The sequence below is a fragment of the Enterobacter cloacae complex sp. P38RS genome, assembly GCF_014930775.1.
GTDB lineage: Bacteria > Pseudomonadota > Gammaproteobacteria > Enterobacterales > Enterobacteriaceae > Enterobacter > Enterobacter bugandensis.
Window position 1 is genome coordinate 171,311 of record NZ_JADBRS010000007.1, and the last position, 57,066, is coordinate 228,376.

At 57.7% G+C, this 57,066-nt stretch carries 52 protein-coding genes and 1 pseudogene (2 of these 53 only partly in view); 39 read left to right on the forward strand and 14 right to left on the reverse strand.

Annotated elements, in window-relative coordinates; genetic code table 11:
* The 4 genes from IM303_RS11910 to IM303_RS11925 form a co-directional block, all read right to left on the reverse strand.
* Positions 1-1,406, reverse strand: partial view of a carbohydrate porin gene (locus tag IM303_RS11910; RefSeq protein WP_193359966.1) — the 5' portion only. The gene continues 112 nt to the left of window position 1, outside the view; 1,406 of the gene's 1,518 nt are visible here — the first part of the coding sequence; its start codon is at positions 1,404-1,406; the stop codon falls past the left edge of the window.
* A 172-nt stretch (positions 1,407-1,578) separates the two neighbouring features.
* The gene (locus IM303_RS11915) at positions 1,579-2,469 is read right to left on the reverse strand and encodes an aminoimidazole riboside kinase (protein WP_193359967.1); all 891 of its coding nucleotides are present in this window, start codon (positions 2,467-2,469) and stop codon (positions 1,579-1,581) included.
* Positions 2,470-2,557: 88 nt separating this feature from the next.
* A complete protein-coding gene (locus IM303_RS11920; RefSeq protein WP_193359968.1) occupies positions 2,558-3,769 on the reverse strand; it encodes a diguanylate phosphodiesterase in 1,212 nt (403 codons plus the stop codon).
* Positions 3,770-3,864: 95 nt separating this feature from the next.
* The gene (locus IM303_RS11925) at positions 3,865-5,346 is read right to left on the reverse strand and encodes an alpha/beta hydrolase (RefSeq protein WP_048999618.1); all 1,482 of its coding nucleotides are present in this window, start codon (positions 5,344-5,346) and stop codon (positions 3,865-3,867) included.
* Positions 5,347-5,612: 266 nt separating this feature from the next.
* On the opposite strand from IM303_RS11925, the gene IM303_RS11930 reads away from it, so the two are divergent.
* The 7 genes from IM303_RS11930 to IM303_RS11960 are packed head-to-tail and all read left to right on the forward strand — an operon-like array spanning position 5,613 to position 12,446.
* Entirely contained in the window at positions 5,613-6,467 is an 855-nt protein-coding gene (locus tag IM303_RS11930) for a MurR/RpiR family transcriptional regulator (protein WP_045260565.1), read from the forward strand.
* A gap of 12 nt (positions 6,468-6,479) precedes the next feature.
* On the forward strand, positions 6,480-7,055 hold the full coding sequence (ddpX, locus tag IM303_RS11935; protein ID WP_048999620.1) for a D-alanyl-D-alanine dipeptidase: 576 nt from the start codon (positions 6,480-6,482) through the stop codon (positions 7,053-7,055).
* A gap of 14 nt (positions 7,056-7,069) precedes the next feature.
* Positions 7,070-8,602, forward strand: coding sequence for an ABC transporter substrate-binding protein (locus IM303_RS11940; RefSeq protein ID WP_048999622.1), 1,533 nt, complete (start codon positions 7,070-7,072; stop codon positions 8,600-8,602).
* A 23-nt stretch (positions 8,603-8,625) separates the two neighbouring features.
* Positions 8,626-9,648 (forward strand): ABC transporter permease, encoded by a 1,023-nt coding sequence (locus tag IM303_RS11945; protein WP_048999624.1) that lies wholly within the window; start codon positions 8,626-8,628, stop codon positions 9,646-9,648.
* The gene (gene ddpC / locus IM303_RS11950) at positions 9,645-10,538 is read left to right on the forward strand and encodes a D,D-dipeptide ABC transporter permease (RefSeq protein ID WP_193359969.1); all 894 of its coding nucleotides are present in this window, start codon (positions 9,645-9,647) and stop codon (positions 10,536-10,538) included. The genes IM303_RS11945 and ddpC overlap by 4 nt, the downstream gene beginning before the upstream one ends.
* Positions 10,538-11,524: an ABC transporter ATP-binding protein gene (locus tag IM303_RS11955; protein ID WP_048999627.1), complete on the forward strand. Its 987-nt coding sequence runs from the start codon at positions 10,538-10,540 to the stop codon at positions 11,522-11,524. Before ddpC ends, IM303_RS11955 begins: the two co-directional genes overlap by 1 nt.
* The gene (locus IM303_RS11960; RefSeq protein ID WP_048999629.1) at positions 11,517-12,446 is read left to right on the forward strand and encodes an ABC transporter ATP-binding protein; all 930 of its coding nucleotides are present in this window, start codon (positions 11,517-11,519) and stop codon (positions 12,444-12,446) included. The genes IM303_RS11955 and IM303_RS11960 overlap by 8 nt, the downstream gene beginning before the upstream one ends.
* Here IM303_RS11960 and IM303_RS11965 read toward each other — a convergent pair.
* Positions 12,443-13,192: an SDR family NAD(P)-dependent oxidoreductase gene (locus IM303_RS11965; protein WP_048999630.1), complete on the reverse strand. Its 750-nt coding sequence runs from the start codon at positions 13,190-13,192 to the stop codon at positions 12,443-12,445. The two genes, IM303_RS11960 and IM303_RS11965, sit on opposite strands and share 4 nt — an antisense overlap.
* Positions 13,193-13,304: 112 nt before the next feature.
* Between IM303_RS11965 and IM303_RS11970 the strand changes: the two genes are divergently transcribed.
* Positions 13,305-14,210, forward strand: a complete 906-nt coding sequence (locus tag IM303_RS11970) for a LysR family transcriptional regulator (RefSeq protein WP_028013229.1) — start codon at positions 13,305-13,307, stop codon at positions 14,208-14,210.
* A 23-nt stretch (positions 14,211-14,233) separates the two neighbouring features.
* On the opposite strand, the gene IM303_RS11975 is transcribed toward IM303_RS11970, so the two are convergent.
* On the reverse strand, positions 14,234-14,662 hold the full coding sequence (locus tag IM303_RS11975) for an OsmC family protein (protein ID WP_023311893.1): 429 nt from the start codon (positions 14,660-14,662) through the stop codon (positions 14,234-14,236).
* Between the two features lie 118 nt (positions 14,663-14,780).
* Between IM303_RS11975 and IM303_RS11980 the strand changes: the two genes are divergently transcribed.
* The gene (locus tag IM303_RS11980; protein WP_048999634.1) at positions 14,781-15,737 is read left to right on the forward strand and encodes a hypothetical protein; all 957 of its coding nucleotides are present in this window, start codon (positions 14,781-14,783) and stop codon (positions 15,735-15,737) included.
* 7 nt (positions 15,738-15,744) lie between these two features.
* On the opposite strand, the gene IM303_RS11985 is transcribed toward IM303_RS11980, so the two are convergent.
* Entirely contained in the window at positions 15,745-16,620 is an 876-nt protein-coding gene (locus IM303_RS11985) for a LysR family transcriptional regulator (protein ID WP_045260574.1), read from the reverse strand.
* A gap of 110 nt (positions 16,621-16,730) precedes the next feature.
* Here IM303_RS11985 and IM303_RS11990 point away from each other — a divergent pair, with 110 nt between their 5' ends.
* The 8 genes from IM303_RS11990 to adhP all read left to right on the forward strand — a co-directional run bounded on the left by IM303_RS11990 (position 16,731) and on the right by adhP (position 25,024).
* The gene (locus IM303_RS11990; protein WP_193359970.1) at positions 16,731-17,582 is read left to right on the forward strand and encodes a Vmh family MBL fold metallo-hydrolase; all 852 of its coding nucleotides are present in this window, start codon (positions 16,731-16,733) and stop codon (positions 17,580-17,582) included.
* A gap of 232 nt (positions 17,583-17,814) precedes the next feature.
* Positions 17,815-18,030, forward strand: coding sequence for a biofilm-dependent modulation protein (gene bdm / locus IM303_RS11995; RefSeq protein ID WP_028013234.1), 216 nt, complete (start codon positions 17,815-17,817; stop codon positions 18,028-18,030).
* Positions 18,031-18,125: 95 nt separating this feature from the next.
* A complete protein-coding gene (gene sra, locus IM303_RS12000; protein WP_008501714.1) occupies positions 18,126-18,263 on the forward strand; it encodes a stationary-phase-induced ribosome-associated protein in 138 nt (45 codons plus the stop codon).
* A 176-nt stretch (positions 18,264-18,439) separates the two neighbouring features.
* Positions 18,440-20,137, forward strand: coding sequence for an NAD-dependent malic enzyme (locus tag IM303_RS12005; protein WP_193359971.1), 1,698 nt, complete (start codon positions 18,440-18,442; stop codon positions 20,135-20,137).
* Positions 20,138-20,384: 247 nt separating this feature from the next.
* Positions 20,385-21,077: a hypothetical protein gene (locus IM303_RS12010; protein ID WP_192986963.1), complete on the forward strand. Its 693-nt coding sequence runs from the start codon at positions 20,385-20,387 to the stop codon at positions 21,075-21,077.
* A 234-nt stretch (positions 21,078-21,311) separates the two neighbouring features.
* Complete coding sequence (locus IM303_RS12015) at positions 21,312-21,791, forward strand: type VI secretion system tube protein TssD (RefSeq protein ID WP_028013237.1); 480 nt, start codon at positions 21,312-21,314, stop codon at positions 21,789-21,791.
* A gap of 313 nt (positions 21,792-22,104) precedes the next feature.
* Positions 22,105-23,817, forward strand: a complete 1,713-nt coding sequence (locus IM303_RS12020) for an ABC-F family ATP-binding cassette domain-containing protein (RefSeq protein ID WP_193359972.1) — start codon at positions 22,105-22,107, stop codon at positions 23,815-23,817.
* Positions 23,818-24,013: 196 nt separating this feature from the next.
* On the forward strand, positions 24,014-25,024 hold the full coding sequence (gene adhP / locus IM303_RS12025; RefSeq protein WP_041909867.1) for an alcohol dehydrogenase AdhP: 1,011 nt from the start codon (positions 24,014-24,016) through the stop codon (positions 25,022-25,024).
* A 43-nt stretch (positions 25,025-25,067) separates the two neighbouring features.
* Here adhP and IM303_RS12030 read toward each other — a convergent pair whose 3' ends face one another.
* A complete protein-coding gene (locus IM303_RS12030; protein ID WP_028013240.1) occupies positions 25,068-25,574 on the reverse strand; it encodes an Rrf2 family transcriptional regulator in 507 nt (168 codons plus the stop codon).
* Positions 25,575-25,704: 130 nt separating this feature from the next.
* Between IM303_RS12030 and IM303_RS12035 the strand changes: the two genes are divergently transcribed.
* The 7 genes and pseudogenes from IM303_RS12035 (at position 25,705) to IM303_RS12065 (ending at position 34,160) form a co-directional block, all read left to right on the forward strand.
* Positions 25,705-26,907 carry an NAD(P)/FAD-dependent oxidoreductase gene (locus IM303_RS12035; RefSeq protein ID WP_193359973.1) on the forward strand — a complete coding sequence of 401 codons (1,203 nt, stop codon included), beginning with the start codon at positions 25,705-25,707 and terminating at the stop codon, positions 26,905-26,907.
* A 139-nt stretch (positions 26,908-27,046) separates the two neighbouring features.
* On the forward strand, positions 27,047-28,666 hold the full coding sequence (locus IM303_RS12040; RefSeq protein WP_193359974.1) for a TIGR04028 family ABC transporter substrate-binding protein: 1,620 nt from the start codon (positions 27,047-27,049) through the stop codon (positions 28,664-28,666).
* 10 nt (positions 28,667-28,676) lie between these two features.
* Positions 28,677-29,621, forward strand: coding sequence for an ABC transporter permease (locus IM303_RS12045; RefSeq protein ID WP_193359975.1), 945 nt, complete (start codon positions 28,677-28,679; stop codon positions 29,619-29,621).
* Positions 29,618-30,468 (forward strand): annotated as a pseudogene (locus tag IM303_RS12050) (ABC transporter permease). The gene IM303_RS12045 and the pseudogene IM303_RS12050 overlap by 4 nt, the downstream one beginning before the upstream one ends.
* Positions 30,465-32,072, forward strand: a complete 1,608-nt coding sequence (locus IM303_RS12055; RefSeq protein WP_193359976.1) for an ABC transporter ATP-binding protein — start codon at positions 30,465-30,467, stop codon at positions 32,070-32,072. Before IM303_RS12050 ends, IM303_RS12055 begins: the two are co-directional and overlap by 4 nt.
* Positions 32,069-33,058 (forward strand): putative FMN-dependent luciferase-like monooxygenase, encoded by a 990-nt coding sequence (locus IM303_RS12060; RefSeq protein WP_193359977.1) that lies wholly within the window; start codon positions 32,069-32,071, stop codon positions 33,056-33,058. Before IM303_RS12055 ends, IM303_RS12060 begins: the two co-directional genes overlap by 4 nt.
* 10 nt (positions 33,059-33,068) lie before the next feature.
* Complete coding sequence (locus tag IM303_RS12065; RefSeq protein WP_193359978.1) at positions 33,069-34,160, forward strand: alkylhydroperoxidase domain protein; 1,092 nt, start codon at positions 33,069-33,071, stop codon at positions 34,158-34,160.
* 6 nt (positions 34,161-34,166) lie between these two features.
* Here IM303_RS12065 and araJ read toward each other — a convergent pair whose 3' ends face one another.
* Positions 34,167-35,342 carry an MFS transporter AraJ gene (gene araJ, locus IM303_RS12070; RefSeq protein ID WP_193359979.1) on the reverse strand — a complete coding sequence of 392 codons (1,176 nt, stop codon included), beginning with the start codon at positions 35,340-35,342 and terminating at the stop codon, positions 34,167-34,169.
* Between the two features lie 164 nt (positions 35,343-35,506).
* Between araJ and ppk2 the strand changes: the two genes are divergently transcribed.
* The 3 genes from ppk2 to IM303_RS12085 all read left to right on the forward strand — a co-directional run bounded on the left by ppk2 (position 35,507) and on the right by IM303_RS12085 (position 36,939).
* Positions 35,507-36,325, forward strand: coding sequence for a polyphosphate kinase 2 (ppk2, locus tag IM303_RS12075; protein WP_045260589.1), 819 nt, complete (start codon positions 35,507-35,509; stop codon positions 36,323-36,325).
* Positions 36,326-36,427: 102 nt separating this feature from the next.
* Positions 36,428-36,616, forward strand: coding sequence for a type II toxin-antitoxin system CcdA family antitoxin (locus IM303_RS12080; protein ID WP_045260590.1), 189 nt, complete (start codon positions 36,428-36,430; stop codon positions 36,614-36,616).
* The gene (locus tag IM303_RS12085; RefSeq protein WP_045260591.1) at positions 36,616-36,939 is read left to right on the forward strand and encodes a CcdB family protein; all 324 of its coding nucleotides are present in this window, start codon (positions 36,616-36,618) and stop codon (positions 36,937-36,939) included. Before IM303_RS12080 ends, IM303_RS12085 begins: the two co-directional genes overlap by 1 nt.
* 48 nt (positions 36,940-36,987) lie before the next feature.
* Here the strand turns inward: IM303_RS12085 and fdnI are convergent, their stop codons facing one another.
* The 3 genes from fdnI to fdnG are packed head-to-tail and all read right to left on the reverse strand — an operon-like array spanning position 36,988 to position 41,580.
* A complete protein-coding gene (gene fdnI / locus IM303_RS12090; protein WP_028013252.1) occupies positions 36,988-37,644 on the reverse strand; it encodes a formate dehydrogenase-N subunit gamma in 657 nt (218 codons plus the stop codon).
* The gene (gene fdxH / locus IM303_RS12095; RefSeq protein ID WP_193359980.1) at positions 37,637-38,521 is read right to left on the reverse strand and encodes a formate dehydrogenase subunit beta; all 885 of its coding nucleotides are present in this window, start codon (positions 38,519-38,521) and stop codon (positions 37,637-37,639) included. The genes fdnI and fdxH overlap by 8 nt, the downstream gene beginning before the upstream one ends.
* An 11-nt stretch (positions 38,522-38,532) precedes the next feature.
* Positions 38,533-41,580, reverse strand: coding sequence for a formate dehydrogenase-N subunit alpha (gene fdnG / locus IM303_RS12100; RefSeq protein WP_192971119.1), 3,048 nt, complete (start codon positions 41,578-41,580; stop codon positions 38,533-38,535).
* Positions 41,581-41,801: 221 nt separating this feature from the next.
* Between fdnG and yddG the strand changes: the two genes are divergently transcribed.
* Together yddG and IM303_RS12110 are read left to right on the forward strand one after the other, a co-directional pair.
* Entirely contained in the window at positions 41,802-42,680 is an 879-nt protein-coding gene (gene yddG, locus IM303_RS12105; protein WP_028013255.1) for an aromatic amino acid DMT transporter YddG, read from the forward strand.
* Positions 42,681-43,156: 476 nt separating this feature from the next.
* Positions 43,157-44,266 carry a porin OmpC gene (locus IM303_RS12110; protein WP_028013256.1) on the forward strand — a complete coding sequence of 370 codons (1,110 nt, stop codon included), beginning with the start codon at positions 43,157-43,159 and terminating at the stop codon, positions 44,264-44,266.
* 54 nt (positions 44,267-44,320) lie between these two features.
* On the opposite strand, the gene IM303_RS12115 is transcribed toward IM303_RS12110, so the two are convergent.
* Positions 44,321-45,265, reverse strand: coding sequence for a LysR substrate-binding domain-containing protein (locus IM303_RS12115; protein WP_028013257.1), 945 nt, complete (start codon positions 45,263-45,265; stop codon positions 44,321-44,323).
* Between the two features lie 170 nt (positions 45,266-45,435).
* Here IM303_RS12115 and IM303_RS12120 point away from each other — a divergent pair, with 170 nt between their 5' ends.
* The 7 genes from IM303_RS12120 to IM303_RS12150 are packed head-to-tail and all read left to right on the forward strand — an operon-like array spanning position 45,436 to position 51,886.
* A complete protein-coding gene (locus IM303_RS12120; protein ID WP_045260595.1) occupies positions 45,436-46,386 on the forward strand; it encodes a branched-chain amino acid ABC transporter permease in 951 nt (316 codons plus the stop codon).
* Positions 46,387-46,394: 8 nt separating this feature from the next.
* A complete protein-coding gene (locus IM303_RS12125; protein ID WP_193359981.1) occupies positions 46,395-47,501 on the forward strand; it encodes a branched-chain amino acid ABC transporter permease in 1,107 nt (368 codons plus the stop codon).
* Positions 47,498-48,265: an ABC transporter ATP-binding protein gene (locus IM303_RS12130; RefSeq protein ID WP_028013260.1), complete on the forward strand. Its 768-nt coding sequence runs from the start codon at positions 47,498-47,500 to the stop codon at positions 48,263-48,265. The genes IM303_RS12125 and IM303_RS12130 overlap by 4 nt, the downstream gene beginning before the upstream one ends.
* Positions 48,258-48,977: an ABC transporter ATP-binding protein gene (locus IM303_RS12135; RefSeq protein WP_192986984.1), complete on the forward strand. Its 720-nt coding sequence runs from the start codon at positions 48,258-48,260 to the stop codon at positions 48,975-48,977. Before IM303_RS12130 ends, IM303_RS12135 begins: the two co-directional genes overlap by 8 nt.
* A 28-nt stretch (positions 48,978-49,005) precedes the next feature.
* Positions 49,006-50,163 carry a branched-chain amino acid ABC transporter substrate-binding protein gene (locus tag IM303_RS12140; protein WP_041909827.1) on the forward strand — a complete coding sequence of 386 codons (1,158 nt, stop codon included), beginning with the start codon at positions 49,006-49,008 and terminating at the stop codon, positions 50,161-50,163.
* Between the two features lie 17 nt (positions 50,164-50,180).
* Complete coding sequence (locus IM303_RS12145) at positions 50,181-50,663, forward strand: L-2-amino-thiazoline-4-carboxylic acid hydrolase (protein ID WP_048999756.1); 483 nt, start codon at positions 50,181-50,183, stop codon at positions 50,661-50,663.
* A complete protein-coding gene (locus IM303_RS12150) occupies positions 50,660-51,886 on the forward strand; it encodes a Zn-dependent hydrolase (RefSeq protein ID WP_193359982.1) in 1,227 nt (408 codons plus the stop codon). Before IM303_RS12145 ends, IM303_RS12150 begins: the two co-directional genes overlap by 4 nt.
* A gap of 66 nt (positions 51,887-51,952) precedes the next feature.
* On the opposite strand, the gene IM303_RS12155 is transcribed toward IM303_RS12150, so the two are convergent.
* On the reverse strand, positions 51,953-53,440 hold the full coding sequence (locus tag IM303_RS12155) for an MFS transporter (protein WP_193359983.1): 1,488 nt from the start codon (positions 53,438-53,440) through the stop codon (positions 51,953-51,955).
* 117 nt (positions 53,441-53,557) lie between these two features.
* On the opposite strand from IM303_RS12155, the gene IM303_RS12160 reads away from it, so the two are divergent.
* From IM303_RS12160 to IM303_RS12170, 3 genes are all read left to right on the forward strand, one after another.
* The gene (locus tag IM303_RS12160; protein ID WP_059357609.1) at positions 53,558-54,133 is read left to right on the forward strand and encodes a TetR family transcriptional regulator; all 576 of its coding nucleotides are present in this window, start codon (positions 53,558-53,560) and stop codon (positions 54,131-54,133) included.
* A 209-nt stretch (positions 54,134-54,342) separates the two neighbouring features.
* Complete coding sequence (locus IM303_RS12165; RefSeq protein ID WP_049136451.1) at positions 54,343-55,728, forward strand: NarK family nitrate/nitrite MFS transporter; 1,386 nt, start codon at positions 54,343-54,345, stop codon at positions 55,726-55,728.
* Between the two features lie 67 nt (positions 55,729-55,795).
* A protein-coding gene (locus IM303_RS12170) for a nitrate reductase subunit alpha (protein WP_193359984.1) crosses the window boundary here: on the forward strand, positions 55,796-57,066 show its 5' portion. 2,470 nt of this gene lie beyond the right edge of the window; only the first 1,271 of its 3,741 coding nucleotides appear in the window; it begins with the start codon at positions 55,796-55,798; the stop codon falls past the right edge of the window.

The window sequence follows — 57,066 nt, forward strand, 5'->3', positions numbered from 1 at the left end:
ATCCAGGTGGCAAACAGGCGCAGCTCCGGGCGGCTGAAGAAATCGCCGATTTTGCTCGCTTTTAACGTTGGCGCAAAGGTCAGCTTGTAGAAACTGCCGTTCACGGCGTTACGGTCCTTATAGCCTTCCGGATGTAAATCCATGTACTGATAGCTTCCCTCAAACGCCAGCGCGAAGTTCTGGGTCACCTCTTTAATCAGGCGGGTGTTGAGCGTCACCCACTCATAGCTGTCGCCCTTGACGTAGCGATCTTTGCTGCTCTGCGCCAGCACGGCAGGCGCGATACTCCAGCCACCGCCAACAGGCGTGACACCGTAACTTGCGAAGCGCCAGGTATCGGCATCAGACAGCAGCGCCCCGTCGGAACCGATGCTCTTAACTTCTGCGCCCAGGCCGTGACCGTACAGCAGCGCCGTTTTGGCACTCCCTTCCCGCAGGCCGTAGAAGCTCTCGTTGTGCAGCCCCACCAGGGCATGAACGCCGTTATTGGCCGCGTCGGTTTTGATGAGATCGCCGTTAGCGTCTTTACGGTCGTCGTTATCCTTCGCCCGCAGGCCGCTCACCATTACCTGCAGCGGCCCGGCGAAGTGGTTCATGCTGAGGATGTAGTTCTGAACGTTATTGTCGGTCTGCTCCACGCTGCCGAAGTTGCGGCCGTAGATCGAGAAGTTGCTGCGCAGCGAGTCGTTCCACTTCACGTCGTAGACGCCGCCGCCGGTACCGGCCAGGAACACCACGTCGGAATCCAGCCAGTGAATATCAAAATTGTCGCGGTCGAAGCGTTTACCCGCCCAAAAGGTGCTGCCCTTCAGCGCGCCGGTAAAATCAGGCAGGTTACCCAGCTCCGCAAAGGCCTGGCGAATATTGAGATCGCTGGTATCGGCTGACCAGTCGTTATAGGTTCGCTGACCGTCGGCCAGCATCGCCTTGAAGCGCGTAGTCGCCCCGTTATCCAGGGTTTGCTTGTGCTCCAGGTTCAGCTCGACGTAGGTGTCGGCTTCGTTACCCAGACGCCCTACCGCACCGCCGGTTTCCCCGGCTGGCGTCAGGTACGGGCCGCTTTTGCTGCTGGAGGCCGCATCGTTCATCAGCAGGCCGGAACGGGCGTAGCCATGGAACTCAAACCCGCTGCTCTGATCCGCTTTTTTCTCCAGCGCGGCGGTACGCTGCGCCACCGCCTGGGTTGTGGTTTGCGTCTGCTGCTGGGCGGCGACCAGCTGCTGCGTTTTTTGTTCGGCTTCGGTGGCGCGTTTTTCAGCGACCTGCGCACGCGCTTCAGCAGCCTGAAGGCGCTGCTCCATCGCGGCAAGGCGCGCTTCGATACTTGTCATATCCGTCTGGGCAAAAACAGAGGTACTGCCGGCCAGCATGCCTATCATCACGGCAAGTCTGCGTTTTTTATACATTTTGTCGCATCCCTAAAAGTATTAATCGAACGTGCTAAATTGCTAAACCGGTTTAGGCTGCTGATACTAAACCCGGGAATTTTGGATCGGCAATCTTTTTTGCTAAACCGGTTTAGTAAGTGTGATCGAGGCGACAATTCAGGCCGCCGGACGGCGGCCAGTGAAGGAAGGATTACAGGTCGTGCTGCCAGGGCAACGCGGTCATCGCCCCCTTTGCCGTGGTGGCTAACGCGCCACAGCGCTGGGCTAAGGCGATTGCCGGAACCAGCTCCTGACCGGCGGCCAGCCCGTAGAGCAGCCCGGCGACGAAGGCATCGCCCGCGCCAGTGGTATCGACACATTGCACAGGGGTAGCTGGATAGTGTTTCACCGCGCCCTGATGCCAGGCGATAACGCCCTCTTTTCCCTGGGTGACCAGCACCAGGCGCGCCGGGCAGCGCTGCATCAGCGTGTTCAGACCTTCTCTTACATCCGCATTGCCGGTTAAAAATGCCAGTTCCTCAACGGAGAGCTTGACCACGTCGGCGCTTTGGAGGGCCTGTTGCAGGCAGCGACGCAGCGCGTTCTCATCCGGCCAGAGATCCGGGCGAATATTGGGGTCGAAGCTCACGTAGCCGCCCGCCTTCCGGATGGCGTCCATCGCCTGAAAGGTCGCCGAGCGGCTCGGCTCTGCGCTTAGCGCGATGGAACAGACGTGCAGCCACTCGCCCGCGCTGAACGTCGGCAGGTCAGCGGGTTCAAGAAACAGATCGGCGCTCGGGCGCACCATGAAGGTGAACGAGCGTTCGCCGTGGTCGTCCAGATCCACCACCACCGTAGAGGTGCGGTGCGCCGGGTCAAGGCGCATATGCTTCACGTCGACCCGCTCGTCAGCGAGCGTTTTCGCCATAAAGCGCCCGAAAGGATCGTCGCCAACCCTGCCGATAAACGCGCTTTTGCCCCCGAGCCGGGCAATGCCCACCGCGACGTTTGCCGGTGCGCCACCGGGGCACTGCAGTAATTTCCCTTCGCCATCGGGCAATAAATCCACCACCGCATCGCCAAGTACCCAGATTTTTTCCATGTGACCCTCTTAGCTAAACTATGTTAAACCGTTTTAGCTATTTAAACACAGGCAGGGAAAAGGGGAAATAACGCGGGAGGAAATTTGCCTAACGCTTCAGATGCGGCCAGCGAATATCGCCAACGCCGTTAAGCTGCGGACGGGCAAACAGGAAGCCCTGGAAGCGGCGGATCCCGGCAGATTCTAGCCAGCACCACTCCTCTATTTTCTCGATCCCTTCGGCCACCAGGGTAATTTCAAGATCGGAGCAGCAGCTGATGATGGAGCGCACTATCGCCTGCTTCGGGCCGCTGAGATGGATATCGCTGATGATTTCGCGATCGATTTTGATTTTATCCGGCTGGAAGCGGGTCAGCAGCGAAAGACCGGCATAGCCGGAACCGAAATCATCAATCGCCAGGCCAACCCCCTCACCGCGAAGCCGCTTGATGGCGCTGTTAAACTGGTTGAACCCGGAGATCATCTCGTTTTCAGTAACTTCAATGACCACCTGCTCCGGCTGAAGGCCATGCTTTTTAATCTCATCGACCAGAAATTCCACCGCGCCAGGGACATTCACCAGCGACATGGGCAGCAGGTTTACCGCGATTTTATGGCTTCCAATGCCCAGCTTTTCCGCCAGCGCGAAGGCATACGCTTTCGTCTGGAGATCGACTTCATAGATTTTCGCCGGGTCCAGGGAGCTGAAGAAATGTTCCGGGCTGCCGCCGTCATTGCTACGGATAAGCGCCTCAAGGGAGCTGATTTTCCCTTCCGAGGGCTCGACAATTGGCTGCAGCGCAAACTGGCAGGTTTGCCCGGCAATCAGGCCCAGATGTTCGCCAAAGGGTAGCGCTTCGGTCGAGAGCGTCCATTTGTCCGAGGTGTAACGCGTCCCCGACGGGGCCGGACGTTTACCGGTTATAAAGGTCTGAATAAATTTGAACACCCGATCGTCGGAGGTCAGATAGCTGTCCAGCTTGCTGTAGCGCAGCACCGACTGCAGCACTTCTTTCGGCGACTGCGTCTGCAGATCGAACAGCAGCATCCCGACGTTTTCGAAGCGTCTGCGCGGACCGTAATCCCGCATCAGTTCCACCACCCCACTGTGCCGCTTGTCCTCACGGATGGTGTGGAACAGTTTGACCACACTCTCTTCCGACCCTTCAAGGATCTGCAGAACGTCATTCCCTTTTGCCAGGAGGACGCCGGTAATATCCTGTTTTGTGTTGCGGCCTCTGGCGCGCTCCACCAGCTCCCGCAGTTCTTTGGACGGGCGGGATAAATTCAACTGGCTTCGGTAGATCAGCGTCGTCAGCACAAAAAGGGGTTCCAATGATGATGAGAGGTGCCTTGAAGCTACTATGTAACATACTTAATCAATGCGACCTAACATATTCACGCCACAAGGGAACATTACTTTTCCCCATCGCCAATCCTGCTGTCGATCCTCTCCTGCATATAGTCGTAAAACGGGTTCGAGGTGACCCGCATCAGCGCCTCTTTTCCGACGCTCAACACGGACGTTTCTCCCCACAGCGCAATTGTCCCCAGGCTTATCCCGTAGCGGTTTTTCACCCCAGGCTCACGGCCATAGAGATCGTCATCCGGCGGGAACGGCACGGCGATATGCGACAAGGAATAGACATCCTGCGGCCAGGTCTGCACAAGCGGCACAACCGTCTCCCGCGTGCTGCCTGCTAGCGTTGTTTTCGCCACCGTCGAGAAACTGTGTGCGTCCGCATTGGTAATAATCGTGACACCGTAACGTCTCTGCGCAACCGGGAGCAGCGCCGAGGTTGCCGTCCACGACGACGGCTTGAACAGCGGGCGGAAGCTCGCCGCCTGGTTGATGTCAAACACCACCAGCTCGCTGCCGTTTGCCGGAAGCTGGTCAAACAGGCCGGTCACCACCGCGCGGGTGCTGACCGTAGAATCCATGACCGACTGGAACGCCAGCACAGGTGGCAAATTCGCCAGCCTGTTTTCACGCGCCGCGCGGCCAATCTGCTCCTGCAGGGCCTTCGTCAGCAGCCACGACTGGCGGGCGGCGTTCACCGGGAACGAGTTGTATTTATACGGATTATATTCCGGGGAGATATTCAGCCACGCCGCTTTGGCAAACGGCGGCAGCAGCGCCGGTAGCCCTGCAAAACCTGCAAAGCGCGCAAAGGCCGTCACGCCGATCATCGGTGAGAGCAGGATTACCTGCTGCGGCCGACGAAGCACAGAGGAATCCAGCGCATCGAGAGTATATTTCATCGCCAGCGCCCCGCCGTTGGAGTAGCCCACCAGATGCAGCGGCACGTTATCTCCCGTCAGGCGCGTGGCTTCCCGCACGGCAAGACGCGTCGCCGCGAGCCACATCTCCCAGTCAACGTCGGTCAGCGCGCCGGGCGCGGTGCCGTGTCCGGGCAGGCGCGGAACCACGGCCACGAAGCCGTGCTGCTGATAATTTTCGGCAAGGTGCCTGACGCTGTAAGGCGAGTCCGTCAGTCCGTGCAGCAATACCACCGCGCCACGGGGTTTTCCTGCTGGCATCAGCACAAACGAACGGTTGGCATCGGGCGTGAACTGACCCGGCCAAACCAGGCTCTGGCGATAATAGCGGTTTAGCGGCGTTTGTTCCTGGCCCGCTGTTTTCGCCGTCACCGCCCTATCAAGCTCGGCGAAAATGGCGTTTTCCCGGGCAACATACCCGGCAAAGTTGGTGTTATCGAGTTCACGCACGGACATCTCGTCCGCCCGCCAGGTGTGCCAGAGGTGCAGGTCCGGCCCCTGCTGCGAGAGATAGACCCGCACCGCCAGCAGGACGACCAGGACGATCCCCACGACCATCCCTGTTTTCTTTGCAAGCGCCGCCAGGCGCACGCTGATTCGCCAGGGCAAATTCGCCATGCCGGGATCCCTTTTATGTTCACTGTCCTTTTATCTTATCAAAAATGTGAACGGACTGACGTATTCATCAAATTCATACCTGCCGCGTCAGCCGCTGCACCAAAAGTGAACTACGCTGCACAAATGTTGATCATTGGTTAACTAAATATTGCGTGAAATTAACAGCACGGCGGGTTTTTACCTCACCGTGAACATGGCACGCGTCGTGCATTGTTAACCCGGTAACACAAATCCAGCTTTTGACAGCCAGTTAACAGCGAGGCGGTATGACGACGAAACCCGAGATGTTGAGCCGTATCGAAGCGACGTTCAGCCAGCTCACTCCCAGCGAAAAGCGGGTCGGGAGCTGGCTGCTGGCGCACGCCGCGCAAATCCCGTTTGAAACCGCGGAGAGCGTCGGTCTGGCGAGCGGGACCAGCGGGATCACCGTCGGACGCTTCCTGCGCAAGCTGGGGTATCGCAACCTGGAAGATGTCAAAAAGAGCCTGCGCGATCCGTATCAGCCCTGGGGCATGAACGAGCGGCTGGACTCCTGGCAGCAGCAGCGTCCCCTGCCCAACCGCCTTCAGCATGCCCTGTCGCTGGAGGTGGACGCCATTACGCAGGTGTATCAGCTGGCGCAAACGGACGCCTTCCGTCAGGTGGTGCACAACCTGGCCCACGCCGACGCGGTGTTTGTGCTGGGGATCCAGTCCACGCGCGGGATCGCCAACGCCTTCTTCAGCCATCTCGAGTACCTTCGCCCGCGCGTGAGCTATTCCGAAGGCGCGTCCGGCAGCTGGGTGGAATCCCTCAACTCCGGGTTTTCGCACCCTTACGTTGTGCTGACCGATACGCGCACCTACTCCACGATGGCCCGCCAGTACTGCCGCGTGGCGAGCGAAAAAGGGATCCCGTTGGCCTTAATCACCGACATCTGGTGCCCGTGGGCACGGGATTACCCGATGGATTTACTGCAGGTGAAAACCGATACCGGTCATTTCTGGGATTCACTTGCCCCCGTGAGCTGTCTGTTCAACCTGCTGCTGTCGGGCGTAGTGGAAGCGCTGGGTGATGCGCTCCCGACGCGTCTGGCGGTAAACCGACAATTACAACAAGAGTTTGGTCAATTCGAACGCTAAAGGAGCGGAGCTATGCCCGAAGAGAGTGAACTGATTGACGTGGCGAAGACGTTTCCCACGCTGCATATCGACCTGAAGTACGCCACCGCCGACAACATCACCGGCAGGCCGATCTATCAGGAGGCGCTGTGCCTGCTGCATACCGACGCCGCCACCGCGCTGGCAAAAGCCATCAGCATTGCCGCCCTGGCCGGGCTGAAGCTGGTGGTGTATGACGCCTACCGGCCGCAGCAGGCGCAGGCCCAGCTGTGGGACGCCTGCCCGAACCCGGAGTATGTGGTCGATGTGGCAATTGGCTCCAATCACAGCCGCGGTACGGCCATCGACGTCACCCTGATGGACGAGCATAACAGCGTGCTGGATATGGGCGCCGGCTTTGACGAAATGCATGACCGTTCGCATCCCTATCACCCTTCCGTACCCCCGCACGCGCAGCGCAACCGTCTGCTGCTGAATGCCATCATGTTCGGCGGCGGTTTTGTGGGGATTAGCAGCGAATGGTGGCACTTCGAACTGCCGAACGCCGCCAGCTACCCGCTGCTTGAAGACCGTTTTGCCTGTTTTCCCCTGACGCACACCTCTCTTTAACCTGGAGCACTGCCATGAAAACATCGCTTCTCACGACTCTGATTGCCGCCACGCTGGCGTTGAGCGCCCCGCTGGCGCTGGCCGCCGTCCCGAAAGACATGCTGGCGATCGGTAAAGCCGCCGACCCGCAAACGCTCGACCCTGCCATCACCATCGATAACAACGACTGGACCGTCACCTATCCGTCCTACCAGCGTCTGGTCAAGTACAAGCCCGGCTCTACCGAGGTGGAGGGCGATCTGTCGACGGGCTGGAAGGCGTCCGACGACCAGAAAGAGTGGACCTTTACCCTGGCGGATAACGCCAAATTCTCCGACGGCACGCCGGTCACCGCCGAAGCGGTCAAACTCTCCTTTGAGCGCCTGCTGAAGCTCGGCCAGGGGCCGTCTGAAGCCTTCCCGAAGGATCTGAAAATTGATGCCGTCGATGACCACACGGTGAAATTCACCCTCAGCCAGCCGTTCGCGCCTTTCCTCTACACGCTGGCAAACGACGGGGCGTCCGTCATTAACCCGGCGGTGCTGAAGGCCAATGCCGCGGACGACGCGCGCGGTTTTCTGGCGCAAAATACCGCCGGTTCCGGGCCGTATATGCTGAAGAGCTGGCAGAAAGGCCAGCAGCTGATCCTGGTGCCGAACCCTCACTGGTCGGGCGACAAGCCGCACTTTAAGCGCGTCTCGGTGAAAATTATCGGTGAAAGCGCCTCGCGCCGACTGCAGCTTTCCCGCGGCGATCTGGACATTGCCGACTCCCTGCCGGTCGATCAGCTTGCGGCCCTGAAGCAGGAAGGCAAAGTCGCCGTCGCGGAATACCCCTCCCTGCGCGTGACCTATCTCTATCTCAACAACAGCAAAGCGCCGCTCAATCAGGTGGATTTACGCCGGGCCATCTCCTGGGCGACGGACTATCAGGGAATGGTAAAAGGCATTCTGAGCGGCAACGGCAAGCAGATGCGCGGCCCGATCCCGGAAGGCATGTGGGGCTTTGACGCCGCGGCAATGCAGTACAGCTTCGACGAGGCCAAAGCCAAAGCGGCGCTGGAGAAGGTCAAAGACAAGCCCGCCAGCCTGACCTTCCTTTACTCGGACAACGATCCGAACTGGGAGCCTATCGCCCTCTCCACTCAGGCGAGCCTTGGCAAGATCGGCATTAACGTCAAGCTGGAAAAACTGGCCAATGCCACCATGCGCGACCGCGTCGGCAAAGGCGATTACGACATTGCCATCGGCAACTGGAGCCCGGACTTTGCCGACCCGTACATGTTCATGAACTACTGGTTCGAATCGGACAAAAAAGGGCTGCCGGGCAACCGCTCGTTCTATGAGAACAAAGAGGTGGATTCGCTGCTGCAGGCTGCGCTGAAAACCACCGACCAGGCGGAACGCACCAAAGATTACCAGCAGGCACAAAAGGTGGTGATTGACGAAGCGGCCTACGTCTATCTGTTCCAGAAGAACTACCAGCTGGCGATGAACAAAGAGGTCAAAGGCTTCACCTTTAATCCGATGCTCGAGCAGGTGTTCAACATCGCCACCATGAGTAAATAACGGTTCTCGTCGGGGGAAAGCGTATGACGTTCTGGAGCATCGTGCGCCAGCGCTGCTGGGGGTTACTCCTGGTGGTGGCCGGTGTCTGTATTATTACCTTTATTATTTCACACATGATCCCCGGCGACCCGGCGCGTCTGCTGGCGGGCGATCGCGCCAGCGACGAAATCGTGCAGAACATTCGCCAGCAGCTGGGGCTGGATCGGCCGCTGTATGTGCAGTTTGGCCGCTACGTGGACGCCCTGGCCCACGGTGATTTAGGCACATCCATCCGTACCGGACGCCCGGTTGCGGAAGACCTGAAGGCCTTTTTCCCCGCCACGCTGGAGCTGGCCTTTTGTTCTTTGCTGCTGGCGCTGGTGACCGGCGTGCCGCTGGGGATTTTGTCGGCGGTGTACCGCAACCGCTGGCTGGATCACCTGGTGCGTTTAATGGCGATGACCGGGATTTCCACGCCTGCATTCTGGCTTGGGCTGGGCGTGATTGTCCTGTTCTACGGGCATCTGCAGATTCTGCCGGGCGGCGGCAGGCTGGACGACTGGCTCGATCCGCCGACGCACGTCACCGGGTTTTATCTGCTGGACGCCCTGCTGGAAGGCAACGGTGAAGTCTTTTTCAACGCGCTGCAGCACCTGATTTTACCCTCGCTGACGCTGGCGTTTGTTCACCTGGGCATCGTGGCGCGCCAGGTGCGCTCGGCGATGCTGGAGCAGCTTAGCGAGGACTACATCCGCACCGCACGCGCCAGCGGGCTGCCCGGCTGGTACATCGTCCTGCGCTACGCCCTGCCGAATGCGATGATCCCGTCCATTACCGTGCTCGGGCTGGCGCTGGGCGACCTGCTTTACGGCGCCGTCCTGACCGAAACCGTCTTTGCCTGGCCTGGTATGGGCGCCTGGGTGGTGACGTCCATTCAGGCGCTGGACTTCCCGGCGGTGATGGGCTTTGCCGTCGTCGTTTCGCTGGCCTACGTGCTGGTTAATCTGGTGGTCGATCTGCTTTACCTGTGGATTGACCCGCGAATCGGGCGCGGAGGTGCCGAATGATGTTAACGCAGGAAACGCCCGTCCCGGTGAAAACCGCCAGACAACGTATCAATTGGGCAAAGCTGTTCTGGATGCTGCGCCAAAGCCCGCTCACGATTGTCGGCGGCGTCATTATGATCGCGATGCTTTTGCTGATGGTGACCTCGCCGTGGATAGTGCCGCATGACCCGAACGCGCTGGATCTCACCGCCCGCCTGCAGGCACCTTCTGCGCAACACTGGTTTGGTACCGATGAGGTGGGACGCGACCTGTTCAGCCGTGTGCTGACGGGCAGCCAGCAGTCGATTACCGCCGGGCTGGCGGTGGTGGTGATTGCGGGCGGCATTGGCTCGCTGCTGGGCTGTTTGTCCGGCGTACTGGGCGGGCGCGGCGACGCCGTCATCATGCGGGTGATGGACATTATGCTCTCCATTCCTTCTCTGGTGCTGACCATGGCGCTGGCCGCCGCGCTCGGTCCGAGCCTGTTTAACGCCATGCTGGCGATTGCGATTGTCCGCATACCGTTCTACGTGCGGCTGGCGCGCGGGCAAACCCTGGTGGTGCGTCAGTTCACCTACGTTCAGGCCGCCCGCACCTTTGGCGCGTCCCGCTGGCATTTGCTCCGCTGGCACATCCTGCGCAACGCCCTGCCGCCGCTGATCGTGCAGGCGTCGCTGGATATCGGCAGCGCCATTCTGATGGCCGCCACGCTGGGGTTTATTGGCCTGGGGGCGCAGCAGCCCACCGCCGAATGGGGCGCGATGGTGGCCGTGGGCCGTAACTACGTCCTGGACCAGTGGTGGTACTGCGCCTTTCCCGGTGCGGCAATTTTGATTACCGCCGTGGGCTTTAATCTGTTTGGCGACGGTATCCGCGATCTGCTGGATCCGAAGTCAGGAGGCAAACAGTAATGACCGAACCGGTACTCAATATTGAAGACCTGCACCTGAGCTTCCCGGTTTTTCGCGGGGAGGTCCACGCCCTGAACCACGTTTCGCTTGAGATCGGCAGGGGCGAAATTGTCGGCGTGGTGGGCGAATCAGGGTCGGGCAAATCCGTTACCGCCATGCTCGCCATGCGCCTGCTGCCAGAGGGCAGCTACCGTATTCATCACGGTCAGGTGAGATTACTCGGTGAAAACGTCCTGACAGCGTCCGAGAAACAGCTTCGCCAGTGGCGCGGCGCTAAAGTGGCGATGATTTTTCAGGAGCCCATGACCGCCCTCAACCCGACGCGGCGGATTGGCAAACAGATGGTGGAGGTGATCCGCCAGCATCAGCCGCGTTCCCGGCGCGAGGCGCAGCAGAAGGCGATCGCCCTGCTGGAAGAGATGCAAATTCCGGACGCGAAGCAGGTCATGGCGCGTTATCCGTTTGAACTCTCCGGCGGCATGCGCCAGCGGGTGATGATCGCCCTTGCCTTCTCCTGCGAGCCGGAGCTGATCATCGCCGACGAGCCGACCACCGCGCTGGACGTGACCGTCCAGCTCCAGGTGCTGCGCTTACTGAAGCATAAGGCGAAGGCCAGCGGCACCTCGGTGCTGTTTATCAGCCATGATATGGCCGTAGTGTCCCAGCTCTGCGACAGAATGTACGTAATGTATGCGGGCAGCGTGATAGAGAGCGGCGCCACGCAAACGCTGATCCACCACCCTGTGCATCCCTATTCTATCGGCCTGCTGCGGTGCGCGCCGGAAAACGGCCAGCCGCGCGACCTGCTTCCCGCCATCCCCGGCACGGTGCCTAACCTGAGCCAGCTTCCGCAGGGGTGCGCGTTCCGCGAGCGCTGCTTTGCCGCGGGGGCGAAATGCAGCGAAACGCCGCGCCTGCAGCCCCAAGGCGCAGAGGGCCAACAGGCTGCCTGCTGGTATCCACAACGGGAGAAACACCATGTCTGATGTACTGCTGGAACTGGATAGCGTGCACGTGAACTTTGCGGCGCGCAAAAACTGGCTGGGCCGCGTGACGGAACGGGTCCATGCGCTCAACGGGCTGGATCTCCAGATCCGTCGGGGCGAAACGCTGGGCGTTGTCGGGGAATCCGGCTGCGGGAAAAGCACGCTGGCGCAGCTGCTGATGGGGATGCTTAAACCCAGCATCGGCGGATGCCAGCGTGCCCACCACGCCGGTGGCATGCAGATGGTGTTTCAGGATCCGCTCTCCTCGCTCGACCCTCGATTGCCGGTCTGGCGCATCATTACCGAGCCGGTGTGGGTGCAAAAACGCAGCAGCGAGCGCGAGCGCCGCCAGCTGGCGGCAGATCTGGCGCTGCAGGTGGGCATTCGCCCGGAATACCTCGAACGCCTTCCACACGCCTTCTCCGGCGGGCAGCGCCAGCGCATTGCCATCGCCCGGGCGCTTTCGTCCGATCCTGATATCATCGTGCTCGATGAACCCACCAGCGCGCTGGATATCTCCGTGCAGGCGCAAATCCTCAACCTGCTGGTGACGCTACAGCAGCAGCGTAATCTGACTTACGTACTGATCTCGCATAACGTCTCGGTGGTCAGACACATGAGCGACCGCGTGGCGGTGATGTATCTCGGACAGATTGTGGAGCTGGGCAGCGCCGCGCAGGTACTTGGCGAACCGCGCCACCCCTATACCCGCCTGCTGCTCGATTCGGTTCCCCGCACCGGAGAGCCGCTGGATGAAACGCTGGCGTTACGCAAAACGGAGCTTCCCGGCAACCGTCACCTGCCCGAAGGTTGTTTTTTCCGCGACCGCTGCCCGATGGCCGCGCAGGGGTGCGAACGTCCTCAGCCGCTACAGCCCTCTCGCGAGGGCCGTCACGTTCGCTGCTGGCGCAGCCTGGGTTAAATTTGCGCCATCCCGCCGTCCACAAACAGCTCGGTGGCGTTGATAAAGCTGGCCGCGTCGGAGGCCAGAAACGCCACCGCTTTACCCACCTCGCCCGGCGCACCTAAACGTCCGAGCGGCACCTGCGCGGCCAGCGCGTCGTACAGCCCCTGGCGGTGTTCTTCCGGCACCAGGTCCCCTAAACCAGGCGTTTTGATCGGACCTGGGCTTACGACATTGACGCGGATCCCACGGCCCTGCAAATCCAGCGCCCAGGAGCGGGCAAAGTTACGCACCGCGGCCTTACTGGCGCTGTAGACGCTGAAGTTGGCCGTCCCCTTAATCGACACCGTCGAGCCGGTCAGAATGATCGACGAGCCGGTTGATAACAGCGGCAGCGCCTTCTGCACCGTGAACAGCACCCCGCGAACGTTGGTGCCAAAAATCCGGTCAAACTGTTCTTCGGTGATCGCGCCCAGCGGCAGCATATCGCCGCCACCCGCATTGGCGAACAGAATATCGAGACGGCCTTCTTCTTTTGCTATCCGGGAATAAACCGCATCCAGATCGGCAAGCTTAGAGACGTCCGCGCGAATGCCCACTGCGTCAGAAGCAATCTCTGCTACCGCGGCGTCAAGTTCGGCCTGACGACGCCCGGTGATGTACACCTTCGCGCCCTGTGCCGCCAGCTCCTGCGCCGTGGCAAGACCAATACCGGTGCTGCCGCCGGTGACCAGTGCAATTTTTCCTGAGAGAGTCGTGTTCATGTCATTTACCTTTTTGTGTTTGCGTTGGACAGACTTTATCCCTTGCGACATTTGTGAAAAATGGGCAAAAATGAAAATGACTATTCACCTATGGAAATAATCAGAGGTCATCATGGATCAGCTAATGGCGATGCGCGCCTTCACGCGGGTGGTGGAATCCGGCAGCTTTACCCGCGCGGCGGACTCGCTGAATATGCCGATCGCCACGCTGAGCAAACTGGTTAAATCCCTTGAGGCGCACCTGGCGATACGTCTCCTTCACCGGACGACTCGTCGGGTGGTCACGACGCCTGAAGGGCTGGAATACTATGAAAAAGCGCGCCGGGTGCTGATTGATATCGAAGATATCGACACCTCGTTTCGCGTTTCCCGCGCGACGCCCAAGGGACATTTGCGGGTTGACGTGGGCGGTTCCACCGCACGGGACGTGCTCATCCCCCTGCTGCCGGATTTTATGCAGCGCTACCCGGATATCCGTATCGATCTTGGCGTGGCCGATCGTCCGGTCGATCTTATCAGCGGTAACGTAGACTGCGTGATCCGCGGCGGCCCGCTGAACGATTCAACGCTTATCGCCCGTCATCTCGGTGACGCTCAGATGGTCACCTGCGCGACGCCGGGTTACCTTAAAAACCACGGCGTTCCGGCCTATCCGCAGGAGTTGCGCAACGGCCACAAGCTTGTTAGTTATCTCTCTCCCGTCACCGGGCGGCCGTTTCCGTTTCGCTTCCGGCAGAACGGCGAGGCGCTGGAAATCACTCTTCCGCACTATCTCGGCGTCAATGAAAGTAACGCTCATCTGGCGGCCGCCGCGGCGGGTCTGGGGATCGTTCAAACTTTTGAGTATTCAGCAAAGACCTACTTGCAGGCGGGAGCGCTGGTGGCGATTCTGGGTGACTGGCAGCCTGCCGCGTACCCGTTTCACGTGGTCTACCCGCAGAACAGGCATTTGACGCACAGACTGAAGGTGTTTATCGCCTGGCTGGCGGAGGTGTTCCCCGCCGCGCTGAAGGGATAGCCGGGCACAAACCCGGCTGTGATTTAGTTAAGCTTATAGTCCAGGGTGATCTCGGCTTTCAGAAGCTGTGAAACCGGACAGCCCGCTTTGGCTTTCTGAATAATGCCGTCAAACTGCTGAGGGGCGATGCCGGGAACGGTCACCTTGCTTTTCAGAGCAACCTTTGTGATAGCGAAGCCGCCGTCGGTTTTATCCAGAGAGACGTCCGCCGTGGTATCAATAGAGTCAGCGGTATAGCCCGCTTCGCCGAGCATCAGGGACAGCGCCATCGAAAAACAGGCCGCATGTGCCGCACCGATGAGTTCTTCCGGGTTGGTCCCCTTTTCACCCTCAAAGCGGGTATTGAAACCATAAGGCTGCTGATTGAGAACGCCGCTCTCGGTGGAAACCGTTCCTTTACCGCGCTTAATGTCGCCAGACCAGTGCGCCGAACCGTGCTTATGAATAGTCATTCTTGCTCTCCTTTTGGCTTACAAAGGGTTAAGTATAGACTACACATCTGACACGCCCTGGAACACAGACAATTCCGGGACTTACACCTGCTGTACCGACAAAAAGGATAAACCTGTGATGCTAAAAATCAGGACGGCCGTTGCGATAACTACCCTGGCTATTTCGTTGTCTTTACAGGCGAAAACGCCCGAGAACTTTATCTATACCAGCTCCGGCGAGCTCGACACGGCGTTCCCGCTTGTTGCACGAAGCGATATCGGCGGCGTGCAGATCGTTTACAACTGGCGCCAGCTTGAACCCGAGAAGGATAGCTATGACTTCTCGCGGATTGAGCAGGATCTGGCGCGTCTTAAGGCCGTCCGGAAAAAACTCTTTATTCAGATCCAGGATCGTTTCTTTGAGCCGGACGCCCGCTACGTCCCGGACTATCTGTTGCACGATAAGCAATACAGCGGCGGGATTGCGCCGCAGTTTGATAACCCCGGCGAGGGCAAGCCTGTCGGCGCGGGATGGGTAGCGCGTCAGTGGGACCCCACGGTGCGCCAGCGCTACCAGGCACTGCTGGCAGCGCTCGCAAAACGCTTTGATGGCGAGGTGTATGGCGTAAACCTGCCTGAAACCGCGATTGATATTGACGAGAAAAATCCGCCAGCGGGCTTCACCTGCGATAGCTATTTCGCGGGTGAGATGGAAAATCTGTCCTTTGCGCGCAAGGTTTTTCAGAAATCACATGTGGTGCAGTACGTGAACTTCTGGCCGTGCGAGTGGGATAACGACCACAACTATATGGGGCGTCTTTTTGCGTATGCCAGCGCCAACAATATTGGCTTGGGCGGGCCGGACATTGTGCCCAACCGCAAGGCGCACATGAAGAATGCCTATCCCTTCTTCCATAAAAATAAACAGGCGCTGCCGCTCATTGCCATGGCGGTTCAGGAGCCGACTCTGACCTATAAGGATCCTCAGACCGGAAAACCGTTCACCAAAGCCGAGTTTGTCCGCTTCGGCGAAAATTATCTCGGGGCCGATATTATTTTCTGGAGCACGGCCTCTCCCTGGCTAAAGGCAAAATAATCGCCCCTCAGGCAAGGTGGCGGGACAGTTCGTCAAGAAACACGCGCAGCGCGGCAGGCTGGTATTCCCGTGACTGATAAATGCCGTGGATGGCAAGCGATTTCGGCTCCAGCGACGCCAGTACCGGCACCAGTAATCCCTGCTCCAGCGCGGCGCGCGCTTCGCGCTCCGGCAGCATGGCGATGCCGCAGTGCTCGATCGCCGCGTTCATGAGCAGTGAAGAGATACTGGCGCTCAGGTTGCCGCTGACGGCCACGCTCAGGCTTTCGCCTTCCGGGGTCAGGAAGTGCCAGGACTGCCCCGCGAAAAAGCTGTAGTGCAGGCAGTTATGCTGCGCCAGTTCTTCGGGGCTGACGGGCGTGCCGTGCTGTGCCAGATACGCCGGCGAGGCGCAGAGCACCGATCGACATTCCCCCAGCCGGCGGGCGATCATGCCGGGCTCCGGGTTATCGGTAATGCGCACGGCGACGTCAATGCGCTCTCCCACCAGGCTGACCGGATGGTTGTTCACGTCCAGCTCAATGCGCAGCTGCGGGTAGCGCGAGAGCAGGCCGGGCAGGACCGGCGCAATCAGGTGCATGGCGGTAAAGTGCGCGCAGGCTACCCGCAGCGTGCCGGACGGCAGATCTTTTTCCGACTGACCTTCGATTTCCTGCGAGATCTGCGAGAGCGTCCGCGTTTTTTGCAGCACCTTTTCCCCTGCCGCCGTCAGCGTCAACTTGCGCGTGGAGCGGTTTACCAGCCGCGTCCCCGCCCACTTCTCCATTTGTTCAAGGTAACGGCTCACCATCGGCCGGGAAATGCCCAGCGCGCGGGCCGCCGCGCTCAGGCTTCCCAGCTCGCATATCCGGTTATAGACCTGAGCGGCAATAACGCGATCCATATAAGCTCCATCTGCTCGATTTATGAAACTAAGCATGTCTTGTTTCAGGAATTCTGGCAAATGAGAATATCCGTACAATAGAGACATTCCTGAACAACAGAGACAACAGCATGAAACTCACTCATATTGCCCTGCTTTCCACTCTTTTCGCTCCGGCCGTTTTTGCCGCGCCGTTGACGATTGATACCTATAACCCGCAGGATAAAGGCATTTTCGCGGTCTCCTCCACGCTCGTTTCCGGCCCGAAAGAGGCGGTGCTGTTTGACGCGCAGTTCAGCGTGAAGGATGGCGAAGCGCTGGTAGAGAAAATTCGCCGCAGCGGTAAAACGCTGAATAAGATTGTGATCACTTCCGGCGATCCGGATTTCTATTTTGGCCTGCAGCCGCTGGTGAAAGCCTTCCCGAATGCCAAAGTGGTGGCCACGCAGCAGGTGGTTGACCATATTAAGGCTACCAAAGACGCCAAGCTCGCCTTCTGGGGCCCGCAGATGAAAGACGGCGCGCCAACTGAACTGGTGGTGCCGCAGGTGCTCGCCTCCACCACCTTTATGATTGACGGGGAAAAGGTCGATATCGAGCAGCCGGACAGCTACGCGGCCTACGTGTGGATCCCGTCCGTGAAAACCATCCTCGGCGGCACCGGGGTCTCTTGGGGGATTCACGTCTGGACGGCTGATACCCAGACGCCGGCTCGCCGTCAGCAGTGGCAGCAGACCCTGGACAACATGGCCGCGCACAAGCCGGAACGCGTGATCCCAGGCCACTATCTGGGCACACCACCGTCCGGAACCGGGGCTATTGATTTTACCCGTGGCTATCTGCAGCATTTTGAACAGGCGTTATCGGCACATAAAAACTCTGCGGGCGTCATCGGTGCAGTGAAAAAACAGTATCCGGATCTGGCAGAAGAGAGCTCTCTGGAATTAAGCGCAAAAGTGAATACCGGCGAAATGAAGTGGTAATTTAAAAACGGCTCCTGCTATATTCCCGCGATAGCAGGAGCACCGCCATAATATCCGCACTGCCTCACGCCAATATATCCCTCCGTTTTAAAAACGCATAAAAGCATGCACTTATGTCATTTTTATTTCTAAGATGAATCTGAGACACAACCGGGGAAATATTTGCCATTCTGTTTATGAATTAAATTTTTTGCGAGCCGTACCATTAAACAGACAACGACACGGAGGCAGCATGTTTACTTATTACCCGGCTAATACCACAGCAGCACAACCTGAACTCGTTAACGCGATTGCGCAGGGTCTTCACGCTGAGCACGGTGCTGTGACTGAAGATGACATTTTAATGGAACTGACCAAGTGGGTGGAATCCACGGATAATGACATCCTCAGTGACATCTACCAGCAGACCATTAACTACGTCGTCAGCGGGCAAAGCGCACCTTTGTAAAAACCTGCTAAGCTGGATCTGCAACCTAAGGGGTTACATTTCGTTTGCGAAAGCAAACTGGTCCTTAAAACTATCAACAGGATTGAGGAGTTAACATGAAATCGAACCGTCAGGCACGCCACATTCTGGGACTGAACTACAAGCTTTCTAATCAGCGTAAAGTGGTGATTGAAGGCGACCACGAAACGCAAGTCACTCACGCCACCGGCAGAAAACGCCACGCGGGCAAGTAAGTTCCCGACTGAGATCCAGAACACCATCGGCAAAACCGATGGTGTTTTTGTTTATGTGTTGCGGTAATTAATATTTAGCTCCTTTATAATACCGCCCGACCGCACCCCGTAGCACAGGCCAGAAAGATGACAAACAGCAGTGTCAGGGACGGATCTTCAAAAAAAGAGTGAGTGACATGGACAACAAACTGAAAAAACATCGTTCCTTATACATCCCATACGCCGGCCCGGTTTTACTCGAATTCCCCCTGCTCAACAAAGGCAGCGCCTTCAGCATGGAAGAGCGCAGCAGCTTTAACCTGCTTGGCCTGCTGCCGGAAGTGGTTGAAACCATTGAAGAGCAGGCAGAGCGCGCGTGGATCCAGTATCAGGGCTTCAAAACCGAGATCGATAAACACATCTACCTGCGCAACATCCAGGACACCAACGAAACCCTCTTCTATCGCCTGGTGCAAAACCATCTCGAAGAGATGATGCCGGTGATCTACACCCCAACGGTGGGTGCGGCGTGCGAACGCTTCTCTGAGATCTACCGTCGCTCACGTGGCGTCTTTATCTCTTATCAGAATCGTCACAACATGGACGACATTCTGCAGAACGTGCCGAACCACAATATTAAAGTGATTGTGGTGACGGACGGGGAACGTATTCTCGGCCTCGGCGACCAGGGCATTGGCGGGATGGGGATCCCAATCGGTAAACTCTCTCTCTACACCGCCTGCGGCGGCATCAGCCCGGCGTACACCCTGCCGGTGGTGCTGGATGTCGGCACCAACAACCAGCAACTGTTGAACGATCCGCTGTACATGGGCTGGCGTCATCCGCGCATTACCGACGACGAGTACTATCAGTTTGTCGACGATTTCATTCAGGCCGTGAAGCACCGCTGGCCGGACGTTCTGCTGCAGTTTGAAGACTTTGCGCAGAAAAACGCGATGCCGCTGCTGAACCGCTATCGCGATGAGATCTGCTCCTTTAACGACGACATCCAGGGCACCGCAGCGGTGACCGTGGGCACGCTTATCGCCGCCAGCCGCGCGGCCGGTAGCCAGCTGAGCTACCAGAAAATCGTCTTCCTGGGCGCAGGCTCTGCGGGCTGCGGCATCGCCGAGCAGATTATTGCCCAGACGCAGCGCGAAGGCTTAAGCGAAGAGCTGGCCCGCTCCCGCGTCTTTATGGTTGACCGTTTCGGCCTGCTGACCGACGGTATGCCGAACCTGCTGCCGTTCCAGACCAAGCTGGTGCAGAAGCGCGAGAACCTGAAGAACTGGGACACCGACAACGAAGTGCTCTCCCTGCTGGACGTGGTGCGCAACGTGAAGCCAGATATTCTGATCGGCGTTTCCGGGCAAACCGGTCTCTTCACCGAAGAGATTATTCGCGAGATGCACAAGCACTGCGAGCGCCCTATCGTGATGCCGCTTTCTAACCCGACCTCCCGCGTGGAAGCGACGCCGCAGGACATCATCGCCTGGACCGAAGGTAACGCGCTGGTTGCCACCGGCAGCCCGTTCGATCCGGTGGTATGGAAGGATAAAACCTATCCGATCGCCCAGTGCAACAACTCCTATATCTTCCCGGGCATTGGTCTGGGCGTGATCGCCTCCGGCGCGTCCCGCATTACCGATGAGATGCTGATGTCAGCGAGCGAAACCCTTGCGGGCTATTCGCCGCTGGTCAACAACGGCGAAGGGCTGGTGCTGCCGGAACTGAAGGACATTCACAAGGTGTCGTGCGCTATCGCGTTTGCGGTGGGTAAAATGGCGCAGCAGCAGGGCGTGGCGGTGAAAACCTCTGCCGACGCACTGCAGCAGGCTATTGATGATAACTTCTGGATGCCTGAATACCGCAGCTATCGCCGTACCTCGATTTAATTAGCTCCGACCCTTCCCTCTCCTCAAAAGGGAGAGGGAACGTGAACACCCTCCTCCCTTTATTTTCTTTGCCGCTTCTACGGCATTCCTCTTCCCCTTATTAAAAAAATAAATATTTCAACAACTATTCATACCCCATTGAAATATAAAAATTTCGCATAACACTTTTTGTCTAACAAACGTATTTTTTTAAGAGTTTAGTAACGTTTTGCATTACTAATAATTGCGAGGAAAGTAAGGAGCGGTTATGTACTATAAAAATGAAGTGATAAGTTATTTGCAGGCGAATAACATCCTTGCGTTAAAACTCGAGCATGCATTAACGGGTGTAGGAAAAGCCGTATCAAATCAGATTGAAACGATCGGCGCAGGTGCAACGCGCGCGCTGTATTATACCTCCTGCTTTACTGATGAATATCAAGACGTATGCCAGAAACAAAAGTCCGAAGACATCCGATTTGCTAAAGGTGTTTATCATATTATATGGCATAGAGATGTTGTATGTGAAATGCTCAACATCTACTTTGAAGAAGTATTCCGACACAAAACCTCCGATCAGCTAGAGCACATCAAACAATTGCTGATGACAGTAAATATTCATATCGCCGCAAGTTCACTTACAAACGCCGGATTTGCTTTAGCAACAGCATCATATGTTGCTGCATGTATGAATCTAAGCCTTGAACTTAGTGCACTGGCTGGGCGAAGAGCGGGACAGATTGTTGGAGGTATTGGCCTGTACGGCATTGTTCAGAAAGCAGCAGATAGTTCGCATCGCCTTCATATTACTTATCCAGCGTACTACTCAGCGCTATACGCTAAAGAGCTGGAAATGTTGTACTTCTTGATAGAGCCATTGTTTAAACGGGCTGAAACTTTTAAAGCACAATGGGTATCGGATAGTGAGATTGCAGATATCATAACAAAGATGGTTCAGTAATCATGATGCATCTTATTAAAAGATTTTTCAGGCGGATATTCTTTTCATTGATATCGATGTACGGCCCTTCGCTATTGACACTTTTATTTGCAATTGTCTTTTTCCAACTTTGCCCTGACGGGCCAATATGGCCTGTTCCTATATTCTTCATTTTTGTGATGGTTATTTTATCGCTATATGAAATTGTAAATCTCAAACGTTAGCTTTATCGTAATTTATCTATAAGGAAATAGTATGTCTACACCAGCACACTTATGGCTTGAAGATGAGAACGGTTCTCCGGTAATCGGTAGCTGCATGATGCCACTTCGCCTGGGGTCTATCGAGTTAAAATCCTTTTCTCACGGTGTCACTATCCCGGTAGATCCAAGCTGGGGAAAACTAACAGGAACGCGAGTCCATCGCCCTATCACGATAGTAAAGGAGTTTGACCAAACAACACCACTTTTGTACCGCGCTGTCTGTGAAGGCCGAACCATGAAGAAAGCCACAATTAAAATGTACCGTATTCTGGAATCAGGTATTGAGGCCGAGTATTTCAATATCATTCTGGAAAACGTCAAGTTTACAACTGTTGCACCCTACCTGTCTCCTAACGGTATAAGCAGCACACATCTTGAAACGCTCGAATTACGTTATGAAGCGATTACCTGGAAGTATACGGAGGGTAATATTATCTATCGTGATTCATGGAACGATCGTTGTTGTGCATGATGACGAAGGCGGCATTTGCACTGGCTGCAATGCTGCCCCTCTGTTTGGTATATGCAGGAAAACGTTGTATAGTGATAGTCACCTACAAACTCATAACATATAAGGAGGCCAATTATGCTGTACTGTGAAATTTTCAATGTTTCACATACATTTGGTGATCGCACCAGCTCAAGCGTTATCGGTATCGTGCTGCGATAACTTCTGCTTGAGCGAAGACACCACCCCCTGAAATCCCTTCTCTCGGGCTTACTGAGTTATCGTCAGCGATGTTTGACGAGGCATAAACATGCCTGTAACTCTTGGGTAAGCAACAATGAGCACTTTACTCACTGCACAATCTTTACGCGTTGATACGGCGTTTGGCACGCTCTTCGACTCACTCTCCTTTACGCTGAAAAAAGGCGACCGCATCGGCCTGCTGGGCGACAACGGCTGCGGCAAAAGTACGCTTTTGAAGGTGCTGGACGGAACAGATATCCCAGCCGCCGGAACGGTAGCGCTGGCCGGGCACTGCCTGATGGCGCGCGTGGAGCAACATCTCCCGGACGCCATTTTCCCGCTGACCATGCTGGATGCCGTACTCGCGCAACTGCCTTTAGCTGAGCACGACAGCCTGCGCTGGAAAGCTGAAACGCTGCTGGCGAGCATGGGCTTCACGCCGCAGGATATGACGCTGCAATCCGCCACCCTGAGTGGCGGACAGCACACCCGCCTGCTGCTGGCGCGGGCGTTGATTCACGAGCCGGATCTGCTCCTGCTGGATGAACCCAGCAACCACCTGGATCTGCCGACCATGCTCTGGCTGGAACACTTTTTACAGAACTGGTCAGGCAGCTTCGTGCTGGTTTCGCACGACAGACAGCTGCTGGATGCCGTCACAAACGGCAGCTGGATCCTGCGTGATAAGACGCTGCACTACTTTGCCCTTCCCTGTACGGCCGCCCGTAAAGCGCTTGCAGCAAAAGACGAAAGCGATGCGCAGCGCCACAAGGCGGAGCAAAAGGAGATCGACCGCGTGACCGCCAGCGCAAAGCGGCTGGCGACCTGGGGTAAGGTTTACGACAACGAAGACCTGGCCCGCAAAGCCAAACAGATGGAAAAACAGGTCGAACGACTCAAAGAGAGCCAGACCGCGCTCACGGCGGGCAGTCCATGGACGCTAAGCCTGCGCGGCGACGCGCTGCGGGCGGACCGTCTGCTGGAGATGGAAAACCTCAGCGTTACACCTGCGCCCGGGCTACCGCCGCTGTTTAACATCGAAACGGCGCGGCTGAAAAGCGGCGATCGCGTAGCAATTGTCGGTCGTAACGGCTGCGGTAAATCGTCGCTGATGAAGCTTATCTGGCGACATTTTGTGGATGAACCGACGGACAGCGGGCTGAAAATCCATCCGCGCGTCTCGCCGGGCTACTACGACCAGACGCTGCATCAGCTGCCGGATGAGGCCACGCTGCTCGACGCGCTGGAACCTTTCGCTCCCGACCCGCAAAACAGGAAGATGGCGCTCATCAGCGCCGGGTTCCCGTGGGCGCGCCACGGGCAAAAAGTCAGCACGCTCAGCGGCGGCGAGCGCTCTCGCCTGCTGTTCGTCGGGCTGACGCTTGCCCGCTACAGCCTGCTGATTCTGGATGAGCCCACCAACCATCTCGACATGGAAGGCAAAGAGGCACTGGCGGAAACGCTGCAACAGTTCGAAGGCGGCGTGCTGCTGGTCAGCCACGATCGCCAGTTAATTAGCCAAAGCTGTAACCGTTTCTGGCTGATTGAGGACGGCTGGCTGAGCGAGTGGCACGATGCTGAAGCCGTGTTTGAGCGGCTGCGTGAAAGCGCGGGGCTGGGGACATCCGCCGCGCCTGTCGTCACCGCTGGCGAGGTTCAACCCTCGCCGTACGACGATCTGCTGGAGCGGCTGATCGCGCTGGAAACGCTGCTGGAAGACGATCTGGCGCGTAAGCCGAAACATCAGAAGCCGCAGCTGCAGGCGCAATGGCGAAGAGAAATTGAGGAGATTGAAGCCCAGCTGTAAATCTGCGCCCGGCGAGCGCCTCGCCGGGCCAGCATTTTCCCCCTTAATTATTAGAGGATCGCCGTATTCTTAATCTGAAATCGAATCAAATGATGACATTATGTTGCCGCAGCCTTGCATTACCAGGCTAATGTATTAATCCTTAAGGGGTACTACACCTGCTATGCAGATTCTTATCATGAACAAGGAGATACACATGAAGGCTGCTGTTGTTACTCAGGATCATCAGGTCAATGTCACTGAAAAAACCTTACGCCCGCTTAAGCATGGGGAAGCCCTGCTGAAAATGGAGTGCTGTGGTGTATGCCATACCGACCTCCACGTGAAGAACGGTGATTTTGGCGATAAAACCGGGGTAATCCTGGGCCATGAAGGTATTGGTATCGTGAAAGAAGTCGGCCCTGGCGTGACGTCGCTGAAAGTCGGCGACCGCGCAAGCGTGGCCTGGTTCTTTGAAGGATGCGGTCACTGCGAATACTGTAATACCGGTAACGAAACCCTGTGCCGTGACGTGAAAAACGCCGGTTACTCCGTTGACGGCGGCATGGCGGAAGAGTGCATCGTCACCGCGGATTACGCGGTAAAAGTGCCGGATGGTCTGGATTCGGCGGCGGCCAGCAGCATCACCTGCGCCGGTGTCACCACCTACAAAGCGGTGAAAATCTCCGGCATAAAACCGGGCCAGTGGATCGCGATTTACGGTCTGGGCGGGCTGGGCAACCTTGCGCTGCAGTACGCCAAAAACGTGTTTAATGCCAAAGTCATCGCTCTGGACGTTAACGATGAACAGCTGAAGCTGGCCGCGAGCATGGGTGCGGATTTAACCATCAACTCACGCAGCGAAGATGCCGCTAAGATTGTGCAGGAAAAAACCGGCGGCGCGCATGCCGCAGTCGTCACCGCCGTCGCAAAAGCGGCCTTCAACTCGGCGGTAGATGCCGTGCGTGCCGGTGGCCGCGTGGTCGCCGTTGGCCTGCCGCCGGAAGCGATGAGCCTGGACATTCCGCGCCTGGTGCTGGACGGTATTCAGGTGGTAGGTTCGCTGGTTGGCACCCGTCAGGATCTGCAGGAGGCCTTCCAGTTTGCGGCCGAGGGCAAAGTAGTACCGAAAGTGACGATGCGTCCTATCGAGGACATCAACGCCATTTTTAAAGAGATGGAACAGGGCCAGATCCGTGGCCGTATGGTGATCGACTTACGCTCGTAAACACCTTTTGCCGGGTAGTGGCTACGCCTTACCCGGCTCATTGCTACGACGAACGACGAACTGAAATCCACTCCTGAACCTCAATCTGGAAGGTGTCCGGCGCTTTTCGGTACATTTTACGCGCCAGGTCGAGAATAGTATGACGCGCCAGCTCCTCTTCCATCCGCTGCTGCGCGCTATCCATGACTGAACGTACTCCGCACGGGCCGTCGCAGACCCAGGCAGGCGGTGCTTCATCAAACACGGCCAGCCGCTGGCGCACTTCACGACATTCGAACATGTTTTTCTCGCCGTCAATGGCATGCGCCACATCCAGCACGCTGATCAGCTCCGCCGGACGCGCCAGCTTAAAGCCCCCGCCCTTGCCTTCCGTACTGATGACCAGCCCGGCACGTGACAGGCGTGTGAAGATTTTGCCGAGGTAGTCATACGGCACGCCCTGCAAAGCAGCCATCTCACGGACGCTCATCTCACGCTCGTTGCCCTTCGCATCCACCATACACATCAGGCTGTGAATGCCGTATTCCACACCGGAACTGTAAAACGCCATGGTTAACTCCGAATTAGTGTTCGGAGCATTATAACGATTTTTAACTCAGAAAGAAGTTGTCGGAGTTAACTCCGACAAGTATAGTGGCAGTTATGTCAGGCATGAAGCCTGGCGGGAGAAAGGATAGAATATGAAAAAGCAGATTTTAATCGTAGGCAGTGGTTTTGCGGGTATGTGGGCAGCCGTGAGCGCGGCACGTCTCTCTGAGAAGCAGGGTAATAACAGTCTGGAGATTGCGGTTCTGGCCCCCTTACCCGAACTCCGCGTTCGGCCACGCTTCTATGAGGAGAAGGTGTCAACGCTGGTCGCCCCGTTGACTGACCTGTTTGCCGAGCTTGATATCACATTCATTGCCGGACACGCGGAACAAATTGATACCACGGCGAAAACCGTTTTATACCGGATGTCCAATGGCGCGCATGCTACGGCTTCCTACGATAGGCTGATCCTCGCTACGGGCAGCCAGACCAAACGCCCACCGATTGCCGGCCTGGCTGACTACGCCTTTGACATCGACCAGCTGGAATCCGCACAGGTATTTGAGCGTCACCTTGATTCACTGGCGTTACGTCCCTCCACGCCCGAGCGCAACACCGTGGTAGTCTGCGGAGGCGGCTTTACCGGCATCGAGCTGGCAACGGAGCTACCTGCCCGACTGCGTGCCCGTTTTGGCGACAATACAGAGATTAAAATAGTCGTAGTTGAAAGGGGGCCAGTCATTGGCGGCCGCTATAGCGACGCATTGCGTAAAACGATTGCAGAGGCGAGTGAGGCGCTGGGCGTTGAATGGCGGCTGAAGAGTGAAGTTGAAGCCATTGATGCTCACGGCATAACGCTGAAAAACGGTGAACGTATTGCTGCTGCGACCGTCGTCTGGACCGCAGGCGTCGAGGCAAATCCCCTCAGCCTGCAGATAGACGGTGAACGCGATAGCCAGGGCCGCCTGGTTGTGACAGAAACGTTGCAGGTCCCCGAATATCCTGACGTCTATGCCACCGGCGATATGGCTCACGCCAAAACAGACGATGCGGGCAACACGGCGCTGATGACCTGCCAGCACGCGATCCAGCTAGGCAAATTTGCCGGTCATAACGCTGCCGCCAGCCTGCTGAACGTTGCTCCTTACCCTTATCGTCAGGTGAACTATGTTACCTGCCTGGATTTAGGCGCGTGGGGCGCGGTCTATACCGAGGGCTGGGAACAGGCCGTCAAATCCGTCCGCGACGAGGCGAAGAAGATCAAAATCGCCATCACGAATGAGCTGATCTATCCGCCATTAGCAGACAAAACGGTCGCCTTTGCCGCCGCCGACCCGCTGGCGAAATTCGTTTAGGCCCCCGCCATCGCCCCGCTAACGGGCGTTTTTATTTTCAGTTTCCGGCAATCCTTATCTTAATTCCTTTGTTCCCTTGTTTTCCCCCGCGCCCGATGATGAATCCGACGCTAACAAGAAGATAACAAAGGAATTCACCATGCAAACCCCATTTCGTCTGCCTCTGCTGACGGCGCTGATTCTGACGACAACTGCAGCCTGGTCCGCCGATGCGCCGGTCAAAGGCGGCACGCTGATTTATCTGGAACAACAGGCGCACACCAACCTCTATCCGCCTGCCGGCGGCTTCTACCCGAACGGCGGCATTCTGAACCAGATCACCGACAAACTGACGTGGCAAAATCCAAAGACGCTGCAGGTCGAACCGTGGGTGGCCGAAAGCTGGACCACCAACGCCGATAAAACCGAATACACCTTCAAAATTCGCCCGGGGATCACTTTCTCCGACGGCACGCCGCTGGACGCCAACGCCGTAGCAAAAAACTTTGATACTTACGGTTTAGGCAACAAGGCGCAGCGCCTGCCGGTGTCAGAAGTGATCAATAACTACGATCGCAGCGAAGTGGTCGACCCGCTGACCGTGAAGTTCTACTTCAAAAAACCGTCGCCGGGGTTCCTGCAGGGCACCGCCACGATTGGCTCAGGTCTGGTCTCGCTCAGCACGCTGAAGCGCAACTTTGAAGAGCTGGGGGATGCCCGACATATCATTGGCTCCGGCCCGTTTGTGGTGAAGGACGAGAAGCTCGGCCGCGAAGTGACGCTCGAAGCCCGTAAGGACTACCAGTGGGGGCCCAAAAGCCTGACGCAACAGGGTCCAGCCAATCTGGACGGCATCAAATTTATCGTGACCCAGGAGGACAGCGTGCGCGTCGGCGCCCTGCTGGCCGGTCAGGCCGACTTTATTCGCCAGGTGCAGGCGTATGACGAAAAGCAGGCTACAGACCAGGGCTATAAAATCTACGCCGCTCCAACGCGCGGGGTGAACGACAGTATCAGCTTCCGCCCGGATAACCCGCTGGTCTCCGATATTCGCGTGCGACAGGCGCTGCTGCATGCCACGAATGCAAAGCAGGTGGTCGAGACCCTCTTCTCGGCCAACTATCCGCAGGCGAAGTCGGTGATTGCCGATTCCGCCGCAGGCTTTGTCGATCTCAGCGACAAACTGACCTTTGACCCGGCAAAAGCCAACCAGCTGCTGGACGAGGCGGGCTGGAAAGCGGGCAGCGACGGGATCCGCGCCAAAGACGGCCAGCGGCTGGCGCTGACGGTATATGAATCCCTGCCGCAGCCGCAAAACAAAGAGGTGCTGCAGCTGGTTGCCCAGCAGTGGCGTCATGTGGGCGTAGTGCTGAACGTAAAAGCCGGTGACGCTGGCAGCCGCACGCTGGATAACCTTGATCCACAGAAAACCCCGTTAACCGTCTCCGAAGTGGGCCGCGCCGATCCGGACGTGGTGAAAAGCATGTTCTACCCGGCTAACCGCGACGCGCTGCTGCAAAAAGGCGGCTCCAGCGACAAGGTCAAAAGCTTCCGCGACGACAAGCTGAATGCGCTGCTGGTAAATATCTCCTCAGAGGTCGATCCGCAAAAACGCCTGCAGCTGACCGGCGATGCCCAGCGCTACCTGCTGGATAACGCCTACGTCATTCCGATTTTCGAGGAGCCACAGGTCTTTGCCGGTGCGCCGTGGCTAAAAGGCGTCAATTTTGAAGCGGTTGGCCGCCCGTCGTTCTACGGCGCTTGGATTGAGAAACACTGAGGAGCTGACGATGCGCCACGCACTTCTTCAACGTCTTGGTCACGGGCTGCTGGTGCTGTGGGCCGCCTTTACCCTCTCGTTCGTGTTGCTCCAGGTACTGCCTGGCGACGCGGTGCTGATTAAATTTCAGAACCCGGACCTGGGCCTAAGCCCGGCGCAAATCGAGGAGATGCGCGTGGCCTACGGCGCGGACAGCCCGCTGTGGCAGCAATACGGCCACACGCTGCTGGCGATGCTGCGCGGAGATTTCGGCTACTCGTTACAGGCCGGGGTGCCGGTCAGCGAGCTGATTGCCAGCAATCTGCCGGATACCCTGAGCCTCGCCCTGCCCGCGTTTGTACTCGCGGTCCTGCTGGCGTTTGCGCTGGCCTTTGCATCGCGTCTGCCGGGTCTGCGCTGGCTGAGTAATACCCACCAGTCTCTGCCGGTCCTGTTTATCTCCTTACCCACGTTCTGGCTGGGGATTGCCCTTATCCAGCTCTTTTCTTTCCAGCTGCGGCTGATCCCGGTGATTAACCCGACGCCGCTGCAGGGGCTGATCCTGCCGATCGTCACCGTCGCGATCCCGATCTCCGCCCCGCTGGCACAAATTCTGATGCGCAGCCTGGACCAGGTGGCGACGCAGCCGTTTGTCGCCGTCGCCCGCGCCAAAGGGCTGAGTGAAACCGCCGTCCTGTGGCGTCACGTCACCGGCAACGCGCTGCTGCCGGTACTCAATATTGCCGGGCTGCTGCTGGGCGAACTGATTGCCGGAGCGCTGATCACCGAAACCGTATTTGGCCGCAGCGGGCTCGGGCAGCTGACCCAGCAGGCGGTGAACAACCAGGACATCGCCGTGCTTCAGGCGGTGGTCATGATTTCCGCTCTCGGCTTTGTCCTGATCAATCTGCTGGTGGACCTGCTGATGCCGCTGCTGGATCCCCGTCTGCAAACCGTTACCGGAGGTGCATCATGAGCCTGGTCGATTACGCTGCCGCCGCGCGAAAACACGTTCCCGGCTGGCAGGGCGTCGCGTGGCAGCCGGGACTGTGGCTGGCGTGGGCGGTGATTATTCTCGCGATTTTTGCTGCCGTAGCCCCCGGCCTGTTAACCCACTACAGCCCGATTGAGGGCATCGCCGGAGCACAACGTCTGGCACCGCAGGCGGGCCACTGGCTCGGCACCGATCAGCTTGGCCGCGATGTTTACACCCGCATTGTGTATGGTGCCTCCCACTCTCTGAGCGCGGCGCTCGCTGCCGTCACGATGGGGCTGGTGGTGGGCACCGGTCTGGGGGTGATCGCCGGCGCGTTCGCGGGACGCGTCGAGTCTTTCCTGATGCGTTTTGTCGACGTGCTGTTGTCCATTCCTTCTCTGCTGCTCTCGCTGACGGTCATTATTCTGCTCGGGTTTGGCACCGTTAACGCCGCCATTGCCGTCGGCGTGGCCTCCATCGCCAGCTTCGCCCGCCTCGCGCGCGGTGAAGTGGTGCGCATCCGCCATACGGATTATGTCGAGGCGGCGTTTGGCAGCGGCGGGACGTTCCTGGCGGTCCTGTGGCGACACATCCTGCCCAACGCCTTAACCGCCGTCCTCGCCTTGCCACGCTGCAGTTTGGTCAGGCCATTCTGGCGCTTTCCACGCTGAGCTTTCTCGGCTACGGCACCCCGCCGCCTGTTCCGGAATGGGGCTTATTGATTGCCGAAGGCCGTAACTATCTCTCTACCGCCTGGTGGTTAACCACCTTCCCCGGCGTGGTCGTCATCGCCGTCGTGCTTGCCACCAACCGTATCAGCCAGCAGTTCAGCGGAGGCCTGAAATGACCGTACTCTCGGTAGAAAACCTGACCATCAGCTACCGTACCGCGCGCCAGTGGCGCGAGGTGGTGCATAACGTCAGCTTCACCCTCCGGCGGGGGGAAATGCTGGCCTTTGTCGGTGAATCCGGCTCCGGCAAAACAACCACGGCACAGGCGATCATCGGTCTGCTGGCGGATAACGCCCGACGCGATGCCGGGAAAATCGTGCTCAACGGCGAGGAGATTAGCCGGTGGTCAGCGAAGCGTCTCGATACCCTTCGCGGCGCGCGAATCAGCCTGGTTCCGCAGGATCCGGGTAATTCACTCAACCCGGTAAAGACGATCGGCGTACAGGTCGGGGAAATTATTCAGCAGCACCAAAAGGTAACGGCACTCCAGCGCGACGAGCAGGTGCTCGCCCTGCTGACAAAGGTCGGCCTGAGCCATCCCGAACAGCGCATGAAGCAGTATCCGCATCAGCTCTCCGGCGGGATGAAACAGCGCGTGCTGATTGCCATCGCCATTGCGCTGCGCCCGGACGTGATCGTTGCCGATGAGCCCACCAGCGCGCTGGACGTGACGGTGCAAAAACGCATTCTCGATCTGCTGGATATCCTGCGCCGGGAATCGGGTACTGCGGTTCTGTTTGTCACTCACGATCTGGCGTTGGCTGCCCAGCGCGCGGACAGGCTGCTGGTGTTTCGCAACGGTGAGGTTCAGGAGCACGGCGACACCGCCGACATTGTCCGCACGCCGCAACACGCCTACACCCGCCAGCTGTTGAGCGATCTCCAGGGCCAGCGCCTGACCATCGCCCCGGTAGCTGGCCTTCCGCTGGCGTCACCGGCCATTCGCGCCCGCGCCATCAGCAAACGGTTCTCGCTGGGCAAAGGTCATCACCTTCAGGCGCTGGATCGGGTGACGTTTGACGTCAGGCGCGGCAGCACGCATGCGCTGGTCGGTGAATCCGGCTCCGGGAAAACCACCCTCGCCCGTATTTTGCTGGGTTTTGAACAGGCGGACAGCGGACAGGTCATTATTGATGATATTGATGCCACCGACCTGAGCCGCGAGGCCCGACGCCAGCTGCGCCAGAAGATCCAGTTTGTCTACCAGAACCCGTTCGCCTCTCTCGACCCGCGTCAGACGCTGTTCGAGATCGTCGAAGAGCCCCTGAAGAATTTTTCTCGCCTGAGCAAAGCGGAGCGAAAGGTCCGGGTGGAGACCGTGGCGCAGCGGGTTGCCCTGCCCGTCGAACTCCTGAGCCGTACCGCCCGGGAGCTTTCAGGCGGGCAGCGCCAGCGCGTAGCCATTGCCCGGGCGCTGATTCTGGAGCCGACTATTCTGGTGCTGGACGAAGCCACCTCCGCGCTGGACGTCACCGTACAAGCGCAGATTCTGGCACTGCTTCAGCAGCTGCAGCAGCAGCTGGGATTGACCTACCTGTTCATCACGCACGATCTCTCTACCGTTCGCCGGATCGCCCACAGCGTCACGGTGCTGCGCAGCGGTCAGGTGGTCGAACACGGTGACGTCGAGACCTTATTCACGTCGCCACAGAACGACTATACCCGCGAGCTGATTGCCGCCATTCCCCATTTTTCACCCGCTACGGAGGAGTTCGCATGACGCGAAAACGACTGGGATTTTTCACCCGCCTGCTTGACGACGCCACGCCAAAGGAGCGCTATCGTCTGGCAACCGAACAGATCCGCCACGCCGAACGCCACGGTTTTGACAGCGCCTGGATTGCCCAGCACCACTTCCACGAAAGTGAAGGCGGCCTGCCGTCGCCGCTGCTGTTCCTGGCCCACGTTGCGGCGCATACCGAAACCATCCGCCTGGGGACGGCCATCATTACCCTGCCGATGGAAAACCCGCTGCGCGTGGCGGAAGATGCGGCGGTGCTGGATTTACTCGCCGATGGGCGTCTCGAAGTCGGTTTTGGTTCGGGCGGCACGCCGACCTCTTTCCTGCCGTTCGGACTGACGTTTGAACAGCGCGGCGCGGCCTTTGCTGACCATTTGCATGTGATCCAGAGCGCCTGGCGCGGGGATTCGCTCACCCATCCGAATAACCACCTTTATCCGCCAGCGCCACAGCTGGCTGAACGGATCTGGATTGCCACCTTTTCCGTCGACGGTGCCGTTCGCGCCGCGCGGGCCGGACACGGTTTGATGCTCTCCCGCACGCAGCCGCGCCCGGCAGACCAGTTGGATTTAACGCTCGACGCGATCCAGAACCCGATTGTGGATGCCTACCTTGAGGCACTGCCTGCGGGCATTGCGCCGCGTATTCTGGCCTCCCGCACGGCGTTCGTCGCCGACAGCGATGACTACGCGCTGAAGGTCGCCACGCCGGGTCTCACCAGGCAGGCCCAGCAGCATCGCGCTGCCGGACATGCGATTAAAGGTGACACTGTCACAGATTTTCGTCGCCAGTTCGACGCCCATATCGGTTCGCCCGAGACGGTGCTGCGTTCACTGCATGCGGACTCCATTCTCAGGCGCGCCACGGATATCTCGTTCCAGGTTCATTCGGTCGAGCCCACCCATCGCGACACGCTGCGATCCATCGAACTGATCGCCGAACATATTGCCCCCCACATCCTTTGAGGAGACACCTATGTCATTAAGTCAGGACATTCTCGCCGAGCTGGCGGAAATTAAACCCGGTTCCCCTCTGGCAGAGGCGCGCACCACGCGGGACGCCGCCACGCGCCACGCCCAGGGCAGCTACGAAGTCTTATTTACCCAGCTGGATAGCGATTTTGCGCTGGACGAGCGCTTCGCCGTCGCGGCAAAAGTCGCCAGGTGGCACAACGCGGAGGCGCTGGCCGCGCACTATGCGGGGTTTGGCCTGGCCGACCCGACCTCAGACCGTCTGACCCCGGCGCTGAATTTCGCGCGTCTGCTGACCTTCTCACCCGTTGAAGCCACGCCGACATCGTTAAAGGCGCTGATCCAGGCGGGTTGGAGCAAGGAAGGCATTGTTACCCTGGCGCAGCTTGTTGCGTTTGTCAGCTTTCAGAGCCGACTCGTCGCCGGGCTGCGGCTGCTAAATGACAAGCCGGTTGTGGCAAGCGATGTGCCGGTGGCGGCAGGCATCTGGCATACAACCGCAACCACGGTCTCCGGGAAGACGGCTCCCGTCGCGTTCACCCAGCAGGAGCTGGGCTGGGAGCCGTGGATCGACGCCAAACCGCTGGCGGACTTCCATGATGACGAGGTTGCCGTTCTGGCGAAATTTGGCCATACCGATTCCGACTACTTCCGCCTGCTGGGGCGCAACCTGCCGGTGCTTGAACAGCGCACGTTGACCGATAAAGGGATTTTTTATACGCCGGGGGGGTTGCCGCGCGCCGAGCGCGAGCTGGCCGCAACGGTAGCCAGTAAAATCAACGGCTGCATCTACTGCGCCTCTGTCCATGCGCGCAAAGCCAGCCAGCTGTCAAAGGATGACGCGGCGGTAGAGGCCCTGCTGGCCGTGCGTCCGGGACAGTCCCTGAGCGAGGGGCAATCTGCACGCTGGCAGGCGGAAATTAATTTTGCGGCAGCGCTGTCGGTTACCCCGCCGGCCGCCACGCCGCTGCACCTCGCCGCTCTGGAAAAAGAGGGGCTGGACACCTTAGCCCAGCTGGACCTGGTGCAGTCCGCTGCGTTCTTCGCCTGGGCCAACCGCCTGATGCTGACCCTGGGCGAGCCCTGGCTTGCCTGAATGCAATCAGGCTAGCGCGCGAGCGTTAGCCTGAGCCTGTCTGGCCCGCAGGTAACCGTAGATCAACAGCGCGCTCATGGCCGAGAACGAGAGGAGCGCCGCAGGCAGCGTGACGTAGCGCCAGCTAAAGCCGAGGGTAATCATCATCCCACCAAAGTACGCCCCGATCGCGCTGCCGAGATTAAACGCCATCTGCCCTCCGGCTGCCCCCAGCATCTCACCGCCCTTCGCATTTTGCAGAAGCAAAATTTGCAGCGGTGCAGAGAGCGCAAACAGCCCGGCACAGCAGATAAAGCCCATCACCAGCGAGGCCGTTTTCAGTTCGCCCAGGGCGAAAAGCAGCAGCAGCGAGGCGACAATCACCATATCGGTGATGGCCGCAATGCGCAGCGGGCTAAAGCGCCCCGAGAGTTTGCCACTCAGCAGATTGCCCAACACCATGCCAAGGCCCATCAGCATCATGATGGCCGTCATCATCCCTTCGGAAAAGCCAGAAACGTTGACCATAAACGGCTTAACGAAGCTGAACCACGCGAACACGCCAGCATTGCCAAACATGGTGGCGGCAAAAATCAGCCAGGGTTCCGGTTTCTTCAGGAACTGAAACTGCTCGGACAATTTGATTTCTGATTTGTCATGGATGTCCGGCACCCAGAGCAGAACCGAGAGGATAACCAGCGCGTCGAACGCAGCAATCAGGAAAAAGGTGTAACGCCAGCTGAACTGGTGCCCCAGCCAGGTGCCGAGCGGGACGCCCACCAGGTTGGCCACGGTCATCCCGGCGATCATCCCGGCCACCGCGACCGTCACCTTCCCGGGTGGCGCAATTTTAGAGAGGATAATCGCCCCGACGCCAAAAATGGCCCCGTGCGGAAAACCGGAGATCAAACGCCCCAGCGCCAGCCAGAAATACGACGTAGAAAACGTAAACAGGGCATTTCCGACTGCGCACATGGCAACCAGAAACAGCAGCGTCGTTTTTAACGAGAACTTGCCGGAGAACAGCGCTACAATCGGCGCGCCAATCACCACACCGAAGGCATAAAACGAGATCATATTCCCAGCGGAGGGAATCGAAATACCGGTGTCATGCGCCAACTCGGTTAACACCCCCATAATGCCAAATTCAGCCATACCCAGGCCAAATGTGCCAAGCGCCAACGAAAATATTGTCTTTTTCATGCCTCAACCACCGGTTAATCATTCGCGAGGGCATTATTAAATAATCTTGTATGGTGAGCCAGTTCAAATCAGCTGGCTGACACGTTAATCCATTAATTCAGGTGGATTACACTTCATAGTGCGGCCTCGCTTTTTCCACGCCGGACAACCTGAGGATGACAATCATGGGAAGCAAAAAGAAAACCCCTGTCGCTGTTGATGTCGCATCGAATGCCCCCCTTAAGACCAAAGAGTATGAAAAAGAGCTCCGCCGCCTGCACGTCGAACTGGTTAAGCTCCAGCAGTGGGTCGTCGCCAAAGGATTGAAGGTGTGCATTGTTTTTGAGGGACGCGACGGCGCCGGCAAAGGCGGCACCATTAAAGCGATCACCGAGCGCGTCAGCCCACGCGTGTTTCGCGTTGTTGCGCTTCCTGCCCCAACGGATAAAGAGAAAAGCCAGCTCTACTTCCAGCGCTATGTGCCTCACCTGCCCTCGGCGGGTGAAATCGTGATCTTCGATCGCAGCTGGTATAACCGCGCGGGCGTGGAGCGGGTGATGGGGTTCTGCACGGAGGAACAGGCGGAGAAATTTTTGGACGGCGCGCCGGTTATGGAAAAAGCGATGGTCGATGCCGGGATTATCCTGCTGAAGTACTGGCTGGAGGTGACGCCGAAAGAGCAGGAGCGCCGCCTGCGCGACCGCATTAACGATGGGCGTAAGATCTGGAAGCTGTCGCCGATGGATATTAAATCCTTTAACCTCTGGGACGAGTACACCCGCGCGCGCGACGCCATGTTTGAAGCCACTGACACCGCCTGGGCACCGTGGTTTGTCGCGCGTTCTGAAGATAAAAAACGCGTGCGTCTGAATATTATTTCGCATCTGCTTTCGCAGATCCCGTATAAAGAAATTCACCTCGACAAGGTGGATTTACCTAAGCGCAAAATCGGCAAAGTTAAACCCACGAAATACCCGTTCCGGTATGTAGAGGAGCGATTCTGATATAATTGGAAGGCGGCTCGCAGAATATAGATTACCAGGGGATACAGTATTGTTTTTTGTTGGCGGCGGTTGATAATGACCGCACCAACAAAGGAGATAACGATGAAACATACCACAGAAGCAGAGCTGGGCCAGAACATCACATCGCGTAAGCCCTTGTGTCATGCAGAACAAAACTCAACCAGGCGGCGGCAGCCATCAGAAGAGGATCGTGCATTTATACGGGCAATGAATGATTTTGTGGAGAAACACGGAACCATCACTGATGATGAGTTTTTCAGGGTGCTTTAATGCTGAGACAATTTAATGTTTACCGTAATACATCTGCGGCTACACGGGACAAACTTCCCTATTATATGCTCATTCAGGATGATTGTTATGATGATCTTGCCACACGCGTAATTGTGCCACTCGCGAGAAATAATAAGTTGCCGTTATGGCAGAGCCATCTGGCTCCGGGCGTAAATATCGACTTTGAAACGTTTCTGATTTATTCACCGATGATAACCAACCTTAACAACAACAAAATCAATCCTAAAGACTATGTTTGTAATTTACGTAACGCACGTCATGACGTTATAGCGGCAATTGATCGTTTATTGACTAACACATGAAGGCCCGCGCAAGCGCAGCGCCGCCGGGCAGAGCCGACGGCGCAGGTCTTACTTCATCCCTTCCGTACTTTCCTGTTTCGCCTCCAGCCGTTCCACATCACGATACCAGCGCGGGTGATGTTTCTGCGCCCAGCGGCGACTCACCTTCCCTTCAATCATCCCTTTGATCGACCCTTTAACCCAGAACGCCATATACATATGGATCAGGATGGCATGAATCAGGATGATGGCCGACGTCGCGTGAATTAGCAGCGCGTAACGCACTACCTGGATCGGGAAGTACTGTGCAAAATAAGGACGCCAGATCATCACCCCGGTCACCAGCAGCACAAAAATCATGCTCATGATGGTCCAGAACATCATCTTCTGTCCGGCATTGTATTTCCCCACCTTCGCGACTTTATGCTCGTTACCCTTCAGGACTTCGACAATCCCTTTCACCCAAGGGATGTCCTGCTTGTCCGGAATATTGTGATGGACAAAGCGCACGAACATAAACATCAGCACCACGAAAATCAGCACGCCGAAGAACGGGTGCAGAATGCGCCCCATCTGCGGCGTACCGAAGGTTTCGGTCAGCCACTGCAGCGTCGGGAAGAAGAACGAAATACCGGATACCGCCACCAGGAAGAAGCAAATGACCACCGTCCAGTGACAGGCGCGATCGACAAATTTGGTGCGCACTATCATTTTCGACTTACTCATGATGCTCCTCCTCGTCGTCATCCACCTCTTTATTCGGGCCGATACCGATGTAGTGATAGATCAGCCCCGCAAAGGTGGCGATAAAGCCCGCCGCAGAGAGCGGTTTAAGCGCCCCTTTCCACAGGTTGATGGAGGTATCGATCGCCGGATCTTTCGGCAGGTTGTGATACAGCTCCGGCTGGTCGTTGTGATGCAGCACGTACATCACGTGCGTGCCGCCCACGCCCTGCGGGTTGTAAATGCCTGCCTTGTCGTAGCCGCGCGCTTTCAGCTTGTCCACGCGCTCTTGCGCCACGTCGAGCATCTCTTTTTTGGTGCCGAAGTGGATCGCACCGGTCGGACAGGTCTTCACGCAGGCAGGCTCCTGCCCGACGCTGACGCGGTCCACGCACAGGGTGCATTTGTATACCCGGTTATCCTCTTTATTGAGGCGCGGGATATTAAACGGACAGCCCGCGATGCAGTAGCCGCAGCCAATGCAATTATCCTGCTGGAAGTCGACGATGCCGTTGGCGTACTGAATAATGGCGCCAGCAGACGGGCACGCCTTCAGGCAGCCGGGATCTTCACAGTGCATACAGCCGTCCTTGCGGATCAGCCACTCCAGCCTGCCGTTCTGGTCGGTTTCGCTAAAGCGCATCACCGTCCAGGATTTGGCGCTCAGATCCGCCGGGTTATCGTAAACCCCGACGCAGTGCCACACCTCGTCGCGGATATCGTTCCACTCCGAACAGGCCACCTGGCAGGCCTTACAGCCCACGCAGGAGGAGACGTCGATAAGCTTGGCGACCTCTGCCTTATAGTCCCGCGCGCGGGGCGCGGGGGTGATCGGGTTGGTCGCGGAGCGTTTAATAATGTCTTGTGTTTCCATCGCCATTTAATCGCTCCTTACGCTTTCTCGATGTTGACCAGAAACGCTTTGTACTCCGGCGTTTGCGAGTTGGAATCGCCGACGTTTGGCGTCAGGGTGTTGGCGATATAGCCTTTCTGCGCCACCCCTTCAAAGCCCCAGTGCAGCGGAATACCGACGGTTTCCACCTGCTGGCCGTGCACGTTCAGACTTTGCAAACGACGGGTCACCACCGCCACGGCGCGAATAAAGCCGCGCTTGCTGCTCACCTTGACGCGATCGCCGTTGGCAATGCCTTTCGCCTTCGCCAGCGTTTCGCTTATCTCCACAAACTGTTCCGGCTGCGCGATGGCGTTAAGCCGCGCGTGCTTGGTCCAGGTGTGGAAATGCTCGGTCAGGCGGTAGGTCGTCCCCACGTACGGGAATTTGTCCTTTTTGCCTAAGCGCAGCACGTCCTCTTCGTAAATGCGCACCACCGGGCTTGAGACCACGTTCGGGTGCAGCGGGTTGGTCCCCAGCGGCGTTTCCATCGGCTCGTAGTGTTCCGGGAATGGCCCTTCTGCCAGCTTGTTGAGGGCGAACAGGCGCCCCAGCCCTTCCGGCTGCATGATGAATGGCCCGGTGTTGCTGCCCGGCGCGGCGGTGTTGTAGTCTGGAATGTCGTTCCCCGTCCACTTCGCCCCGTTCCACTGGATCAGCATGCGCTTCGGATCCCACGGCTTGCCGTTCACGTCGGCGGACGCGCGGTTGTACAGCACGCGACGGTTCAGCGGCCACGCCCATGCCCAGCCCAGGGTGTTGCCCAGGCCTGACGGGTCAGCGTTATCGCGGTTGGCCATCTGGTTACCCTGCTCCGTCCAGCTGCCGGTGTAGATCCAGCAGGACGATGCCGTTGTCCCGTCATCGCGCAGCAGCGCAAAGCTGTTCAGCAGCTGGCCTTTTTTCGCGACCAGGTTGCCGCTCGCGTCATACAGATCCGCCAGCGCCACGCCGTTGTTCTCTTTCGCGACTTCCTCAGACTCAGGACGATCCGGCTGCTTGTAGTGCCAGCTCATCTTCAGCAGCGGCTCCGCGCCTTTGCCGCCTTCGGTGCGGTACATTTCGCGCAGACGATGATAAATGCCGGCCAGAATTTCGCCGTCGTTACGCGCTTCGCCCGGTGCATCCTGCCCTTTCCAGTGCCATTGCAGCCAGCGGCCGGAGTTGGCAATAGAGCCGTCCTCTTCCGCAAAGCAGGTGGACGGCAGGCGGAACACTTCGGTCTGAATCGACGCCGGATCGACATCGTTGGATTCCCCGTGGTTCTGCCAGAAGGTGGAGGTCTCGGTCACCAGCGGATCGATAACCACCATGTACTTCAGCTTGCTCAGGCTGCGCACGACTTTGTTTTTATCCGGGAATGACGCCACCGGGTTAAAGCCCTGGCAGATATAACCGGTGACGTCGCCCTTATCCATCATGTTGAAATACTTGATGACGTCGTAAGCCTGATCCCACTTCGGCAGCCACTCAAAGCCCCAGTCATTCTCCTTCTGCGCCGCGTCGCCGTAGAAGGATTTCATCAGGCTGACGTAGAACTTCGGATAGTTGCTCCAGTAGTTCACCTGGTCCGGCAGCGTTGCTTTTGGCGTATTAGCTTCAAGATACGCTTGCAGACTGGCCTGCTTTTCCGACGGCAGCGTCAGGTAGCCCGGCAGGCTGGTGGAGAGCAGGCCGAGATCGGTTAAGCCCTGAATGTTAGAGTGTCCGCGAAGGGCGTTCACGCCGCCACCGGCCATCCCCATGTTGCCGAGCAGCAGCTGGATCATCGCCATGGTACGGATGTTCTGCGCGCCCACGGTGTGCTGCGTCCAGCCCAGCGCATACAGGAACGTGGTGGTTCTGTCAGCGGCGCTGGTGGAGGCCAGCACCTCGCACACCTTCAGGAAGTCCGCTTTCGGCGTGCCGCAGATGTTCTCCACCACGTCCGGCGTATAGCGGGAAACGTGCTGCTTCAGAAGGTTCCACACGCAGCGCGGATGCGTCAGCGTTTCATCCCGCATCGCATAGCCGTTTTCATCGAACTGATAGTTCCAGGACGTTTTGTCGTACTGGCGTTTTTCAGCGTCATAGCCGCTGAACAGCCCGTCATCGAAGGCAAAATCATCCCGCACCAGCAGGTTCGCGTTGGTGTAATGCTTAACGTAGTCCGCGTTAATTTTGTTGTTTTCGATCAGGTACAGCAGCACGCCGGAGAGGAACGTAATGTCCGTACCGGAGCGGATCGGTGCATAGATATCCGCCACCGATGCCGTACGCGTAAAGCGCGGATCGACGACGATAAGCGTCGCATCGTTGTTGTTTTTCGCTTCCATCGCCCAGCGGAATCCCACCGGATGGGCTTCAGCGGCGTTACCGCCCATCACCACCACGACGTTGGCGTTTTTAATATCAACCCAGTGGTTGGTCATCGCACCGCGACCAAATGTTGGAGCAAGACTTGCTACCGTTGGTCCGTGTCAGACGCGCGCCTGGTTGTCTACCGCCAGCATGCCGAGAGAGCGCACAAACTTTTGCGTCAGCATGCCGGTTTCATTGCTTGCCGCAGATGCGCACAGCATCCCGGTAGAGAGCCAGCGGTTGACCGTCACGCCCTGCTCGTTCTTTTCAATAAAGTTGGCGTCACGGTCGGCTTTCATCAGTTTTGCAATACGGGAGAACGCCTCATCCCAGGAGATGCGCTGCCATTTGTCGGAGCCCGGCGCGCGGTATTCCGGGTAGCGGAGGCGGTTTTCGCTGTGGACATAGTCCAGCAGTCCCGCCCCTTTCGGGCACAGCGCCCCACGGCTCACCGGATGATCCGGATCCCCTTCAATATGGTAAATCGCTTCTCTGGCGTTCTTCGCGCCATCGCCCAGGCTATACATCAATAGCCCACAACCCACGGAGCAGTATGTGCAGGTGTTACGGATCTCTTTCGCACGCAGCAGCTTATAGTTGCGTGCCTGAGCCAGCGCCATTTTGGGAGCAAATCCCAGCATTGCGGCTGTGGTTCCGGCCATACCGCCCGCGCAGATTTTGAAAAATTGTCTGCGGCTGACGTCCATTGTTGTCCTCGTTATCTGATAAGACTTCGCGCCGCAAACTAACATTAAAGCCCCTGTTTTTTTTGCGTCAAATCAAGGTCGCCTGACGTCGCCCCCTTAATAGTCACCGCTGCCGCGTTTGAATACCCCTTAAGGGTTAAACACGTAAGAGAATAATTCGCGACAGGGTCAGAATTAATGCTATACATTTTCCCTGTGATTTTATTAGCGATGAAAACGTAATGGACAGAAAGAGAGCAACGCTCACGGGGCTGGCGGCAATACTGCTATGGAGCACAATGGTGGGCCTGATTCGCAGCGTAAGCGAGGGGCTGGGGCCCGTCGGCGGCGCGGCGATGATTTACACCCTCAGTGGGTTATTGTGCCTGGTAACGGTAGGATTTCCTGATATTAAACGTTTTTCACCCGGGTATCTTATTGCAGGCAGCGTACTGTTTGTCAGTTATGAAATTTGTCTGGCGCTGTCGTTAGGCTATGCCGCCACGCGAGCGCAGGCCATAGAAGTCGGTATGGTTAATTATCTCTGGCCGAGCCTGACGATCGTCTTTGCTATTTTATTCAACGGACAGAAATCAACGCTGTGGGTCGTCCCCGGTTTAGCTATCGCTCTGCTCGGCGTGTGTTGGGTATTAGGAGGTGAGCAAGGATTACACATTGATGAAATAATCCGCAATGTCGTCTCTAATCCCCTTAGCTATACGCTTGCTTTTGCCGGAGCATTTATCTGGGCCGCCTACTGCACCGTAACCGCCAAATTTGCCAAAGGGCAAAACGGTATTACCCTCTTTGTTTTGCTCACTGCGCTGAGCCTGTGGGTGAAATATACCATTAGCGATCAGCCAGAAATGGTGTTCAGCTTTCCGGTTATCGTGAAGCTCGTTATGTGCGGCATTGCGCTTGGGTTTGGCTATGCAGCATGGAATATTGGCATTCTGCACGGTAACGTCACGGTGCTGGCTGCCGTATCCTATTTTACTCCCGTGCTCTCCGCCGCGCTTGCAGCCGTGCTGCTAAGCTCCCCCCTCTCTTTTTCGTTCTGGCAGGGCGCGCTGATGGTCTGCGCCGGGTCATTGCTCTGCTGGTACGCTACACGAAAATAGGGTTCAGATTTATGCCGGGTTCGATTAAATCCGGCAGAAAAATTAACATAAATTTAATATGTGATCACATCGTAATATATTAATCAGAACATTAGTGCACTTGTTGATGTTCTGTTTATATTAGCTTCCTTCGTCAATTCCCCCGGCATCAAATTGACATAACCTGACACCGCTGCGTAACTACTTCCCTGCGAATATTACCGCTCTTAATAACACGGAATGCAATAATATTCGCCATCATGGTTGCCAAAAAAATAAACTCATACTGATTAAATAATCGCCACAACATTTTATTCAGGCGTCATTAACCCGATCTCGATCACACTAAATGAAATTATTACTCATATTTTGAAACTTATTATTGAAAGACAACTACAAGATTTTTAAAAATAGCACGCCGTTGACGAACAGCCTCGTTTAGAAATCGTTCGCGATGGTTCAGGAAATACTGAAAAAAATTATAAGGAATATTTAAGATGAAACTTAAATTAGTTGCAGTGGCAGTCACTTCCATGTTGGCAGCAGGCGTTGTAAACGCAGCTGAGATTTATAACAAAGACGGTAACAAGCTGGATCTGTACGGTAAAGTGACAGGTCTGCACTATTTCTCTGATGACGCAGGCGCAGACGGTGATAAAACCTACATGCGTATCGGCTTCAAGGGTGAAACCCAGGTTAACGACCAGCTGTCCGGTTACGGCCAGTGGGAATACCAGATTCAGGGTAACAAGGACGAAGGCGACAACCAGTCCTGGACCCGTGTTGCCTTCGCAGGTCTGAAGTTCGCTGAAGCCGGTTCATTCGATTACGGCCGTAACTACGGCGTGATTTACGACGTGACCTCCTGGACCGACGTTCTGCCAGAATTCGGCGGTGACACCTACGGTGCCGACAACTTCCTGCAGTCTCGTGCAAACGGCGTGGCAACTTACCGTAACCAGGACTTCTTCGGTCTGGTTGACGGCCTGAACTTTGCCCTGCAGTACCAGGGTAAAAACGGCAGCGTAAGCGGTGAAAACACCAACGGCCGCAGCCTGCTGAACCAGAACGGCGACGGCTACGGCGCGTCTCTGACTTACGATCTGGGTGAAGGCTTCAGCGTCGGTGGTGCAATGTCTTCCTCTCGCCGTACCGCTGACCAGAATGCGGCTGGCGTATACGGTGAAGGCGACCGCGCTGAAGTGTACAGCGGCGGCGTGAAGTACGACGCGAACAACGTTTACCTCGCGGCGCAGTACTCTCAGACCTATAACGCAACCCGTTTCGGCACCTCTAACGGTAACCGCAGCGATATCTACGGCTTTGCAAACAAGGCGCAAAACTTCGAAGTTGTGGCTCAGTATCAGTTCGACTTTGGCCTGCGTCCATCCATCGCCTACCTGCAGTCTAAAGGTAAAGACATCGAGAACTTCGGCGACCAGGATCTGGTTAAATACATTGATGTCGGCACCACCTACTATTTTAACAAAAACATGTCCACCTACGTGGATTACAAAATCAACCTGCTGGACGACAACCAGTTCACTCGCCAAGCAGGTATCGGTACCGACAACATCGTTGCGCTGGGTCTGACCTACCAGTTCTAAGATTTGTCAGTACAAAAGCCAGCGTAGCACGCTGGCTTTTTTTATCTTCCGCTTTTACCCGACAGACAACTCCCCGCCTGCCGCCCGACGCAGCCAGGTTTGCAGCAGCTTGCCGTCTTCGGTCATCTCTGAATCTGAGCGCACGCAGAGGTAATAATCGCGCCCGTCATCAATCGGTAAGTCAAATATCTTGACCAGCTCGCCGCTCTCAAGATATGGCGCAATCAGCGGCTCACGCATGAGCGCACATCCCAGCCCTGCCTGAACGCCCGCCAGCGTCAACAGCCCGTCTTCAAACAGCGGGCCGCTGCGCCGGAGTGGTCGTTTTACCCCCTGCAACAAAAACCACTGCGTCCAGCTCGTACGCTCTTCATCGTGCAGCAGCGGCATTTGCAGCAGCTGTTCAGGCGTGTCGATATGGCCATGAACGCGCAAAAACGCGCGGCTGCATACCGGCACCATCTGGCCGGAAATCAGCTTTTCACTCTGATACCCCGCCCACTGCCCGTTACCAAAACGAATCGACATATCCGACGCGTCGCTCAGATAGTTACGGTGATTGGCATACACCACGTTGATCTCGGTTTGGGGATTGGCGCGCATGAACGCAGGCAAGCGCGGGATAAACCACCCCATACCAAAAAGCGGAATCAGGCTGATGGTGACCTGACGCGTTTGCGCCTGCTCCGCCAGGTGCTCCGTCGCCTGGCGCAACACGTTAAACGCCGCACGGATCGAGCGGTAATATTCCCGCCCGTGCTGGCTCAGCACCAGCCTGCGTCCCTGACGTTCCGTGAGCGGCATTTGCAGGTATCCTTCGAGCACCTTGAGCTGATGGCTGACGGCCGACGGAGAGATATCCAGCTCCTGCGCGGCCAGCGTGACGCTCCCCAGCCTGGCGATGGCCTCGAATGCACGTACGGCCCGAAGCGGCGGATCGTTTGCCAGGCGGCTCTCTGCAAACGCCGTCAGGCTCGCCAATTGTTCTGTTTTATTCATATGTTGATTTCTTTAGGCTTTTCACCCAAAAGCAGGCATTCACTATTTTCATTTAAATCATAAACATAAAACAATATTTATTTATCATAAGAAATAATAGATGCGTATTTTACAATTTAATTCATTTATTGGATGGTAGCCGCAGAACGAGCACTTTGCGGGTACAGACGTTGGATACACTCATACAACAACTGATCAACGGTGTGATGCTGGGAAGCATCTACGCGCTGATCGCGCTGGGCTATACCATGGTGTATGGCATTTTGCGCATTATTAACTTTGCCCACGGCGATATTCTGATGGTCGGCGCGCTCACCACGCTCTCCGCCATTAACGCCCTGAATAGCACCTTCCCGCATATGCCGCTGCTCTTGCAGCTCGGCGTTGCCCTGATGATTGCCATGGCCGTGTGCGCCCTACTGGCCATGGCCGTGGAGCGCTTTGCCTACCGTCGACTGCGCAACGCTCCGCGCCTGGCGCCGCTGATCTCGGGTATCGGCGTCTCCGTCCTGCTGCAAACCGTGGCGATGATTATCTGGACGCGCAACCCGCTGATGTTTCCGCAGATCTTGCCCATGGATCCGATTACCGTGACGTCAGGAAGTGAAATGCACCCTCCCGCCATCGTGACCGTTACCGGTATTGTCACCGTGGCGCTGGCGCTGGCGGTGATGACCGGGCTCTGGCTGCTGGTGGAATACACCCGCCTGGGGCGCGGCATGCGCGCCGTGGCGGAAAACCCGCGCGTGGCCACGCTGATGGGGGTTAACCCAAACGCCATTATCACCCTGACGTTTGCCATTGGCGGGGCGTTTGCCGCGCTGGCAGGCGTAATGATGGCCAGCAACTACGGTAACGCCAGCTTCTCGATGGGCTTTTTACCCGGGATCAAGGCCTTTACCGCCGCCGTGCTGGGGGGCATTGGCAACATTCGGGGTGCCATGATTGGCGGCATCCTGCTCGGCATTATCGAAGCGCTGGGCGCAGGCTACCTGGGTGAACTGACCCACGGTGTATTTGGCAGCAACTATCAGGATGTCTTTGCCTTTATGGTGCTGATCCTGGTGCTGGTCTTCCGTCCAGCTGGCCTGCTGGGCGAGCGCGTAGCGCACAGGGCGTAAGGAATACCATGACAACACTTCAAATTCAGGCCCCGACGACGACGCGCAAATTCTGGTCAGGCATGAGCCTGTTCTGCCTCGCGCTGCTGATTGCGCCCGTGGTGGCCACGCAACTCGGCGGCAACTACTGGGTGCGCGTTATCGACTTCGCCCTGCTCTACATCATGCTGGCGCTCGGGCTTAACATTGTGGTCGGCTATACCGGCCTGTTGGACATGGGCTTTATCGCCTTTTACGCCGTCGGCGCCTACCTCGCGGCACTGATGGCCTCCCCACACCTGCTGGAGGTGTTTCCGATCCTCGGCGTCTGGTTCCCGGATGGGCTGCACACCTCGTATCTGCTCATTATTCCGCTGGCGGCCCTCGTGGCGGCAGTGTGCGGGATTTTACTCGGTGCGCCCACGCTGAAGCTGCGCGGGGACTACCTGGCGATAGTGACCCTCGGCTTTGGCGAAATTATCCGCATCCTGATGCGCAACCTCGACCGTCCGGTAAACATCACCAACGGCGCAAAGGGCATTACCGGGGTGGATACGCTGAACCTGTTCGGCCTGAAGTTTAGCGGCGTCTACCACTGGTTTGGTTTCAAAGTGCCCGCCCTGTGGCTGTGGTACTACCTGCTGATGCTGGTGATTGTAGCGATTATTTTTGTCTGCCTGCGCCTGCAGCATTCCCGTATTGGCCGCGCCTGGCACGCCATCCGCGAGGATGAAGACGTGGCCCGCGCGATGGGCATCAACGTGCGTAACTATAAGCTGCTCGCCTTTGCGATGGGCGCCTCCTTTGGCGGCATAGCAGGTGCGCTTTTCGGCGCGTTTCAGGGCTTTGTCTCCCCGGAATCCTTCACGCTGCAGGAGTCCATTGCCGTACTGGCGATGGTGGTGCTGGGCGGTATGGGGCACATACCGGGCGTGATCCTGGGCGCGGTACTGCTTACCGCCCTACCGGAACTGCTGCGCAGCCAGGCAGCGCCGGTTCAGCAGGCGCTGTTCGGTACGGTACTGATTGACCCGGAAGTGCTGCGCCAGCTGTTTTACGGTCTGGCACTGGTGCTGGTCATGCTGGTGCGCCCGTCAGGCCTCTGGCCGGTACGCCACAAGGAGGTGAAGGCATGAGCCTGTTAACCGTACGCAACATGTCAAAACGCTTCGGCGGGCTGACTGCCGTAGATGACGTTTCGATTACCGTGAACAGAGGGGAAATCTACGGGCTGATTGGCCCCAACGGCGCGGGAAAAACCACCTGCTTTAACCTGATCACCGGGCTTTATCCGGCGGACAGCGGTGAGTTTTCGATTGCCGATAAGCCCTACTTCCCAAAGCACATAGAGAAAGTCACCGCCGCCGGGATTGCCCGCACATTCCAGAACGTGCGCCTCTTCAACGAGATGTCGGTGCTGGAAAACGTGATGGTGGGCCGCCACGTGCGCACCCGTAACGGCCTATGGGCCGCGCTGAGCCGCCATAAACGCGCCCGTGAGGAAGAGAAGCAGACCCGCGAGCTGGCCTGGCACTGGCTGGACTATACCGGCATTGCACAGTTCGCCCACTATCGCGCCTGCGATTTGGCCTATGGTCATCAGCGTCGCCTCGAAATCGCCCGCGCGCTGGCGACGGATCCGCTGCTGCTGGCGCTGGACGAGCCCGCCGCCGGAATGAACGCGGCGGAAAAAGTGGCGCTCGGCGAGCTGCTCATCCGCATCCGCGATGACGGCAAAACCCTGCTGATGATTGAACATGACGTCAAGCTGGTGATGGGCATCTGCGATCGCCTGACGGTGCTTGATTACGGTAAAACGCTCGCCAGCGGTACGCCGGAAAGCGTGCGGCGCGACCCGGCAGTGATCGCCGCCTGGCTTGGAGGTAACGCCCATGTCTGAATTACTGAAGGTAGAACGTCTGGACGTGCATTACGGCGGCATTCAGGCCGTACGCGATGTCTCCTTTACCCTGCACGAGGGCGAACAGGCTACGCTGATCGGCGCTAACGGCGCGGGGAAAAGCTCCACCGTGCGCGCCATTACCGGGCTGGAAAGCTTTAGCGGCAGTATTGAATTCAACGGTAAGCCGGTCCGCAAACAGAGCCCGGAGACCCTGCTTCGCGACGGACTGGTCATGGTCCCGGAGGGCCGCGGGATCTTCTCCCGCATGACGGTACTGGAAAACCTGCAGATGGGCGCCTGGCTAAGACGTGACGCTGTCACCATTAAGCGCGAGATGAACGAGATTTTCGAACGCTTCCCGCGTCTGGGCGAGCGCCAGCACCAGCTTGCCGGGCTGCTGTCCGGCGGCGAGCAACAGCTGCTGGCCCTTAACCGCGCCCTCCTCAGCCGCCCGCGCCTACTGATCCTCGACGAGCCGTCGATGGGCCTTGCCCCGAAGATGGTCGAGAACATATTTGCCGTTATTGCCGGGCTGCGCGAGCGCGGCGTCGCCCTGCTGCTTATCGAACAAAACGCCCGGCTCGCGCTGGAAGTGACCGACAGCGCATGGGTGATGGACAGCGGCAGCATTGTTCATCATGGCGAATCGACAGCGCTGCTTAACGACGACCAGATTGCACACATTTATTTGGGCGAAATGCCCGTTTAACCACACCAGCCAACATCAGGGAAATACAATGAAAACAGTAAAAATCAGTGCGCTCAGCGCCGCTATTCTGCTCGGCGGTCTTGCCTCAACGTCCTCGTGGGCCGCCGACGGCGAAACCGTGGTGATCGGTCTGGCAGGCCCGCTCACCGGCCCGTCCGCCCGTATCGGGAAAGATCTGGAGAACGGCGCGCAGCTGGCTATTGACGACATTAACAAGCAGCATCCGACCATCGGCGGCAAAGCGGTCACCTTCAAACTGCAGTCCGAAGACGATCAGTCTGACCCGCGCACTGCCGTAGCCGTCGCGCAGCGTCTGGTGGACAGCGATGTGGCGGGCGTGGTCGGCCACTGGAACACCGGCACCAGCATTCCAGCGGCCCGCGTTTATCACGATGCGGGCATCGCCCAGGTGGCACCGGTCGCGACCGGTCACGCCTATACGCAACAAGGTTTTGATACCAGCTTCCGCGTGATGGGACACGACGATGACGGCGGCCAGCTCGCCGGTCAGTACGCGGTTAACACCCTGAAAGCCAAACGCATTGCGGTAATCGACGACCGTACCGCCTTCGGTCAGGGGCTTGCAGACCAGTTTATTAAATCGCTGGAAGCCCAGGGCGTGAAAATTGTCGACCGTCAGTATGTGGATGACAAAACGGTCGATTTCAGCGCCGTGCTGACCGCCATCCGCAGTAAAAACGCCGATCTGATCTTCTTCGGCGGCGTCGACAGCCAGGCCGCACCGCTGGCTCGCCGCATTAAACAGTTGGGCATGAATGCCACGCTGATGGGCGCAGGCGGATTCGTCAGCCAGACGTTCCTGAAGCTGGCGCAGAAAGAAGGCGAAGGCGTTGTGGCGCTGGAGCCGGGCCTGCCCGTTGACCAGATGCCGGGTGGAAAGGCATTCGAACAGGCCTACCAGGCCCGCTACCACACCCATATCGAACTGCACGCCCCGTTCGCCTATGACGCCACCCGCGTGCTGGTTGCGGCGATGGAAAAAGCAGACTCCGTTGAGCCATCAGACTATCTACCCGCCCTGCGCGCCATCAGCTATTCCGGCGTTACCGGACAGATCGCGTTTGATAAAGAGGGCAACCTGAAATCGCCGTCGTTCACGGTCTATAAGGTTGTCGACGGCAAATGGCAGCCGCAGACCGTGCTGGGCGGCGCAAAAGCGAAGTAACGCAGTGAGGCAATGTGATGAGTGATAATAATGAGCTGGGCATTCTCGCCCGCCGCAAAATTGAAGCTGAAATTATTAAGCCAATTTATGAAATCCTGGTGCGCGAGATAGGGAAAGCCCGCGCCCAGGCGGTGATTGGCGAGGCCATTGAGCAGGCCGCGATTGACGCTGGTAAAGGGTTTGCCAGCAAAGAACCCAACGGCGCGAACATCAAGAGCTTTATCGCCCTGCAGTATCTGTGGGAGAAAGATAACGCCCTGGACGTGAAGGTGATCGACGCTGACGACCAGCAGTACAACTACAACGTGACCCGCTGTCGCTACGCGGAGATGTACCACGAGATGGGGCTGGGCGAGATTGGTCACCTGCTCTCCTGCGCGCGCGATGAAAAATTCATCGTTGGCTATGCGCCGGACGTAGAGCTAACCCGCACCACGACCATTATGCAGGGCGGTGCGTGCTGTGATTTCCGCTACCGCAGCGGTAAGGACAAGTCATGATCCGCGTCAACGCCGAACGGCTGTGGTCAACGCTTGAGATGATGGCGCAGATCGGCGGCACGCCCGCCGGTGGCGTCACCCGTCTGGCACTGAGCAAGGAAGATCGTATTGCGCGTAACCTGCTGCGCGACTGGGCGCTGGACGCCGGTTTTACCTGCGACGTCGACAGCATGGGCAATATGTTCATCCGCCGCGCGGGGAAAAACCCGCAGCTTGCGCCGGTCCTGACCGGTTCGCACGTGGATACCCAGCCGCTGGGAGGGAACTACGACGGGGTTTACGGCGTGCTGGCCGGGCTGGAGCTGCTGCGCACCCTCAATGACCATCACCTTGAGACGGAGCGTGACATCGTGCTGGTCAACTGGACCAACGAAGAAGGCGCGCGCTTTGCGCCAGCCATGCTCGCTTCAGGGGTCTGGACGGGGCAATTTAGCGAAGCGTACGCCCATGCCCGCGCGGATAGCGACGGTATCAGCGTGGGTGAAGCGCTGGAAAGCATCGGCTACCGGGGTGAAGCCCCTGCCCGTGCGTTTCCGGTTCACGCCTGCTACGAGCTGCACATCGAACAGGGCCCGATTCTGGAAGACGAAGCCCTGGATATCGGGTTAGTCCGCGCGGCAATGGGCCAGCGCTGGTTTACCCTGACGCTGGACGGGTTTGCCGCCCACGCGGGCACCACGCCGATGCACAGCCGACGCGATGCGCTGACCGCGTTCTCGGAGCTGGCGCTGAAGGTGGAGGAGATTGGCTATCGGCACGCACCGGACGGACGTGCGACCATCGGTATGGCGCAGGTTACGCCAAACTCGCGCAACGTCGTGCCGTCTCGGGTGGTCTGCAGCGTGGAGTTTCGCCATCCGGCGCTGACGGCATTGGAAGCCATGGAGGCGGCGCTGCATAAGGTGGCTGAAAGCCTGAGCCTGCGCGGCGTGGCGGCTGTCGTTGAGCGCATTTTTGACTACGCCCCCATCGCTTTTGATGCCGAATGTCTGGCCCGCACGGAGAAGGCCGTGGCGGAACTGGGCTACTCGGCGAAACCGATGGTCTCCGGCGCGGGACATGACGCCTGCTATGTGAGCAAAATAGCCCCTGCCAGCATGATTTTTATCCCCTGCGTGAAGGGCATCAGCCATAACGAAGCGGAAAGGATCCTGCCAGAGTGGTCGGAGAAAGGGGCGAACGTGCTGTTGCACAGCGTCCTGTCCGCGGCCCAGGAAAAATAAACCGGGTGGCGCGGCTCGGACAACCGCGCCCGTAGGCCCGGTAAGCGCAGCGCCACCGGGCGTGTTTTACGGCTTCGGCACCTTCGCCAGGCTAAACCAGATCCCCACTGCCAGCAACAGCAGCATTCCGCCCGCACTCCCCAGCGCCACGCTGTGGGAGGTAATAAACGCACTTTTCGCCGCCTCAATCACCGGCTCCGCGAGGGACGGCGTCAGCTCCTGCGCCACCTTCATCGCTTCACCAATGGATGACGTGGCTTTATCGACGAGCGAGGCATTCAGCCCCTGCGGCAGGTCAATGGACGCCGAGAAGCTGCGGGTCAACAGCAGACCAAAAATAGCGATCCCCAGCCCGGCGCCCAGTTCATAGGACATGGTTTCAATCGCCCCTGCGGCAGCGGCTTTCTCCTTCGGCGCGGCAGCCATAATGGCGGAGGTCGAGGCCAGCAGCGCGCTTGCGGCGCTAAAGCCAAGCAGAACCATCAGCCCCCACGCCTGCCACTGCTGCGTGCTGAAGTCGAGCATCGACAGGCCGATAAAGCTGACGGCGCTGAGCCCCATCCCCCCGGCAGCGACAATGCGCAGCCCCAGGCGGCCCACCAGCACACCGGCAATCGGCCCGCTGAATCCGCTTGCCACCATCACCGGGAGCATAAACATGCCCGCCTCGAACGGCGTAAAGCCGTGGACAAACTGTAGCTCCTGCGCCATCAGCAGCTCAAACCCGACCAGGGCAATCATGGCGGTCATCGCCATTACCACGCCGCTCAGAATGATGCGATGGCAGAACAGGCGCATGTCGATCATCGGCACGCGGGCGCGCAGCTGGATGCGCACAAAAATAAACAGCATTACGGCACCCGTGAGCAAGGTACACGCCACCAGCCACGGCGACATAACGCCTTTTAGCGCGGTTTTGGCGCTGTAGACCAGCAGCAAAATCGCCACAATCAGCATGAGCGCATGGCTGATATTTAACGGCTGCTCAGGACGCCCTTCCTGCTGCGGGACAAAGCGCGCGGCAAGGGTAACGACAATAAGCACGATAGGCACGTTGATCAAAAATACCGAGCCCCAGTAGAAGTGCTCCAACAGCATACCGCCAATCAGCGGACCAAACGCCGCCCCGCCGGAACCCACTGCCGCCCAGACGCCGAGCGCGATATTGCGATCTTTCGCGTCGGTAAACAGCGTGCGGATCCCCGCAAGCGTAGCCGGAATGATCATTGCCGCACCGATCGCCAGCGAGGCGCGCGCCGCTATCAGCCACCCTGCCGACGGTGCAAACGCGGCCGCCAGGGACGACAGGCCAAACAGCGTGCTGCCGATCATCAGCAAGCGTTTAAAGCCAATGCGGTCACCCAGGGCACCCATCGGCAGCACCATCCCCGCCATCACCAGCGAGTAAATATCAATGATCCACAACAATTCGTTTCCGCTGGCACCCAGCGTCATGCTCAATGTCGGCGCCGCCACGTGCAGCACCGTCGCGTCAATCGCCACCGGGATGTACACCAGCACGATAATTACTAACGCTAACCACTGACGAAACATAAATTTCCTTTTCATTTTAAACATGGACACATGTCCAGAATCCGATCCTACGTAAAGTTGAACAACTGTCCAGCTTTTTGTTACACTCGTTTCGGTCTTATTGAGAGTTGAGAAAAAATGCGCTATTTGAGCAAGGAAGAGCGGCGGGAAGCGATCTTACAGGCTGCGATGCGCGTGGCGCTGGCCGAGGGGCTGGCAGCCATGACGGTACGGCGCATTGCCGCAGAAGCGGGCGTCGCGACCGGGCAGGTCCACCACCACTTTGCCTCCGGCGGCGAGTTAAAATCGCTGGCGTTTGTGCGCGTGATCCGCGAGCTGCTGGATGCCGACGTGGTGGGTGAAAACGCCGGCTGGCGGGAACGGTTGCACAGCATGCTCGGCAGTGACGACGGTGGGCTTGAACCTTACATTCGTCTTTGGCGGGAAGCCCAAATTCTTGCCAGCCGTGATCCCGAGATCAAAGCGGCTTATGTCCTCACCATGGAGATGTGGCATCAGGAAACCGTGGCGATTATCCGCGCCGGGGCTGATGCCCACGCGTTCACGCTTACCGATCGGGCGGAAAATATCGCCTGGCGTTTAATAGGGCTGGTTTGTGGCCTGGATGGGATCACCGTATTAAATATGCCTGAAATGGACGATGCGGCATTTAATAAACATCTCGACAAACTTATCACGCTGGAATTGTTTTAATACTCCTTCCGGAGTATAAATTACGCAAAATGTTACAATTAGTAACACATTAAGCGAGCCCTTATTTTCATTCTAATCTCGGGGGTTCGCTTTTTTATCTATCCTTTCAGATGTATCCCAAAGCATCCCAAAAAACCAATAACACTTCTTTAATCATCTTTTTGTTTTTACTTCATTTTTCTTTCAAACATGGTAAGCAAGAGGGCGATATGTCGCAACAAAGTGATAAAAGTAATCCCCATCTGTTGAGTAACTGGAAACCTGAAAACGCGCAATTTTGGGAGAATAAAGGAAAACATATTGCACGAAGAAACCTATGGATTTCTGTAGCTTGCCTGCTATTAGCGTTTTGCGTGTGGATGTTATTTAGCGCCGTTGCGGTCAATCTGAATAAAGTCGGATTTAATTTCACCACCGATCAGCTTTTTATGCTAACGGCATTACCTTCACTCTCTGGCGCGATATTGCGCGTCCCCTACTCGTTTATGGTGCCAATATTTGGCGGACGCTACTGGACGGTATTGAGCACCGTTATCCTGATTATCCCCTGCGTCTGGCTGGGGATAGCCATTCAGAACACCGCGACACCTTACTGGGTCTTTATCGTGATTGCCCTGCTCTGCGGTTTTGCCGGGGCCAACTTTGCCTCCAGCATGGGTAACATCAGCTTCTTCTTCCCAAAGGCCAGACAGGGCAGCGCGCTGGGCATCAACGGCGGGCTGGGAAATCTGGGCGTCAGCGTGATGCAGCTGTTTGCTCCGCTGGTGATTTTCCTGCCAATGTTTACCTTCCTCGGCGTGCACGGCGTACCGCAGGAAGACGGCTCAACGATGTGGCTGGCCAATGCGGCCTGGGTCTGGGCGCCGCTGCTGCTGCTGGCAACCCTTGCGGCGTTTTTTGGCATGAACGATATCGCCAGCTCTAAAGCCTCTATCGCCAGCCAGCTGCCGGTACTGAAGCGCTTTCACCTCTGGCTGCTGAGCCTGCTCTATCTGGCGACCTTCGGCTCGTTTATCGGCTTCTCGGCGGGCTTTGCCATGCTGTCGAAAACCCAGTTTCCGGACGTGAACATCCTGCACCTCGCTTTCTTTGGCCCCCTGATCGGCGCGCTGGCGCGTTCGGCGGGCGGGATGGTCTCTGACAGGCTGGGCGGCGTGCGCGTCACGCTGATTAACTTCGTCTTTATGGCTATCTTCAGCGCCCTGATCTTCCTGACGCTCCCCGGCTCTGGCTCCGGCAGCTTTATCGCCTTCTACCTGGTCTTTATGGGCCTGTTCCTCACCGCCGGGCTGGGCAGCGGTTCGACCTTCCAGATGATCGCGATTATCTTTCGCCAAATCACCCTCGACCGCGTCAAGAAGCAGGGCGGCACGGACGAGCAGGCGCAGCATGAAGCGGTGACGGAGACCGCCGCCGCGCTGGGCTTTATCTCCGCCATCGGTGCCGTTGGCGGGTTCTTTATCCCTAAGGCGTTCGGCACATCGCTGGCAATGACCGGTTCGCCGGTTGGGGCCATGAAAGTCTTCCTCGTGTTTTACATCGTCTGCGTGTTGGTCACCTGGCTGGTGTATGGCCGTAAATCCTCAAAAAAATAAAAACTACATCTTCGCCGGAGCGTGATGCATCGCACTCCGGCCATGCTATCGAAGCAGGAGAAATGTCATGAGCAAACTGCTGGACCGTTTCCGTTACTTCAAAACAAAAGGCGACAGTTTCGCCGATGGGCACGGGCAGGTGTATCACACCAACCGCGACTGGGAGGACAGCTACCGCCAGCGCTGGCAGTTCGACAAGATTGTGCGATCCACCCACGGGGTAAACTGTACCGGCTCCTGTAGCTGGAAGATTTATGTCAAAAACGGCCTGGTGACCTGGGAAACCCAGCAGACCGACTACCCCCGCACCCGCCCTGACCTGCCCAATCACGAGCCGCGCGGCTGCCCGCGAGGCGCAAGCTACTCCTGGTACCTCTACAGCGCCAACCGCCTTAAGTACCCGCTGGTGCGCCGCAGGCTGATTGAACTCTGGCGCGAGGCGCTGGCGCAGCATACCGATCCGGTTCTGGCCTGGGATGCCATCCAGAACGATCCGCAAAAGGCGCAAAGCTACAGGAAGGCGCGGGGTAAAGGCGGGTTTATCCGCTCAAACTGGAAAGAGCTGAACCAGCTGATCGCCGCCGCTAACGTCTGGACCATCAAAAACTACGGCCCGGACCGCGTGGCTGGTTTTTCGCCTATTCCGGCGATGTCGATGGTCTCCTACGCCGCCGGAACGCGCTATCTTTCCCTGCTGGGCGGCACCTGCCTGAGCTTCTACGACTGGTACTGCGACCTGCCGCCGGCGTCGCCGATGACCTGGGGCGAGCAGACCGACGTGCCGGAGTCCGCCGACTGGTACAACTCCAGCTATATCATTGCCTGGGGCTCGAACGTGCCGCAGACGCGTACTCCCGACGCCCACTTCTTTACCGAGGTGCGCTACAAAGGCACCAAGACCGTTGCGATTACGCCGGACTTCTCGGAGGTCGCCAAGCTCAGCGACCAGTGGCTGGCCCCCAAACAGGGCACCGACAGCGCCCTCGCCATGGCGATGGGCCACGTCATCCTCAAAGAGTTCCACCTCGATAACCCGAGCGATTACTTCCTTAACTACTGCCGCCGCTACACCGACATGCCGATGCTCGTGCTGCTGGACGAGCAGGCTGACGGTCGCGTGGTGCCGGGCCGGATGCTGCGCGCCTCGGACCTTGTCGACGGGCTGGGGGAAGCCAATAACCCGGAGTGGAAGACCGTCGCCTTCGATATTGCCGGTAACCTGGTGGTGCCAAACGGCTCGATCGGCTTCCGCTGGGGGGAAAAAGGCAAATGGAACCTGGAGCCTCAGGCTGCGGGCCATGAAACAGAACTCACACTCTCCCTGCTGATTACCCACGA

What these genes read in the sequence shown, in the direction of transcription:
- fdnI (WP_028013252.1), bottom strand. Translation starts at nt 37,644, where the DNA reads ATGAGTAAGTCGAAAATGATAGTGCGCACCAAATTTGTCGATCGCGCC.
- IM303_RS12125 (WP_193359981.1), top strand. Translation starts at nt 46,395, where the DNA reads ATGACAACACTTCAAATTCAGGCCCCGACGACGACGCGCAAATTCTGG.
- IM303_RS12160 (WP_059357609.1), top strand. Translation starts at nt 53,558, where the DNA reads ATGCGCTATTTGAGCAAGGAAGAGCGGCGGGAAGCGATCTTACAGGCT.
- IM303_RS12110 (WP_028013256.1), top strand. Translation starts at nt 43,157, where the DNA reads ATGAAACTTAAATTAGTTGCAGTGGCAGTCACTTCCATGTTGGCAGCA.
- IM303_RS11970 (WP_028013229.1), top strand. Translation starts at nt 13,305, where the DNA reads ATGGATCAGCTAATGGCGATGCGCGCCTTCACGCGGGTGGTGGAATCC.
- IM303_RS11980 (WP_048999634.1), top strand. Translation starts at nt 14,781, where the DNA reads ATGCTAAAAATCAGGACGGCCGTTGCGATAACTACCCTGGCTATTTCG.
- IM303_RS12065 (WP_193359978.1), top strand. Translation starts at nt 33,069, where the DNA reads ATGTCATTAAGTCAGGACATTCTCGCCGAGCTGGCGGAAATTAAACCC.
- IM303_RS12005 (WP_193359971.1), top strand. Translation starts at nt 18,440, where the DNA reads ATGGACAACAAACTGAAAAAACATCGTTCCTTATACATCCCATACGCC.
- IM303_RS12150 (WP_193359982.1), top strand. Translation starts at nt 50,660, where the DNA reads ATGATCCGCGTCAACGCCGAACGGCTGTGGTCAACGCTTGAGATGATG.
- IM303_RS12145 (WP_048999756.1), top strand. Translation starts at nt 50,181, where the DNA reads ATGAGTGATAATAATGAGCTGGGCATTCTCGCCCGCCGCAAAATTGAA.
- bdm (WP_028013234.1), top strand. Translation starts at nt 17,815, where the DNA reads ATGTTTACTTATTACCCGGCTAATACCACAGCAGCACAACCTGAACTC.
- IM303_RS12165 (WP_049136451.1), top strand. Translation starts at nt 54,343, where the DNA reads ATGTCGCAACAAAGTGATAAAAGTAATCCCCATCTGTTGAGTAACTGG.
- IM303_RS12040 (WP_193359974.1), top strand. Translation starts at nt 27,047, where the DNA reads ATGCAAACCCCATTTCGTCTGCCTCTGCTGACGGCGCTGATTCTGACG.
- IM303_RS11965 (WP_048999630.1), bottom strand. Translation starts at nt 13,192, where the DNA reads ATGAACACGACTCTCTCAGGAAAAATTGCACTGGTCACCGGCGGCAGC.
- IM303_RS12085 (WP_045260591.1), top strand. Translation starts at nt 36,616, where the DNA reads ATGCTGAGACAATTTAATGTTTACCGTAATACATCTGCGGCTACACGG.
- ddpC (WP_193359969.1), top strand. Translation starts at nt 9,645, where the DNA reads ATGATGTTAACGCAGGAAACGCCCGTCCCGGTGAAAACCGCCAGACAA.
- ddpX (WP_048999620.1), top strand. Translation starts at nt 6,480, where the DNA reads ATGCCCGAAGAGAGTGAACTGATTGACGTGGCGAAGACGTTTCCCACG.
- IM303_RS12010 (WP_192986963.1), top strand. Translation starts at nt 20,385, where the DNA reads ATGTACTATAAAAATGAAGTGATAAGTTATTTGCAGGCGAATAACATC.
- IM303_RS11955 (WP_048999627.1), top strand. Translation starts at nt 10,538, where the DNA reads ATGACCGAACCGGTACTCAATATTGAAGACCTGCACCTGAGCTTCCCG.
- IM303_RS11940 (WP_048999622.1), top strand. Translation starts at nt 7,070, where the DNA reads ATGAAAACATCGCTTCTCACGACTCTGATTGCCGCCACGCTGGCGTTG.
- yddG (WP_028013255.1), top strand. Translation starts at nt 41,802, where the DNA reads ATGGACAGAAAGAGAGCAACGCTCACGGGGCTGGCGGCAATACTGCTA.
- IM303_RS12115 (WP_028013257.1), bottom strand. Translation starts at nt 45,265, where the DNA reads ATGAATAAAACAGAACAATTGGCGAGCCTGACGGCGTTTGCAGAGAGC.
- fdxH (WP_193359980.1), bottom strand. Translation starts at nt 38,521, where the DNA reads ATGGCGATGGAAACACAAGACATTATTAAACGCTCCGCGACCAACCCG.
- IM303_RS12130 (WP_028013260.1), top strand. Translation starts at nt 47,498, where the DNA reads ATGAGCCTGTTAACCGTACGCAACATGTCAAAACGCTTCGGCGGGCTG.
- sra (WP_008501714.1), top strand. Translation starts at nt 18,126, where the DNA reads ATGAAATCGAACCGTCAGGCACGCCACATTCTGGGACTGAACTACAAG.
- IM303_RS12030 (WP_028013240.1), bottom strand. Translation starts at nt 25,574, where the DNA reads ATGGCGTTTTACAGTTCCGGTGTGGAATACGGCATTCACAGCCTGATG.
- IM303_RS11930 (WP_045260565.1), top strand. Translation starts at nt 5,613, where the DNA reads ATGACGACGAAACCCGAGATGTTGAGCCGTATCGAAGCGACGTTCAGC.
- IM303_RS11985 (WP_045260574.1), bottom strand. Translation starts at nt 16,620, where the DNA reads ATGGATCGCGTTATTGCCGCTCAGGTCTATAACCGGATATGCGAGCTG.
- IM303_RS12020 (WP_193359972.1), top strand. Translation starts at nt 22,105, where the DNA reads ATGAGCACTTTACTCACTGCACAATCTTTACGCGTTGATACGGCGTTT.
- ppk2 (WP_045260589.1), top strand. Translation starts at nt 35,507, where the DNA reads ATGGGAAGCAAAAAGAAAACCCCTGTCGCTGTTGATGTCGCATCGAAT.
- IM303_RS11945 (WP_048999624.1), top strand. Translation starts at nt 8,626, where the DNA reads ATGACGTTCTGGAGCATCGTGCGCCAGCGCTGCTGGGGGTTACTCCTG.
- IM303_RS12080 (WP_045260590.1), top strand. Translation starts at nt 36,428, where the DNA reads ATGAAACATACCACAGAAGCAGAGCTGGGCCAGAACATCACATCGCGT.
- IM303_RS11915 (WP_193359967.1), bottom strand. Translation starts at nt 2,469, where the DNA reads ATGGAAAAAATCTGGGTACTTGGCGATGCGGTGGTGGATTTATTGCCC.
- IM303_RS12015 (WP_028013237.1), top strand. Translation starts at nt 21,312, where the DNA reads ATGTCTACACCAGCACACTTATGGCTTGAAGATGAGAACGGTTCTCCG.
- IM303_RS12055 (WP_193359976.1), top strand. Translation starts at nt 30,465, where the DNA reads ATGACCGTACTCTCGGTAGAAAACCTGACCATCAGCTACCGTACCGCG.
- IM303_RS12155 (WP_193359983.1), bottom strand. Translation starts at nt 53,440, where the DNA reads ATGTTTCGTCAGTGGTTAGCGTTAGTAATTATCGTGCTGGTGTACATC.
- IM303_RS11975 (WP_023311893.1), bottom strand. Translation starts at nt 14,662, where the DNA reads ATGACTATTCATAAGCACGGTTCGGCGCACTGGTCTGGCGACATTAAG.
- IM303_RS12135 (WP_192986984.1), top strand. Translation starts at nt 48,258, where the DNA reads ATGTCTGAATTACTGAAGGTAGAACGTCTGGACGTGCATTACGGCGGC.
- IM303_RS12045 (WP_193359975.1), top strand. Translation starts at nt 28,677, where the DNA reads ATGCGCCACGCACTTCTTCAACGTCTTGGTCACGGGCTGCTGGTGCTG.
- IM303_RS11925 (WP_048999618.1), bottom strand. Translation starts at nt 5,346, where the DNA reads ATGGCGAATTTGCCCTGGCGAATCAGCGTGCGCCTGGCGGCGCTTGCA.
- IM303_RS12035 (WP_193359973.1), top strand. Translation starts at nt 25,705, where the DNA reads ATGAAAAAGCAGATTTTAATCGTAGGCAGTGGTTTTGCGGGTATGTGG.
- IM303_RS11960 (WP_048999629.1), top strand. Translation starts at nt 11,517, where the DNA reads ATGTCTGATGTACTGCTGGAACTGGATAGCGTGCACGTGAACTTTGCG.
- adhP (WP_041909867.1), top strand. Translation starts at nt 24,014, where the DNA reads ATGAAGGCTGCTGTTGTTACTCAGGATCATCAGGTCAATGTCACTGAA.
- IM303_RS12140 (WP_041909827.1), top strand. Translation starts at nt 49,006, where the DNA reads ATGAAAACAGTAAAAATCAGTGCGCTCAGCGCCGCTATTCTGCTCGGC.
- IM303_RS11990 (WP_193359970.1), top strand. Translation starts at nt 16,731, where the DNA reads ATGAAACTCACTCATATTGCCCTGCTTTCCACTCTTTTCGCTCCGGCC.
- araJ (WP_193359979.1), bottom strand. Translation starts at nt 35,342, where the DNA reads ATGAAAAAGACAATATTTTCGTTGGCGCTTGGCACATTTGGCCTGGGT.
- IM303_RS12060 (WP_193359977.1), top strand. Translation starts at nt 32,069, where the DNA reads ATGACGCGAAAACGACTGGGATTTTTCACCCGCCTGCTTGACGACGCC.